The sequence below is a fragment of the Coriobacteriaceae bacterium genome (assembly GCA_025757745.1).
Classification (GTDB): Bacteria; Actinomycetota; Coriobacteriia; order Coriobacteriales; family Coriobacteriaceae; genus Collinsella.
In genome coordinates, this window is record CP107217.1 from 1,614,318 (window position 1) to 1,671,723 (window position 57,406).

Consider the following 57,406-nt stretch of genomic DNA (forward strand, 5'->3'; position numbering starts at 1 on the left):
AATGTATCAACTGTGGGCAAGTATGATTAACTAAAGCAACACAAGGAGACGAATTGCAACACCAACAAGCGAAAATGGCTTAGCGATGCATCGCTAAGCCATTGAATCGCCTCTTTGCAAAGTGAGAGAAATCCCAATGCGTTTAAAAAATCGTGTCAGAAAAGTACACCTATTTACAAAGAAGTTCAAAGGAGCAAACTAATATAAAAAGTGCCTCTGAACTGGGGGTTTACTCCCACTCCACCGTGCCGACGGGCTTGGGGGTCAGGTCGTAGCAAACGCGGCAGATACCGGGGACCTCGGCGGTAACGCGGGCGGTGATGCGCTTGAGCAGCGCCCAGTCAAGCTCGGGCACCTCGGCGGTCATGACATCGACGGTGCTGATGCAGCGGATGATGCAGGGCCAGTCGTAGGCGCGCTTGCCCTCGCGCACGCCAGTGGCGCGGAAGTCGGGCACAACGGCGAAGTACTGCCAAATGGTAAGACCGGCCTTGTCGATCTCCTCACGCACGATGGCGTCGGCCTCGCGCAGCGCCTCAAGACGGTCGCGGGTGATGGCACCGAGGCAATGGACACCCAGGCCGGGGCCGGGGAACGGCTGGCGCTCAACCATGTTCTCGGGCAGACCGAGTTCGCGGCCCACGACGCGCACCTCGTCCTTGTACAGCAGCTTAACGGGCTCGCAGAGCTCAAACTGCAGGTCCTCGGGCAGACCGCCCACGTTGTGATGGGCCTTCACGCCGTCCTGCGACTCCAGGATGTCGGGATAGATGGTGCCCTGAGCGAGGAAGCTGACCTCATCGCCCACCTTTCGGGCCTCTTCCTCAAACACGCGAATGAACTCGGCGCCGATAATCTTACGCTTGGCCTCGGGCTCGGCGACGTCGACGAGCTTGTCGAGGAAGCGGTCGGTCGCGTCCACGTAGACCAGATTCGCATCCATCTGGTTCTTAAAGACGTCGACGACCTGCTCGCTCTCGCCCTTGCGCATAAGGCCGTGGTTCACGTGCACGCAAATGAGCTGCTTGCCGATGGCCCTGATGAGGAGCGCCGCGACAAGACGGTCGAGAACTACCTCAAAGCCCTCGAAAGCGCCTACATCCTGAGCGAATGCGAACAGAACGGCATCGCCGGCAAGCAGGTGCTTAGACCCCAGCGCAAGTTCTATCCCATCGACACCGGCTTGCGCAATCTAGCTAGCAACTATGCCCCAAAGGGCCTGGGCGCTCAGCTCGAGTGCGTGGTATTCAACGAGCTCGTGCGCCGTGGCTACAACGTGACCGTGGGCGCACTGCTTAAAGGCGAGGTAGACTTCGTGGCCGACAAGCACGACGAGCGCCTCTACATCCAGGTGACCGAAACGCTTGCAAGCCCCGAGACATACGAGCGCGAACTGGCGCCTTTTTCCCTCGTAAACGATGCCTTCCCCAAGCTGGTGCTCACCACCGATCGCCTGCGGCTCGGCACCACCGAGCAAGGCGTGCGCATCGAGAACCTGGTGGACTGGTTGCTCAAAGGCTGGAGCTGAGCGACGCAAGTGTCCAGCACGCACCTGGACAGGACCCGCATGGCGCCCTCCGCCGCCAGACGGCCGCGGCAGGCCTCCTGCAGGAACACGTATGCCGCCGCCTCGAGCGTGAAAAGCTCCTCGCCGCGCATGCCCTCGCCCCGTCCAATAAACGTTCACCGCGCTAAAGGAGAGCGCGACCGTCAATAAAGAGCGCTTTTGCGCACTAAAAATCAGTGAATCTGAACTCAGAAACGCTTGTTGTCCACGAAGCATCGAGTATCGTCCCGTCCCGCACATCGTCCGTCGGGCTGGAAAGGGAGATCGGTGCGTCTCCCCCGCCCGTTCCGGATTCGACGCAAAGCAGCACGGGCGACGCGCCCTTCCGGCCCACGCCCCTCCCCTCTTCCAACTGGCCTTAATCCGCCGAATCGCATCCTTCTGCCCGAATGTAGGCCACAATCATCGACATATCGTCAGCCGCACGCCGCCGGGGCGGCTCCCGCATCGTGGCAAAGCGGGTCCGCGCCGGGGCGTCGGTTGACGGCTCGGCCTACAGCTCGCGCCTTCCGTACAGCCCGAGAGAGACGACGGCGGAGGCGGCCAGCATCAGAAGCGAGGCCGCGAGCAGCGCCGCCATCGAGGCCGCAAGTCCAGCGGGGGTCTCGACGAACGTGAGAAAGTCCGTCACGAGCCCGAACGCGCCGCCTTCGAGAATCCCCGAGTTCCCGAGAAGCATGGGGGTGACCACGAACAGGCCGACGGTGACGGTTGGCAGAAACTGGGTCGCCTTGGTCTGGCCGAGCTTGAAGTACACCGGCGTCACGACGGACGCGACGGCGGAGCCGATCAGGACGCAGACTGCGGTGGCGAAGGCCATGCCGGCGACCCTCTCCCCGCTGAACGCGAGGAACTCGGAGAGGCCTCCCGGCAGCTCCACGGCGGACGCGAGTCCCATGACCGCAAGCGATACGGCGAAGCCGACCGCCGAGCCGATGAGGCCGAGCGTCGCGATGGCGGCATAGCGGCTCAGGACGACGTCGCGCTTCGAGACGGGAAGGGTGAGGCGATAAGAGCCCCATCCGTTCTGGTCGTCGTAGACGGAGAAGCCGATCGCACCCATCATGAGGCACATGCTGGCGAGGACGGCGGGGCGGCCGCGGGCCCGCCGCCGGAGAGCTCGCGCCTCCTCCTCACCCAGTCGCCCAGGGTGCTCCCCGCCATGCCGAGCTCTCGGGCGACCTCCCTGACGGGCCGCCCCGCCGCGATGACGTAGTCGGCCGTCTCGTCCCGGTAGTCCTTGGGGAACTACTCGTACTTGGTCCCAGGCTCGGCTCCCATGGCCACACCCTCCTACGGGGCAGGTTCCTCTGCCGTCCAAATTATCAGGTGTCCACGGTTTCGACAGGGCTCAAATGCAAACAGGCGCTGGTCGCGGGCGGCATCGCTGCGGGCTGGTTCATCACAAGCCGGGGCGCTGCGGGGTCGGACGGCGGCCAGGTGACCGACTCCCAGTCCGTCGGAGGCGTCCCCGACTCCGGGCAGATGCCGCCCGACGCCAAGCAGGTGCCCGAGGACCAGCTCCAGGGTGGCGGAGAGGTGACGTTCTCGAGCTAGGACGTCCAGTTGAAAAAAACGGGCCCCATGGCAACCATATTGCCATGGGGCCTTTCAAAAAAAGACCCAAGCATTCAATCTGAAGCGTCAGTATCTTGAGTAACCATTATGAAACTGAGTGTGTGCAACTCAGAATCTCTATCCCATTCAAATTGAGCCATGAGTTTTCTTCAGTAGCTTTCGCTCAAAAAGCACCAAGCCAATCGCTTCTCCGATTTCAGCGCACCCAAGAGATCTGTCCACCGTATCGGTTAACGACGATTCCGGAACGAGGCCTGATTCCAATAGTGATGATAGACATCGAAACGCTCATAACATCAAAGCATGAACGAAGTTGTACTGTTATTTTGATATCGAATCGGAGGAACGATTCTCTACGATGTTATTCTCTCCATAGCTAACTAGATATCCACTGCCTACTGCCGCCGGAAAAGCAAATGACCATATTGGGATTCCATTATTGCTAGATTCTATAATTATCTGAAAAAAAATTCATAGATGAAAAAAATCCTTCTACGCCAGTAGTGGCCTTCTTTGCAAAAAGAAATCCATAACATCTAAGATACGAATCCCGTCAATCTCCCTTGGATAACTCCCCCGGGCAGCAATTACGAATTTCGGATATGCATCCCGTATGGCGCGCAGCGGCCTGAGCTCACGCTCCATGGTGGCCGAGTCAGTCATATCCTCGGTTACCTGAATGTACGCACGCCCGTCTGACCTCGACGCCACGAAGTCCACCTCACCTGAGCGCAGCTTTCCAACGCTCACCTCAAAGCCCTCGTAGCGAAGTTGCAAATAGACCATGTTCTCAAAGACACGCCCCTGATCGGAATCACGGTAGCCCTGCAGATAGTTGCGGATTCCCGTGTCCACGATGTAACGCTTTCCACCCGTCTTCAGGAGATCCTTGCCCTTGATGTCATAGCGCCGAACAGGATAGAAGAGATACGCCTCATCAAGCGCCCCCATGTATGCGTCAACAGTACCGTTCGCAGCCTCGACGCCGTCAGCCCGCAACGCTCCGGCAATACTGTTGACAGAATTCTCGTTACCGATATTGTCTGCAAGGAAGCGGCATGTCCGCTCCAGCAAATCAGGGCTTGTGAGCTGCCTGCGGCCACGCCTGCGATCGCGCTCGAGAATATCCCGGATGACGACCGTCTCGTACAGTGACCTGCAATAGGCCTTATGAACCGCCCCGTCTAGCGTACCCAAGGATAGGTACGGCAGCCCGCCGTAGCGACGATAATGATCAAACAGGCCAACCGCCGTGCTAAGCGAGCCATCCGGCAACTCGAAGACATCCATCCCAGCCGCAGCGCGAGAGGACAGTGACGCTCCCCGGAAATCGAGAAACTCCGAGAAGACGAGCGGCAGCATCTCGACCTCCACATAACGCCCCGAGAGCAGCGTGGCAAGCTCGCTCGACAGCAGATAGGCGTTGGACCCCGTGATATACATATCGCAATCAAGGTCAACGTGCAGGGAATTAATCGCGCGCTCCCAACCCTCGATCTCTTGGAGCTCGTCAAAAAAGAGATAGGGATGGACGATTCCCTCTGTCCGTTTGCGAACAAGCTGGTAAAGCCCGCGATAATCCAAGCCATCAAACTCCATGGACTCCATCTTGAACGTGAGAAGTCGCTCCCGGGAAACGCCCTCCCTTGCCAGATGCTCGCGCATCATGTCCAGAAGGGTCGACTTCCCGCAACGACGAACCCCCGTAACGACCTTGACGAGGTCTCGATCCCGAAAGGCGAGAAGCTGGTCAAGGTACTTTTGACGGATAATCATCACGCCTCCATGTGAAAGATCTTCATCTAATGCAAATTTTTAACATTGTAATCTAGAAGCTCTCAGAATCGAGGGAGATGCGGCGCGATTCATTTTCCGGCTCCTTCCTCGACGCAGCTTATGACCTCCACTTGCAACTGTATCCCCCACCCACGCTGGTGTGGTGGCACCAGAACCGAGACCGAGACTGCCATCTGGAGATGGCAACCGACTGGCGCGCGGCGTCGGGGCGCACGGGCGGTGGTTCCATGGGTGGCGTCGAACGGACGAGTCGGTGGGCGCGGAGCGCCCGCCCGAAGGGAGGTGCCGCGCATGGCTGCGGCGGAGGTGAGGGCCGAGGGCGTCAAGCGCTGGGCCGACACGGGCGAGGAGCGCGTCCCGGTCCTCAGGGGCTGCTCGCTCGCGGCCGCGGGCGGGCTCACGGCGATCGTGGGGCCGTCGGGGGCGGGCAAGACGAGCCTCCTGTACTGCATGAGCGGGCTGGACGCCCCGGACGAGGGTCGTGTGCTGGTCGCGGGCCGCGACCTGTACGCCATGGGCGAGGGCGCCCGCACCCGCTTCCTGCGACAGGCTGCGGCGTTCGTGTTGGATTGGCTACACTGGTGTGGACAGTTCCGGGAGGGGCGCAAGAGACGGGAGGGCCGTATATGAGGGACCCCAGGCACCCGAGGCATTTCACCGACGAGTTCAAGAGGCAGATAGTCGACCTCTACAACGCCGGCAAGCCCAAGCGCGAGATCATGGACGAGTACGACCTCGGCAAGAGCACCGTGGAGAGGTGGATCAAGTCGATAAACGCGACCGGCTCGCCGCGCGCCGCGGACAACCGCACGCCCGAGCAGAACCGGATCCTGGAGCTCGAGCGCGAGAACCGCAGGCTCCGGATGGAGGTCGACGTCTTAAAACAAGCGGCGCTGATATACGCTCGAAAGTGAGGGCCATAGCGGCCAACGAGGGCCGCTACCCCATACCAGCGCAGTGCAGGCTCCTCGGCGTCGCGAGGTCGACGTACTACTCCATGCGCTCGCGGCCCGACCGGCCCGCCGCGCCGGACCCCGCCGCGCCGGCCGTGGTCGCGGCCCACGCCGCCAGCAAGGGCCGGTACGGCTCGCGCAAGATAAAGGCGTCGCTCGAGAGGTCGGGCGTTACCGTCAGCCGGCGCCGGGTCTGCCGCATCATGAGGGAGAACGGCCTGGTCAGCGCATACGCCAGGAAGAGGTTCAAGGTGCACCCCGGGGCGGTCAACGAGGCCGACGTGCCGAACGTCGTCGCGCGCGGCTTCGGCGGCAGGGCGCCGCGCACCCATATATGCAGCGACCTGACCTATGTGCGCGTCGGGGCCTCGTGGAACTACGTCTGCCTGCTCGTCGACCTCTACAACAGGGAGATCGTCGGCCACTCCGCCGGGCCCAGGAAGGACGCCCGGCTGGTCAAGTCGGCGTTCGCGACGCTCTCCTTCCCCATCTCGGACATCGAGGTCTTCCACACGGACCGCGGCAGCGAGTTCGACAACGCCGAGATCGACCTGATGCTCGAGGCCTTCGGCATAGAGAGGTCGCTGTCGGCCAAGGGCTGCCCCTACGACAACGCCGTCGACGAGTCGACCAACAGGATACTGAAGGCCGAGCTCGTCCACCGCGAGACGTTCGGCACGACGCGCGAGCTCCGAGCCAAGCTCTCGGACTACGTGCACTGGTACAACAACTTCAGGATCCACTCGACGCTGGGCTACATGTCGCCGGTCGAGTTCAGAAAGGCGGGGCTGTCCCTCCCGGAATCGTCCAAATAGGTGTTGCCAATCCAAGTCGTCCTCGTCGTAGGTGGTGAGCATGAGCACGCGGACGCCCGGCCAGCGGCGCGTGATCGCGGCGGTGGCGTCGATGCCGTCGAGGACGGGCATGCGCACGTCCATGAGGACGACGCGAGGCAGGTCGCGCCCGAGCTCCTCGGCCCGCTCGATGCGGTCGATGGCCTGACGGCCGTCCTCCGCCTCGAGCACGATGGCGAGGCCCGGGTCGCGCCGCACCATGAGCGCGAGGCCCAGGCGGGTCTCGGGCTGGTCGTCGACGATCATGACGGGGATGCGCGCGGACGCGGCCGCTCCCGCGATGCCGCTATTCGTCGCCATCGGGCTCCCCCTCCCCTTCGCCGGCCCCCACCAATGACGGCAGATGCGCCTTGAGGCACCAGCCGCCCTCGCCGACCGGACCGGCGGAGAGGGTTCCGCCCGATTCCCCGACCTCTCTGCGCAGGCGGGAGAGGCCCATGCCGGTGCCCGGACCCCCGGCCCCCTCGCCAGGGGTTCCATCGTCGCGGATTGCGACGTCGGCAGAGCCATCCCCGCCGTGGTCCACCGAGACCGTGAGCCGCGAGAGCCCCGCGGCGTGGCGCAGCGCGTTCGTGACGCCCTCGCGGCAGACGCGGAAGGCGAGGCCGGCCTGGGAGGGGTCGTCCGGGCGCACGCCCGTCTCCGTGAGGGCGGCCGTGACGCCGGCGGCGCGGACGGACCCAAGAAGAGCGGCGATCTCGTCCCAGCGATGCCGCTCGGCCGGCTTCTCGGTGGGCGCGGAACCCGGCAGAGCGGATGGCGCCGCCGTGCTCCTCGCCTCGCCCGCCAGCGCCCGCACGGCGCGGCGCGTGTCGGCGAGCCCCGAGCGCGCCAGCTCGTTGATGCTCGCGATGGCCCGGTCGAGCTGCTCGTCCCCGGTCGCGCCGGCGAGCCCCTCCGAGAGCGCGACGATGGCCGTGAGGTCGTGTCCCACGGAGTCGTGCAGCTCGGCGGCGATGCGGCTCTTGGCGAGCGCGCGGTCGCGCTCCGCCTCGGCGCGGGCGGCCGCCTCCGCCTCCCGGAGGCGCTGCAAGCGGAAGCGCGAGAGCAGCGCCGCCCCGAGCACCAGCATGAGCGGGTACCCGATGCCGGCGAGCGTCATCGCAAGCGAGGGGGAGGGCGATGCGGAGGCACCCGCGAACCCGTCGACCACGGCGGAGAGCGCGACGGCCGCAACGGCGGCGACGCCGCCCGCGGCCGCCTCGCGCCGGGGCGCGCGGGCCACGCAGGCGTAGAGCGCGACGAGCGGGAGGAAGTACACGTACGCGAGCGCGCCCATCACCGAGGCCAGCAGGCCAACGACCGACTCGAAGAGCACGGAGACGACCGGAAGGCGGTAGCGCAGGAACAGCGCCGCGCAGCCGACGGCCATGAGGACGAACAGGGCGGCCTGGGACGAGGGCGCCGACAGCGAGGGGTCCGCCCCCGCGAACACCACGCGGGCGAACATCGCCGCCTCCCACGCCACGCAGAGCACGGGCGCGGCGAGCCGCAGAAGGGGCGCGTCGTCCCACGCGTCCAACGGCGCGGCGGCGCCGGAAAGGCCCGGCCCGCATGGTCTCACGTCCAATCCCATCACCTCACATCCCGACACCACATTGTACGAGCACGCCGGGCGCTACTTCGCCGCGACGACGTCGCGCGTGCGGAGCCAGGCCGAGGCGAAGGCGACCGAGCAGGCCACGTAGACGACGCTCAACACGGCGATCTGGGCGATGTGCGGCGCGTCGAGCACCACGAGGGCGTTGCTGTTCATCCCGGACTGCATGAGCGCGTACGGGAAGACGTAGCCAAGGCCGCCCATCGCCGCCATGATCCCCAAGATCCCGCCACCCAGCCCGACGCCCACCGGCACGGCGAAGTTGCGCACGAGCATGGAAACGACGAGCTGTATGCCGCAGATGGCGAGGCTCCCAATCCAGCCCAGCACCACCTGCTCGGCGAACGACGCCACCGGGAAGGCGCCGGGCACGTGCAGGACGATGCCGCTCGCGACGAAGAACGCCGTCATGGCCGCGAACGCGACGAGGTCCAGGAGGGCGAGGACCGCGAGCTTGGCGACGAACACGTCGCGCGCGGGCACCGGGGCGACCATGAGCTCGTTCCAGTTGGAGCCCATGTGCTCGAGCCGCCACAGGTAGCTCGCGCCCGCGCCGATGAGCGCCGGGAGGAAGAAGTAGCAGATGAACAGGGTGTGCTGGGTCCAGAGGTTCTCCCAGCCGGGCGTGAGGAGGTCGAGGTTGGCCACGTAGTTGGCGCTCCCGATGAGCGCGGAGACGGCGGGCAGCGCGGCGAAGGCGGCCCAGACGGGCGCCCGGCGCATCTTGATGAACTCGGCGGATATGCAGGATGCAAGCATGATCAAACCTCCCTACAGCTCGCGGGCGGCGAAGGCGCGCCTGGAGGCGATGAACGCGGCGACGGTCACGGCGACGCAGACGGCGAGCCCCGCGGCCGGGAACGGCGCCGCCCAGAACCTCATGTGCTGCGAGGCGTCGTAGGCGCCGTCGACGAGGCGACACACGAAGAAGTACGCGCTCGGCACGAACCAGCTGAACACCGGAGGCAGGTAGGCGATGAAGAGCCCGAGGAAGCACAGGCCCACGCCCACGATCATCGGCGCGAACTGGTTGGCGGTGGCGAGGCAGACCGCCTGCACGATGGTGATGAGCATGGCGCACACGACGAACGTGCTGATGGCGTAGCGGGCGAGCAGGGCCGGCCCCGGCAGGTTCTGTTGGAACCCGATCCCGTACGCGACCGCCGCGACGCCCGCCGTCTGGACGCCCACGACCACGGCGAGGATCAGGAGGCACGCCGCCCACTTGGCCGCGACCACGCGCCCGCCGTCCTCCATGGTGAGCAGCAGCTTCCACATGTTCGCCCGGTTCTCCACGTCGGTGACGGTGGAGGCCACGATGGCGCAGAGCAGCGGCAGGACGATGGCGTTCAGCTGCGGCAGCATGTAGAGGATGCCGTCGAAGTCAGGGTTGTGGCGCACGGTGTTGGAGGCGCCCGCGACGAGCCAGGCGAACTGGAACGCGAGCAGGCCCAGGCTCGCCAGCCACAGGTGCTTGCGGCGCGCCTTGGCGAACTCGAGCGCGACGGATTGGACGAGGCCGGGCTGGCCGGTGTCCGATGCAACAACTTGAGATGGCATATGTCTTCCTCCAGTCGAAGAATGTGAACTGCGATGTTCCATGCGAAGGGTTTTCCTGGTGCCGCAGATTGCCCCGAAAGAGGAGCGACGCGTACTTTGGTACGCGAGCAACGGTTTGATGGGCAAGGTGCGGTACCAGGGGAAGCCGCAGCGAAGCCGCTACAGCGTAGCCTCCATCCCCGTGAGCTTAAGGAATATGTCCTCCAGCGACTCGGCGCGCTCCTCCAGCCGCACGACGCCGATGCCTCGCTTCGCGAGCCCGAGCGTCACCTGCCCGGCGGTCGCGTCGTCCACGGCCTTGATGCGCAGCCACTCCCCGTCGGCCACCGCGCCCGGCAGCGCCCCCGCCGCCGCGGCGTTGTCCGTGGTGCGCAGCGCCAGCCATCGGCGCGCGCGGGCGTGCAGGTCGGCCATGCTCCCCTGCCAGACCATGCGGCCCCTGTTGATGATGCCCACGTGGTCGGCCATCTGGTCGATCTCGGAGAGCAGGTGGCTGGAGACGATGACCGTGCAGCCGAAGCGCCCCGGCATCTCGCGCACGAGCTGGCGGATCTCGTGGATGCCGGAGGGGTCGAGGCCGTTCGTCGGCTCATCCAGGAGCAGCAGCCTTGGGTGCCCCATGAGCGCGGCGGCGATGCCCAGGCGCTGCCTCATGCCGAGGGAGAAGTGTCCGACGAGCTTCCGCTGCGTCTTCGCGTCGTCCAGGCGCACGACCGAAAGGACCTCGTCGATGCAGCTCTCGGGCAGCCCGCGCAGGCGCCGCACGATCTCGAGGTTCTCGCGCGCCGTGAGGTGCGGGTAGCAGCTGGGGGCCTCGATGAGCGAGCCCACTTCGCGCAGCACCTCGAGGCGGTTGTCCGGGGTCATCTCCCGCCCGAGCACGACGGCCTCGCCGCCTGATGCGTGCACGAGCCCGAGCAGCATCTTCATCGTGGTGGACTTGCCCGCCCCGTTGGGGCCGAGGAAGCCGTAGACCGCGCCCTCGGGCACCTCGAGGTCCATGTCGTCCACGACCGTCGCGTCGCCGTAGCGCTTGGTGAGCCCGCGGGTGGATACGGCGAGGGACTCGCCCGAGGCGGCCGGCGCCGGCGCCCCCTCGACCGTCCCCGCCGGACGTTCCAGTACCTGAGAAGTCATATCGTGTCCCCTTCTTGTGAATGCGTTCGTACGCGCCGTCTCTGTCGGCGCGGTTACATTCTTTCGCGGAAGGGGCACGGAGCCGGCGCCGCTGGGCCGGTTGACACCTTAGGGTGACAGCGGGTTTCAGAGGCGGAGATGATGTCGATGAGGGTCGCGTACAGCGTCCAGCCGTTATCGCACCCCGTCATAATGCGTCCACATGCGAACGACCTTGACCGCACCCTCATAGAGGGCGCCGTCCCTCTCAATCTCCTCTTTGATTACTTCGTAAACGAAGCGGTGTTGCAGGCTGATGCGGCGAGAGTAGAGGCCAGATAGATTGCCAACGAGGGCCTCATAGCGCGGAGGAACCTTGAAGGGGTCCTCCCGCACTGCCGCGACGAGCGCCTTCGCCTTGCCGGCAAGCCCCGCCGCCTTGAGCTGCTTTGCATCCTTCTGGGCCTGCTCGGTGAACACGACAAGCCACATGGCTACCAGTCCAGCGCGTCTTCGGTGGCGCAATTCTCGACCGGCTCCGCCTTCCCTGCAACAATCGACTCGGCAACGCCGGGAACACCCATGAGATAGAGCGTCTCCTCGATAGAGGCCCACTCATCCTCTCCGACGAGCACGGCACCCTTACCGCGACTGTTCGTGATGGCCACCGGAGCGCAGTCCTCGTTGACGCGCGCGATAACGTTGTACAGGTCCTTGCGTGCCGCCGTTGCCGTAATAGAAGTCATGCGGCCTCCCTTCCCAAAAGCGTACGCTTTTACGTACGTCTATGGTAAGACGGAGAGACAAGGGTGTAAAGTCCCCTCGCTGCGCACGCCCACATCCGATATGGATGAAGAGTCGGCTGGGGCAGTCAGGCATCCCCGTCAATCGGTTCTATTTCACTGTTGCGCACTTCGGAGCTTAGCCTCGCGAATCCGCATCGGGTTCCGACCGCCCCTCGCCGTCCCGCTCGTCCTCCCGCCAGGCGGCGATGATGTCGATGAGGGCCGCGTCCAGGCGGTGGGTGGCATCGAGGATGGCGCGGGCCTCGTCGGCCTGCTCGCCCCGGAGCCGCCCCTCCTCGAGGTCGGCGGCGAGGAGCTCGGCGTTGCCCTGGATGAGGGTGAGCGGGGTCTTGAGCTCGTGGGCGAGCGTCTCCATGCGCTCGCGCCGGGTCTCCTCGGAGGCCATCTGCTCCTCGAGCGAGCGTTTAAGCGAGACCCGCATGCGCTCCATCGCGGCGAGCACGTCGTCGACCTCGGCAACGTCGCTCGTTCCGACGGGCCTGTCGAGGTCGTCGGCGGCAACGGCGTTCGCCGCCGCCACGAGCGGCTCCATCTTGCGCGTGAGCACGCGCGCGGCGCGCAGGGCGACGAGAACGACCATGAGAACCGTGCCGATGATGGTCGAGGCGAGCCAGAGGTCCTGGGGGTTCGGCCAGGACGCGTCCCGTGCGCGGTCGGCCCAGTGGGGCATCATGTCCCAGGAGATTGCCGCCCAGGTACCATCGGCGAGCTTCACGGCCGCCACCCGCGCGTACGAGCCGGACGAGACGTCGGGGCCGGGGCGGGCGGACGTCTCACCGGCGGCAGCTGCGGAGGAGACCGACGTCTGGGCGCTGGCGAGTGCCTCCTCCCCCATGTCTGAGAAGAGGACGCTGCCCACGGCCGAAAGCCGCGCCACGCGGTATGCGGTGGAGAGCGAGTCGGGATCAAGATGACCCGCCGAAGCGATGTCGCCGACAGTCTCGTCCGCATGGGTCGAGCCCCAGTCCGCCGGGAGCACCTCGCCGCGCGCCATCGCGCCGAAGAACAGTGCCCAGGGCCCGCCCACGGTCAGCAGCGCCCCGAACAGGACGAGGGCGAAGTAGCGACCGACTACGAGGGCAAGCGGGACGCGAATGCGGCCGTCCAAACCGCGAAGACGGCTCATCTCCCCGCCTCCCACTTATATCCGACACCCCACACGGTGGCGATGGGGTCGACGCCCGCAGCCCGGAGCTTGGCACGCGCCTTGCCCACGTGGACCGAGACGGCCGCGTCATCCGCCTCGCTCTCCCAGCCCCGCACCGCCTCGCGAATCTGCGACCGGCTGTAGGCGCGACCGGGATGCTTGGCGAGAAACTCGCAGATGCCATATTCGGTAGGCGTGAGGGGGACGGGCGCGCCGGTCGAGCCGTCGGGAGCTGTCACGTTGAGCTCGCGCGCCCCGAGGTCGAAGCGTGCACGTCCGAGGTCGAGCACGCTCCGGCGCACCCGGCGCTCGCGGCGGAGCGACGCAGCCACCTTCGCGCGCAGCTCCGCCACGCCGAAGGGCTTGCGCACGTAGTCGTCGGCGCCGAGGCCGAGGCCCAGCACCGCGTCGTCCTCGGTGACCTTGGCCGTGAGGAACATGATGGGCCCGTCGAAGCGGCCCCGGACGAGGCGGACCAGTTCGAAGCCACCGAGACCGGGCATCATCACGTCCGTGAGGATAAGGTCGTAACGAGAGAGATCCATCGCAGGGACCGTCGTTGGGTCGTCGGCGCACTCGACCTTGTGACCGTCGCGGGAGAGAGCCCGCTCGAGCAGCTGAAGTATGGCGCGGTCGTCGTCGACCGCAAGGATGCGGGCCATCACACTCCCCCTCAATAGCGGATTTGCTCGTTCCATCCTAGTTCATGTTACCCGTGCGAGATCGAACGATGGCAGACGCGTGGCGAGCGGAACGGCAGGCACCCCCGCGAGCTCACTCGCCCTTCCTCCCCTCTTCGAAGAAGCCAATCCAGACGAGAAGGACGACAAGGCAAATCGCCGTGACCACCAAGGCAAGGACAGAAGTCACCTCAAGCTGCCATATCACCGCGCGCAAACCCGTATCCGTGGCAAGCCCAAGCTCCACGAGCAGCGACCCCAGCCGCTCCGCCCAGGCGAACGGCACGTAGCCGAGCACACCCGACGAGGCCGCGGTGAGCTCGCCGGTGACAAGCCCGTGCGCGAGGCCGCCCACGGCGAAGAGGGCGCAGGCGAGGCCCGCCGCGCCGACCCCGATGGCGGCGTTTCTGCCGAGGGCGAGCGCGAGCCAGGCCGACGCGACGTAGAGCACGAGCGAGCCCGCCGCCATGCCCGCGGCGGCGCGGGCGTAGACCCCTGCCGAGAACGCGTCGCGCCCAAAGGCACCGATCACGCCGGCAAATGACCCGAGCGCCACCGCCATCGCAATGATGCCGAGCAGCCACAGCACGAGCACGCGCGCGGCGAGGGCGATGCGCCTCGACGGCAACGCGAGCAGGTTGGAAAGGCCGGACGCCTCGCGCTCACCGTCGATATCCAGGCCGCACACGATCGCGACCATGAGGGGCATGAGCGCGCCGATAAGCTGGACGAACGCGTCCGTTCCAAGTCGCGGATCCCACGGCGCCACGCCGAAGTATGCCCCGCAGGCAACGCCGGCGATAAGGCCGCACGCCAGGTGCAGCGCGATCAACGGGGAGCGCTTGAGCCGCACGCACTCCGAGAGCACGGCGCGCCATAGGGACATCCGGGACGTCTGGCCAACGCTCGAGCCAACATGCCTTCCGCTTCCCATCACAGTTCCTCCGATCCCCTGAACCAGACCGCACCGACGAACGTGAGCAGCACGAACGCCGCCGCGCAAACCGCGAGCGCCGCCGCCTGAACAGGCCCGAAGGACCCGATCGCAGCCGCGAGCCCGGGCGACGCCGAGAGCGGCTCGGCCGTGGGCAGCACAGGCAAGAAGGCGCTCGGCATGATGACGGAGGCCGCCGGCGGAAGCGCCCACCACAGGCCTCCCACCGCGGACCACGCGAAGCCCCCGCCGATCTGCACCGCAAGCGGGCCCAGTACGCCAGCGAGCATGCCGACCCGGCAGACAAGGAAGAGCGTCACCGGAATCATCCACGACGTCGCGATGACGCTCGTCACCGCAGCGGCCGCCATCGCGGGAACCGATGGCCCACCCGGGTTCACGACGGCACCCACGAGGTACACGGCGAGTACGCAAGCGTTCGAGAGCGCCGAGAGCGCGAGGCACCAGAGCGCCTTCGCCCACCAGGCCTGTCCGAGCGGAGCCGGGCTGGAGAGCGGCACGTGGCCGCGCAGCCGCGCATCGTAGTTGGCCACGCACGCGGAGATGAGCGTGAGCGCCACGGGCAAGAGCAGCACGTAGTAGTAGTTCCATGCCGAGAACGAGAGCCCGGCACTCATGCCGAAGCGCCCCGAGAGCGGGCCGAAGAGCAACGGGAACGGCAACGCAAGCGCGATGGCGACCTTGACCGGCGCCCCGTGGGAGCTCTTCAGCGCCTCGGAGCGCAGGGCGCGGAAGAGGCCGGGACGGCGCGCTGATCCCGCCTGCGGCACCGGCTTCTCGACGCGCTCGGACACAGCAGCAGACCGGCTCATGCGGCCACCCCCGTCCGTCGGCACACGTCCATGAACAGGGCCTCGAGGTCCTGGCCCCTCTGAAGCGGCGCCTGGTAGGCGAGCCGGCCGCCCGTAATGATGCCGATGTCATCGGCCGTCTGCTCCACCTCACCCAGGATATGGCTCGATACGATGACCGTGATGCCGCGCTTGGGGAAGCTGCGGATGAGCCCGCGCAGTTCCTCGATGCCGATGGGGTCGAGCCCGTTGGTGGGCTCGTCCAGGATGAGAAGCCGCGGGCTCGCGAGCAGCGCGATCGCGATGCCGAGCCGCTGCTTCATCCCCAGGCTGAAGCGCCCGGCGCGCTTGGACCCGGTGTCTTTAAGGTCAACCGTCTCGAGCACCTCGGCGATGCGACCCTCGGGGATGCCCAGCAACGTGGTGCGCACGAGCAGGTTCTCGCGCGCCGTGAGGTTGGGGTAGAGCGGCGGCTGCTCGATGAGCGAGCCGATGGAATACAGGTCGTTTCGACTCCACGGATGGCCATCGACCAGGATCTGCCCCGAGGTGGGGCGCAGCATCCCCGTGACCATCTTGAGCGTGGTGGACTTGCCCGCGCCGTTGGGGCCGAGCAGGCCGTACACGCGCCCCTCCCCCACGTGCAGGCTCACGCCGTCGACCGCCATCTGCGCGCGGCTGCCGCGGCCGAACCGCTTCGTGAGCCCGCGCGTCTCCAATACGTATGCCATGAGAGCCTCCATCCCAAGGATTACTTACTTGCAATTCCTAGGGTGAAGGCCGTTTCTAAAGAAGCGTTAAAGGCCGGAAGATAAACTCACGATAGCTGCCCGGGACAAGGGTCAACTGCAATTGGGGCAGGCCGCACAGCGCCTGCGGGGGCCTGCCGCCGATGTCGCGCATCGTCGGCGTCAACAACGTCATGGCACACAACACCTAGTGCGGACGGCGATCGAAAGACGGTCGCCGCCCGTCTTTCGTCTTCTACCTTCTGCGTCGTAAACGACAATACTCAACGGTATACGTGGGCAGCGCGGCTATCATAGTACCTTATCGATATCCGCACTGCCCACGTATACGCGCGGCAACCCATGCCAGACAAAGGAACGCCATGGATACTACCGATAGCGCCTATGGCGACAAACTCATCCGTCTCGATACGTTCGATACCGCCGTGGCGGTCAACCCCAGCGCCGAGGACGACGCCAAGCGTCGGTTTATGACGCTTATTCTTCAAACGACCCGTCGCAACAACGGCAACATCGGGCACGTACTGCGCGCGACCAACACGAGCGGCGAAGCCTTTGCCGTCAAGCTACTCAAGGACAACGCCATCCTTTCCGGCCAAGCCCTCGACCGCTCCGCCGAGCAATCGGCCGCGCACCTGGCCAACACCGCCGCTCTGTTCGAGGAGTACCGTCATCTGTGTACCGTCTCGCACCTGCGCGGATTTCCGCGCGTCTATGGCTACGGATCGTGCGAGGATGACCCGCTCATCCTCATGGAGTGGGTCGAGGGCACCTCGCTCAAGCAGGCGCTGCCCCTGCTTCCGCGCGACGCCTCGGGCGGGCTGACCACCCAGATGGTCGCCGCCGTCGGAAACGCCGTGCTTCGCGCGCTCTTGATGACCCAGGGGCTCGTGAATCCGGTCGTCCATCGCGACCTGTCGCCTGCCAACATCATGTTCCGCACCACCAGCCGAACGCTCGAGTAGCAGATCGTCGATTGCTCCTTTGACCCCTGCCTCATCGACATGGGCTCCGCGACCATGGCCCTCGGCGACGACACGATCACCCGGCGCGCCGACATCTGGCGCTTTGCCACGCCCGCATACGCCGCGCCCGAGATGCTCACGCAGGATATCGAAGGCATCGCGGCCCTTCGCCGCTCGCCCGCGATCGACGTCTATGCGCTTTCGAGCATTCTGTACCAGCTCTACAGCGGTCGCAAACCGTTTGACTTTGAGTCGACGGACGCCGCTGCAACCGGCTCGTTCTATCTCGTAAAGACCAAGACCAAGCCGGCACCGCTCGAGCCGCGATGCAATGACGACGAGGCGCTCGTCCAGATCATCATGAAAGGCATCTCAGTCGAGCAGTGCGATCGTCCCACCGAGCAGCAGATGCTCGAGGTGCTCTCGGCATACCTCACCGATGCCAAATCCGAGGGCTGCGAGGGCGTAGGAGACGAGGCCGCAATTGATACCGATTCCGGCACGCACCTTAAGGTCGACGTCGCCGGCGAGCGCGTGCGAGAGGTCTTGGAGCAGGCCCGGCACGATGCCATGACCCGCCGCCGCTTTATTATCGGTAGCGTCGTTGCAGCCGTTGCGGGGCTCAGCGTCATTGGGGCGGCGACCCATGGCTTCGGCATCCCCGACTACCTGGACGGCATCCGCGGTACGCTTGACGACTACACCTGGGATCAGCTGAAGGAGATTTCGCTCAAGATTAAGGCGGCGAAGAGCAACGCCGAAGCTCGCAAGATCGCCAAGCGTTATCATCTGCTCGACGACGACGGCCGTATTCCCTACCCGAGCACCAAGCGCGTTACGCTCACCAACGGGCTGGAGGTCGGGGCGCAACTCGTGGGCATTCTTCACGACGACCTGGCGGATACCAACGGCAAGGCCGGTCTGTCATTTATCTTTGACGCAGGTATTGCCGAGCGCGATGCCTCAGAGCACCCGCTCAACGGTGGCTGGGAAGACTGCGAGCTGCGCACATGGCTCGATGAGGACGGCATTAAGCTGCTTCCCAAGGAACTGCAATCGGTTATCAGTCCGGTCAAGAAGATCTCGAACAACGTCGGCGCCACCAAAAGCACTTCGTGCCTGAGCGAGTTGCCCGCGACCCTTTGGCTGCCCGCCATGGTCGAGCTGTGCGGAGTGCAGCCGCCCGAGTCATTTGCCGAGGACTTTCACTACCTGGCCGACATCTATAACGGCGAGGGCAAGGAGTACCAACTCTTCCGCGAGCTCAAGGTGAGCCCGTATTCCACGAACGAGACGATGGTCCGCCAGTGGAAGGGCAAGGACACCTGTTGGTGGGAACGAACGGCGAGTCCCGACACATCGGAGAGCGAAGGCACACTCTATATGAACCGCGTGGGGCACGACGGCGACGTCTTTACGTACGCAACGCCTGCGGAAAAGCCAAACAAGCGAACCTGCGTGATTCCCGGATTCTGCATCTAGGCAGCGGGCGTCTTGCCGTGACGAGACCCCTCCCCGGCAATTGTCTCGATCTGTAACATCTACTCGGCAGATACAGGTCTAGATGTTACAGAACGAGACAAAACCCCAGCCCCGCGAGACAACATCTCAATCTGTAACAGTAAGGGGTTAAAAACCTCTCTAGATGTGGCAGATCAAGACATTTGAGTCGACCGCGGACGGTCTGTCTCGATCTGTAACAGTTAGAGGTCATATTTGCTGCTAGATGTTACAGATTGAGACATTGAGTTTTCTGCCAACTGTTTGTCTTGATCTGTAACAAATACTCGGCAAAACGGGGTCTAGTTGTTACAGATCGAGACGTTTGGCAGAGACGGCCACCGATTGGGCAGCCACCCTCATCTGTAGCGAGATGTCATACATTAATTCTGTACTGGACACCCCCAGGGGGTATGGGTGTATAGTATCGGTTGGTTAACATTTCCGACACTACGTCACAGAAAGGAGAAGCCATGGCTCAAGATACGTTCGACGTGGGCGGTATGACCTGCGCCGCCTGCCAGGCGCACGTGGACCGTGCCGTGAGCAAGCTCGACGGCGTCGAGAGCGTCGCGGTCAATCTGCTCGCCGGCTCCATGCTGGTCGACTACGACCCCGCGCAGGTCTCCCCCAACGATATCTGCGCTGCCGTCGACCGCGCAGGCTACTCGGCCTCGCCCGTCGACGCGGGCGGCGCCGGCCCAAGCGGCAGCGCACAAGCCGGGTCCGGCGCCGCCCATATGGAGTCCCCTACCAAAAAGCTGGAGGCCGCCGCCTCCGTCATGCGCACCCGCCTCATCGTCTCGATCGTCTTCCTCATCCCGTTGTTCTATATAGGCATGGGGCACATGCTCGGCTGGCCGCTGCCCAGCGTCTTCACCGACCACACCCACAGCATGACGCTCGCCCTCACCGAGCTCGTCCTGCTCATCCCTATCGTCTACGTCAACGACGCGTACTTTATCAACGGGTTTAAATCGCTCGCACACGGCGCGCCCACCATGGACGCCCTTATCGCCGTTGGCGCCACCGCATCCATCGCCTGGTCGCTCTACGCCATGTTTATCATGGCCGACCAACTAGCCGCAGGACAGGTCCGCGAGGCCATGATGACGGGCATGGACAACCTGTATTTTGAGAGTGCGGGCACGATCCTGTCGCTCGTCACCGTGGGCAAATACCTCGAGACACGCAGCAAATCCAAAACCGGCGGCGCCATCGAGGCGCTCATTGACCTGGCGCCCAAGACCGCGATCGTCGTGGCCGAGGACGGTACCGAAGCCACCGTCGACGTCGACAGCATCCTTCCCGGCCAGGTGCTGCGCGTGCGTCCCGGCGAGTCCATCCCCGTTGACGGCGTGGTGCTCGAGGGCAGCTCGTCCGTGGACGAGAGCGCGCTCACCGGCGAGTCCATCCCCGTGGAAAAGACCGCCGGCGACACCGTCAACGCCGCCACGGTCAACCGCACCGGCTCGTTTACGTTCCGCGCCACGCGTGTGGGCGCCGACACGTCGCTCGCCAAAATCATCAAGCTCGTCGAGGACGCCAATGCCACCAAGGCGCCCATCGCCCGCCTGGCCGACAAGGTCGCCGGCGTGTTCGTGCCCGCGGTGTTCGTAATCTCTGCCGTAACTTTTGTGGCGTGGATGGTGCTGACCGGAAGCGTCAACGAAGCGCTTACCTCCGCCGTCGCCGTGCTGGTGATCAGCTGTCCGTGCGCACTGGGCCTGGCCACGCCCGTCGCCATTATGGTGGGCACCGGCAAGGGCGCCGAGATGGGCATTCTGTTTAAGAGCGCCGAGGCGCTGGAGAACCTGCGCAGCGTGGGCACCGTGGTGCTCGATAAGACGGGCACGGTCACCCGCGGCAAGCCTGCCGTGACCGATATCGTGGTAACCACGCGCGCTGACGGCTCGCCCGCCATGAGCGAAAAGGCGCTGCTCAAGCTGGCCGCCGCGTTGGAGCGCTCGAGCGAGCACCCGCTGGCCGAGGCGATTATGGCCGAGTGCGAGGCGCGCGGAATCGTCGCGCGCATGGTCGAGGACTTTGCCGCCGCGCCCGGTCGTGGCGTTACGGCGCGCGAAGGGCAAAACGCCATTGCCGCCGGCAACGTGCGCCTGATGAACGAGTTGGGCGCGAAGGTGCCCGCCGGCCTTGCCGAACAGTTCGCCGCCGAAGGCAAAACACCGCTGTTCTTTGCCAAGAACGGCGAGCTTGCCGGCACCATTGCCGTGGCTGACGAGGTCAAGGAGACGAGCGCCGAGGCCATCGCCGCGCTCCGCAAGCTCGGCGTCGACGTGCGCATGCTCACCGGCGACAACCGCGTGACGGCCGAGGCCATCGCCCGCCGCGTGGGACTGAACAGCAAGCAGGTCATCGCCGACGTCCTCCCCGCCGACAAGGAACGCCACGTGCGCGAACTGCAGGATGCGGGCAGCAAGGTCGCCATGGTGGGCGACGGCATCAACGACTCCCCCGCCCTGGCGCGTGCCGATGTAGGCCTTGCCATCGGCACCGGTGCCGACATCGCCAAGGAAGGGGCAGATGTGGTACTCATGCGCAGCGACCTCATGGACGTCGCCCGCGCCATCGAGCTTTCGCGCGCCACGATCCGCAACATCAAGCAGGACCTGTTCTGGGCGCTGTTCTACAACGGCATCGGCATTCCGCTGGCGGCGGGCGTGTTCTTCCCGCTCACGGGATGGCAACTCTCGCCGATGTTTGGCGCCGCGGCCATGAGCCTGTCGAGCGTGTGTGTTGTTTCCAACGCTCTGCGCCTACGAGCCTTTAAGCCCAAGACGGCGCACTGATGCACCCGACCTTGCCCCTCAAACCGTCGCTCGCGTACCCAAGTACGCTTCGCTCCTCTTTCGGGGCAATCTCGGGCACCTCAGCGCACCTTTAAGATGACGCTGTTCACGACTAAACTGTCAGATAATCTCAATCGATAAGGAGTACACCTATGCGATACACAATCAAGACTTCCGGCCTCATGTGCGGCCACTGCGACGCCACCGTCGAGACGGCGTTGCTCAACGTGGCCGGCGTGACCGACGCCGACGCCGATCACGAGACCCAGACCGTCCAGGTGGAGTGCGCCGACACCGTGACCGCCGAGCAGCTCGCCGCCGCTGTCGAGGGTGCCGGCGAGAAGTTCCACGCCCTATCCGTGACCGCCGCGTAGCAGCTACCAGAAGCATTCGACCCCATCGACCAGAAACGAGGACCCGCCATGATGGCAGACCACAAATCGGTGACCCGGATGCTCAAGACGGCACGCGGCCAGATCGACGGCATCTTGCGGATGGTCGATGAGGACCGCTACTGCGTCGATATTTCCACGCAGCTCATGGCAACGCAGGCGCTCATTGCGCGCATCAACGCCGATGTGCTCAAGGCGCATATCGAGGGCTGCGTGACTTCGGCAATCGAATCGGGCGACGAAGACCTCAAGGCCGCCAAGCTCGCCGAGATCGAACGCGTCGTCGACAAGCTCTCCAAGTAATTGGGGCATTGGGGACGGACTGCTTTGCACCTTCTTGGTGCATCGGGGACAGGTATGTTTGCACCACCTTGGTGCAGATTGACCTGTCCCCCTTGCTCTAAATCGGGTATAAAGGCGTGCAGCATATCGAACGAAAGGCAATTTGCATGAATGACTTTATGAAGGGTCGCAATGGCGCCGATGAGCTCACCATCGTAATGGGTTTTGCCGGCATCATCATCGCGATGATCGGATCGATGGCACGCATCCAGTGGCTCAGCTGGATCGCCATCGCCGTCATCGTGCTCGGCGTGCTGCGCGGCCTGTCCAAAAACATCGACGCACGTCGCAAGGAGAACGACGCCTTTGTCGCCGCGACTGCCAATGTTCCCGGCTTGGGCAAGTTCGTCGCCAGCTTGGGCGGCGGCGCTGCAGCGGCCAGCACCTCACGCGCGGCCGGCACCAGCAAGGAAGACTTTGAGCGTGCCAAGCGCACGGCAAAGAAGATGTGGAAGGGCCGCAAGACCACGGCATACCTCAAGTGCCCCAACTGCGGCCAGATGCTCTCCGTCCCCAAGGGCAAAGGCAAGATCCGCGTCACCTGCCCCAAGTGCCATGCCAAGATGGAGACGCGCTCCTAGCCGCCATACCATGGGACAAATAAAAGCCGAGGTCTCGCACTGGGACCTCGGCTTTTTCTAATTATGACAAAAGGATTGCCCCCCTTGTCGCATCGCCATATCGCGCGCTTACGCCACACCGTCGCGGGCCAGCTCCTCGGCAAGCGCTTCTGCCGGCATGGCCATAATCGCGTCGAGCTCGGCATCCACCTCGGGAATACGCTTCACCTTGAGCTTGCGCACCAAATCGCCACGGCACATCACATGCATCGGCTCACGCAGGGCGCACAGGTCATCGAGCGGATTCTTGCGCGTCACCAGGATATCGGCGGCCTTGCCGCACTCGATCGTACCGGTCTCGCCGCCCAGCCCCAGCAGCTCGGCATTGACCTGCGTGGCCGTATGCAGCGCAAAGGCGTTACTCACACCCACGTACTTGGCAAAATAGGCTACCTCGCGCCACATGTCGTACTGTGTCACAAACGGGCAGCTCGAGTCTGTGCCCAGGCCCACCTTAACGCCAGCTTCCAGTGCAGCACGGGCGCTCTCGATGATGCCCGAACACACGATATCGCCGTTCTTCTTTTGTGTATCGGTCGAATGGGTCTTTTCCGGGTCGAGCAGCACAAACGGCAGCGCCGGGCTGATAGTGCAGGTAACGCTGGGTGCACGATCCTCAAGCTGAGTGCCCGCGGCGCCGCGGTACAGTTCCAAGATCTCGGGCGTCATCGGGGCACCGTGCTCGATCGTATCGACGCCGGCCTGAAGCGCAGCCTTCACGCCCTCGGTGCTCTCGACATGAGCCATGACCGGCAGGCCCACCTCGTGCGCCGCTTTGCACGCCGCCGCGGCAACCTCGACCGGCATGCGCAGCACGCCCGGCTCGCCCACCTCGGTAGCGTCGAACACGCCGCCCGTCACGAACAGCTTGATGACATCGGCACCGCGCATACAGGTCTCGCACCTGCTCGGCTGCCTCGACGGGGCTGTTGGCCACCTGGGCGAACAAGCCCGCGCCATGGCCGCCCGGCACCGTGACGCCCGTTCCCGGCGCTACCAAGCGCGGACCCTGATACTTGCCGGCGTCGATAGCGTCGCGCACGGCAATGTCAGCAAACAACGGGTCGCCCGCGCCGCGCACCGTGGTCACGCCGCTTGCCAGCTGCTGCTGGGCACTGCCCTTAAGAATGTGGCGCACGATGGCGCGCCCCACGGGATTATCGAGCTTCTTCATCAGCGCGCCCGCATCGCCGGCCGAGACAGGCTTGCCCGAGCCGCACAGGTGCACGTGCATATTGATGAGACCGGGCATGAGATACGCACCGCCCAGGTCGATAACCTCGGCACCCGCGGGCGCCTGCGCCACAGCACTCGGCCCCATCCAGGTGATGACGCCGCGCTCAACAGTCACGGCCATATCGGGTTGCGGCTCCATATGCTCCGAACCATCCAGAATGGTCGCATTGATAAACAACGTGGAACGATCGGCAGATGCCATATCGAGCTCCTCCCTCACGATTAACTTGAACATTTGTCCATTATCACCTAGTCCCGCTGGATTGCTGCAGACGCATCGGTTAACGGAAGAAAGAGGGGATGTGGGGAGACGGAACACGTTGCAGTCCCACCCCAGCGACACCAGGGAAATGTCTCGATCTGTAACAGGTACAGGGTTATTAGGCCCCTTGATGTTACAGATCGAGACATTCGGTCGACGTTTCACCGGCTTGTCTCGATCTGTAACAATTACGAGCTCAAACAACCTCTAAACGTTACAGATCGAGACAAAACCTCTCAGCGCCCATACCACTGGCATCTCCACTCCTCAGCCAATTCAACCTGCCGAGGAATACCCGCCAGCCTCATTTTCTCGATCAGCTTCCCCGGATTCTTGAGCTCATCAAACGTAAACCGAAGCACCTTATGCCCGAGCATTGTCAGATGAGATTCCCGCTGACGCTCTGCCACGAATGGGTCGACCGACTCCCGACCCTCGCCGTTCCGCAAGGTATACTTCCCCTTTCCGTCGAGCTCGCCGATGACACACGTCCCGTCCTCGAGCCGCCAAAAATAGTCGACGCGAAACACCTGGCTCGGATCGAGCGGGTCGCGAAACTCCACCTGCAGCTCCGGAACCGGAAAGCCGTACGCAATAAAGAATGCTCGGAACCGAGACTCGCCGCCGTTTTCAGACAGCCCGTCCGCATACGACGCAATCACCTGTGCCCTGCGATACCCTCGCCTGCCCTCGCAATCGGCGCGGAGGCGCTCGCACAAATCCCCACGTGATACGCCTTTCGCCCGCAGTGCAGAATCGGCAATCGCCAACCCGTAGGAGAACGGTGCACGCAGTAGGCAATCCTCCACCGTGCGCCAAAACGACGTCACCTGCACGCCGTCGACTTGTTCAAGTGCGCCCGCCGCCTGCGGACGCAACAGCCGACATCCTGCACTCAGCGGCACCGAGCAACCTGTCTTAACAAGATATCGTGGCCCAAGCAGATCATTCGGCACCTCCAGACCCCACAAAAGTGCCGCGTCATAGCCCCAAAACGCCCAATCGGGATGAAACTCCGCAAGCCCTTTGATGGCCCGCAGCGCTCGCTCCGTCGGCGTCAGCGCATCCCAGTCATGTTGAAAGCAGAACAAATACGGCTCGGGTTCCGCGATATCGTCGGTTCCAACATGACGCCGCAGCCACATGAGCTCGGCATTGTCATGCGTTGCGAGCAGCGCACCTTGCTCGGTCGCCTCCGTGAGTCGCGCGAGCATCCTATTCCGCGCCAACGTGTTGCGAGTCGTATGCTTGTGCTTGAAAACGGTATTAGACACTTCCATCACCACCACATCGGACAAATGGACCATCGTCACCGTTGCCTCCACCGACAAACGTCTTGATCTGTAACAAGAAGAACGATTTTTGGACTGTAGATGTTACAGATTGAGACATTCCCCCCAGCCAGGTGCCAAACGTCTCGATCCGTAACAGTAAGACGTTCTTCAGGCCCCTAAACGTTACAGATTTAGACAAACCAGCGGCGCCCAAGCATTCGTCTCGTTCTGTAACAGGTAGACCGGTTTTTTGTCCCCAAACGTTACAGATCGAGACAAAAAGGCAAAAGGCAGAGCAGGCGACAACTACCCATCCCCTACTCCCACTCCTGCTCGTAGATATTGAGCGACTTTACGTACCGCCCCTGGGCACCCATGATGTCGCGGACCAGACGCAAGAAGAAGCTGATGCACGAGGTGTCAAAGCCATCCTGCAGGTCCTCGGGATGCGCCGCGCCCGGTCCATCGACCGCCGTGTCACTCAGGCGCGCGATGTCATACAGATAGAGCTGTCCCGCCGCCAGCCAGACATCGTCGACGCAGGCGAGGCGCACCGCAATCGCGCCGTCGCTCCAATGCTCCTTTTGCACGATATGCGGGTCGTAGACATCAAAGCGATGATCGGTGCGCGTGTCCTTCAGCACGACCATGCCGGACGCAGGATCCTTGTCCAAAATGCCAAAGCGCGAGAAATACTGCGTGTCGCGTACCTGCTCGAGCCGCTTGAGCGAGGCAGGCGAAAGCGATGCCGGCGGCTCGTCAACATATAGCTCGAGCAGCGTTTTGCCATGGCGATAGGGGCGCTCGAAGAGCAGCCAATCGGTAAACGCCATGTTGTAGGCCATGATTTCGTTTTGAGAAGGCCCCTCGCAATAGCTGAGCCACGGGTCGACAATGACCTCGAACTGTTCGCGCGCCGGCTCCAGGAATTGAAACTTCCGCAGCATCCAAAAGTGAGCCATGTCGGCAATATCGTTGCCGACGGCTTCAGCCAGCTCTGCTCGGTCAAAAGCGTGGTCAGTCATGGCATCCTCCTCAAACTGATGGACCTCAATTTGAGCTTACGAGGAGGGTGGGCAGCCACGACCAGCGCGGGCAAAATAGGCCTCCGGCTGCAAACCAGATGCTGACCAAACACTTGACGAAAAGCTTGACCGAAAATGCGCGCCGCAACAAAACCGCAGGTAAACATCGACGGCCAACCCGCCCTTTTGAGCCAGATGCCCGCAGCCACCACAGAAACAACAGGTGACCACAGCCCAAGAAGTCGACAAATGAACACCCGCACGTCGACAAACGAGCAAACTGCTCGCAAAGAGTGTCCCCAACGACTAGACAAAAAAGGCTAGTCATTGGGGACGTTCTTAAATGACTACTTTACAGTTCCAGTGCCTCGGCGACTTCGGCTGCGCAGGCCAGGGCATCGGCCATGGCACTCACCACGAGCGAGCTGCCGTTGCGGGCATCACCCGCCACATACACCGGCGCGGCATCCGCGGCGACACCCTCCGTGCGAGCCGCGAGATGCGAGCCCTCGGCAGCCATCACCGGCAGCGGACGACCAGCGGTGGCAACAGGCACGCTCACCGCATCGAACACGCCGTGCTCCGGACCCGTAAAGCCACAGGCGATGAGCACCAGCTGGGCCGGCACCTCGTGCTCGGAGCCCGCAATGCGTTCGGGCTTGCCGGCCGACCAATCCAGATCGACCACGCGCAGACCCGCAGCCGCGCCCTTCTTGTCCAGCAGCACCTCGAGCGTGTCCACGCCCCAAGCGCGCATCTCGCCGCCCATGGCAGCGATAGCCTCCTGCTGGCCGTAGTCGGTCTTCTTCACGTTGGGCCACTGCGGCCAGGGGTTGCTCGCCGCGCGCTTATCGGGCGCAGCCGGCAAGAACTCAAACTGGCGCACGCTGCGCGCGCCCTGACGCACGGCGGTACCCACGCAGTCGTTTCCAGTATCGCCACCGCCAATGACCACGACGTCCAGGCCGCGCGCGTTCACCGCGGGCTTGCCGCCATCGAGCACCGAGACGGTCGAAGCCGTCAGGTAGTCCACGGCATACACCACGCCCGGGGCATCAATGTTCGCAGCCGAAAGTCCACGCGGAGCACGGGCGCCGGCAGCCACCACGGCGGCGTCAAAGTCGTCGAGCCTGGCGGTAACCTTGGGATCGCTCACGTCGGCGCCCAGCTCGAACACAATGCCAAGCTCACGCATAAGTGCCACGCGACGCTCGACCACGGACTTCTCGAGCTTCATGTTGGGAATGCCGTATATGAGCAGGCCGCCCGGGCGGTCGTCGCGCTCAAACACCGTCACGCGGGCGCCACGACGCGCAAGCTCCCATGCCGCCACCAGACCAGCAGGACCGGAGCCCACCACGGCAACCGTGGGTGCGCCCTCCCCTGCCGGCTCAAAGCGACGCGGACCGCCGTTGGCCCACTCATAGTCGCTGATCGCGCGCTCGTTGTCGTGAATCGTCGTGGGCCGGCCATCGACCGAGCCCAGGTTGCACGCGGCCTCGCACAGCGCCGGGCACACGCGGCTCGTGAACTCAGGCATGGGCGAGGTGAGCGACAGGCGCTCGGCAGCCTCGTCCCAGCGGCCGCGGTACACCAGCTCATTCCACTCGGGAATCAGGTTGTGCAGCGGGCAGCCGCTCGGGCGTGCCTTGCCAAAGCTCGCGCCCATCTGGCAAAACGCCACGCCGCACATCATGCAGCGGCTCGCCTGGGCACGGCGTGCATCGTCGTCAAGCTCCACGTACAGCGGATCGAAATCGCGGCTGCGCTCTTCCACGGGGCGAAGCTCGTGGGTCACACGATCGATATCAAGAAAAGCACCGGGCTTACCCATGGCACTTACGCCTCCTTCTTGGTCGAAGCAACAAAGCTGGCAGCCACGGACGCAGCGCCCGCAGCACCGCCCGCAATATCGAAGCGAGCGACATCCGCGGCGCTCGCGCGACCGGTCACAATGTCAAACGCCAGCTCCTCTGCCTGCGCATGCGTCTTACCGGCAGCCTCGCTCGCAGCGACAATCGCCAGCACACGCTCGTACTCGGTCGGAATGACCTTCACAAAGTGCTTGCTCATCGTCTCAAAGCTGTAGAGCAGCTTGATGCCGCGCGGGCTCTGCGTCGCGTCCACGTGCTCCTGGATGAGCTCGCGAATCTGCGCCAGCTCGCCGGCAGTCGGGGCCTTGAGCTCAACGCTCTCGTGGTTCACGCGGGCATCGAGCGTGCCGTACTGGTCAAAAACATAAGCCACGCCACCCGTCATGCCGGCAGCGAAGTTCTGCCCGACCTCGCCCAGGATGAGCGCCAGGCCACCCGTCATGTACTCGCAACCGTGGTTGCCGCAACCCTCGACCACCACGGTGGCACCGGAGTTGCGTACGCCAAAGCGCTGGCCGGCCAGGCCGTTGATGAAGCCACGGCCGCTCGTGGCACCAAAGAACGCAACGTTGCCCACGATGATGTTTTCGTCGAACTTATAGGTCGCATGCGGGTTGGGGCGCACCGACACCTCGCCGCCCGAAAGGCCCTTGCCAAAGTAGTCGTTGGCGTCGCCGCACACGTTGAGCGTAATGCCGCGCGGCAGGAAGGCGCCAAAGCTCTGACCGGCCGAGCCATCGCAATCGATGGTGATGGAGCCGGCGGGCAGGCCCTCGGGATGCGCCTTGGTCACCGCGTTGCCCAAGATGGTGCCCACGCAGCGGTTGACGTTGGCGATATCGGCGCGGAAGCGAATCGGGCGCAGTTGCGCGCGAGCGTCGGCCGTGTAGGGCACAAACAGCGTGGAGTCGAGCGTCTTGTCGAGCTCGCTGTCCGCAGCCATCTGGGGCAGGAAGTGACGGCCGTCGGCACCCGGGATATGGGCACCAAACTCACAGGTCGCACCTGCCAGCACGGGCGACAGATCCAGCAGGTTAGCCTTGCGGTTGCCCGGGACCTCGATCTGGCGCAAGCACTCGGGATGGCCGACCATCTCGTCGACGGTGCGGAAGCCCAGGCTCGCCATGACCTCGCGCAGCTGCTCGGCAACAAAGAGCATAAAGTGCTCGACATGCTCGGGCTTGCCGCGGAAGCCGCGACGCAGGCGACAGTTTTGCGTCGCGATGCCGGCGGGGCAGGTATCCTGCTGGCAGTCGCGCTGCATGAAGCAGCCCATCGAGATGAGCGGCATGGTCGCAAAGCCAAACTCCTCGGCGCCCAGCAGGCAGGCGACGGCAACATCGGTGCCGTCCATGAGCTTGCCGTCGGCCTCGAGCACCACGCGTGAGCGCAGGCCGTTTTGCAGCAGCGTCTGCTGGGCCTCGGCAAGGCCGAGCTCCAGCGGCAGGCCGGCATGCCAAATGGAATCGCGCGCCGCGGCACCCGAGCCGCCATTGTGGCCGCTGATCAAGATCTTGTCGGCAGCGCCCTTGGCCACACCGGTTGCGATGGTGCCGACGCCGGCCTCGCTGACCAGCTTGACCGACACGCGCGCGCCGGGGTTGGCATTCTTAAGGTCAAAGATCAGCTCTGCCAGGTCCTCGATGGAGTAGATGTCGTGGTGCGGCGGAGGCGAGATCAGGCCGATGCCGGGCGTGGACTGACGGACCTCGGCAATCCAGGGGTAGACCTTCTTGCCGGGCAGGTGGCCACCCTCGCCGGGCTTGGCGCCCTGGGCCATCTTGATCTGAATCTCGAAGGCGCTGCACAGGTAGCGGCTCGTCACGCCAAAGCGCGCACTTGCCACCTGCTTGATCGCGGAGTTCTTGGAATCACCGTTAGCCAGCGGGGTCTCGCGACGCGGATCCTCACCGCCCTCGCCGGAGTTGGAACGGCCGTGCAGGCGGTTCATGGCGATGGCCATGCACTCGTGTGCTTCCTTGCTGATGGAGCCGTACGACATGGCGCCGGTGTTAAAGCGGCGGACGATGTTGAGCGCGGGCTCGACCTCGTCGAGCGAAACCGGCGTGCGGCCGCTGGCATCAAAGTCGAGCAAGTCGCGCAGACGCACGGCACGGCCGGTGCGGTGCAGGCGGGCGCTGTACTCCTTAAAGGTGTCGTAGCTGTCCTCACGGCAGGCGGTCTGCAGCAAGTAGACAGTCTGCGGATCGATGAGGTGATCCTCGCCGCCGAGCGGGCGCCACTTGGTCAGACCCAGTGTGGGCAGCTGATCGGGAGCCGGGCTCTTAAGGATAGCGAGCGCGGCGTCGTAGCGCTCGTTTTGCTCGCACTCAACGTCCTCGACACCCATACCGCCCACACGGCTCACCGTGCCGGCGAAGTACGCGTTGACGAACTCCGGCGTAAAGCCCACGGCCTCGAAGATCTGCGCCGAATGGTAGCTCTGCACCGTGGAGATGCCCATCTTAGACATGATGGAAACGATGCCGGCGGTCGCAGCCTTGTTGTAGTTGGCGATGCCCTGCTCGACCGTCACGTCCAGGTCGCCGCGTGCCGCCAGATCGCGGATGCACGCATGTGCGTTGTACGGATAGATGCCGCTCGCGGAGTAGCCCACCAGTGCCGCAAAGTCGTGCGGGGACACGGCGTCGCCGCACTCCACCACGATGTCGGCAAAGGTACGCACGCCAGCGCGAATCAGGTGGTTGTGCACACAGCCCACGGCGAGCAGCGACGGCACGGGCACCTCGCCCGCAGCGGCACGATCGCTCAACACCACAATGTTCACGCCGTCGCGGACCGCAGCCTCAACGTCCTCGGCAAGCTGTTTGAGCGCAGCCTGCAGCGCGCCCTCGCCGGCATCGCGGCGGTAGACGGCACGGAAACGACGGGTCTTAAAGCCAACACGGTCGATGGCACAGATATGCTCGAGCTCTTCCTCGTTGAGCAATGGGCGCTCCAAGCGCACCAGCTGACAGGCCGTGCGGGAATCCTCGAGCAGGTTGCCGTGGTTGCCCAGGTAGAGCGTGGTCGAAGTCACCATGTGCTCGCGCAGGGCATCGATCGGAGGATTCGTGACCTGAGCGAACAGCTGATAGAAGTAGTCAAAGAACGAACGCGTCTTCTTGGACAGGCAGGCCAACGGCGCATCGATACCCATCGAGGCGAGCGGGGCCTTGCCCTGCTGGGCCATGGGGCGCACGACCTCGTCAACATCATCCCAGTGATAGCCGAGCTTGGCCATGCGCACGGCGGCGGGCACCTCGGCATCCTCGGCGGGCGCGGGCGCGGCGGGCTTGTCGAGTGCGTCGACGGTCAGCGTCTCCTCGGCGATCCAGTCGCGATAGGGCTTTTCCTTGGCGTAACGGGCGCGCAGCTCGTCGTTGTAGATGACGCGGCCGCGGGCAAAATCGACCTCGAGCATCTGGCCCGGTCCCAGGCAGCCGCTCGTCAGGATGTTCTCGGGGCTCACCTCGATGGTGCCCACCTCACTTGCCAGCATAAAGCGACCGTCGCGCGTCACATAGTAGCGGGCGGGACGCAGGCCGTTACGGTCGAGGGCGGCACCCAGCGTGCGACCGTCGGTAAAGGCGATGGCCGCCGGGCCATCCCACGGCTCCATGAGCATGGACTGGTAGGCATCGTAGGCGCGGCGTTCCTCGCTCAGATTGTCGTTGTGGTCCCACGGCTCGGGCAGCAGCATGGACGCGGCACGCGTGAGCGGGCGACCGTTCATGACCAAAAACTCGAGCACGTTGTCCAAAATCGCAGAGTCGGAACCCTCGCGGTTGATGATGGGCATCACACGCTCAAGATCGTGCTGCAGCACGGGGCTGTACAGATTGGGCTCGCGGGCGCGAATCCAGTTGACGTTGCCCTTGAGGGTGTTGATCTCGCCGTTGTGGATGATAAAGCGGTTGGGGTGCGCGCGCTCCCAGCTGGGCGCGGTGTTGGTGGAGTAGCGCGAGTGGACGAGCGCCACGGCCGTCTTGACGGCGGCGTCGTTGAGGTCGATGAAGAAGCGGCGCATCTGCGTGGCAACCAGCATGCCCTTGTACACGATGGTGCGCGAGCTCATGGAGCACACATAGAAGATCTTGTCGCGCAGGGCAAACTCGGCGTCGGCCTTCTTCTCGATGGTGCGGCGGCACACGTACAGGCGACGCTCGAAGGCATCGCCAGCGGGCGTGTCGTCGGGGCGACCCAGGAAGGCCTGCAGGATAGTAGGCATGCAGGCGCGGGCCGTCTCGCCCAGATCGTGCGGGTCGACCGGCACCTCGCGCCAAAAGAGCAGCGGCACGCCGGCCTCGGCGCAGCCCTCCTCAAACACGCGGCGGGCATCCTCTACGCCCTTGTCGTCCTGCGGGAAGAACAGCATGGCCACGCCATAGTCGCCCTCTGCCGGCAGAATCTGGCCACACTTTTGAGCCTCTTTACGGAAAAAGTGATGCGGAACCTGGAACAGGATGCCAGCGCCGTCGCCAGTGTTCTTCTCGAGTCCTGTGCCGCCGCGGTGCTCCAAGTTGACCAGAATGGACAGCGCATCGTCCAGAATCTGGTGATGGCGCTCACCGTTGATATCGGCAAGCGCGCCGATGCCACATGCATCGTGATCGAATTCGGGGCGATAAAGGCCCTGCTGCTGAGCGGAATCTGCCTGCATCGCGATCCTCCCCTAGATATTTAGACAGTCAGTTGACTAGGCATACTAAGAGCATAGCCAGCCCGTTGTGTTTCCCGCCCGTTTCGAAACAATCGCGTAACGCGCGCCCTATGAGTGGACACCGCCGACCTCAAGGGCGACAACAAGGGCCCCAGGTTCGGCCTGTGAGCTCGCCGCTTCAAACATCTCAATCTGTAACAGGAAGACCCAATTTCGACGCCTAACTGTTACAGATTGAGATGTTTTCGAGAGACAGTTCCGAATGTCTCGATCTGTAACACGAAGGGCCGCTTTCGGCGGTCAGCTGTTACAGATCGAGATTTTCCATAGGACCATTTCTTCCTGTCTTGATCTGTAACACCTAGACCCAATTTCCATCCCTAGTTGTTACAGATCAAGACATTTCGGCAACCCCCCTTCCTCATCCTATTCAAATACAACAATTTTGTTAGTCTTGGTTAACTATTTGGCCTAAAACGGGTATCCTTTGCGGAGTCAAACAAACGGCACGCAGGAGCGCACCATGATCAACCATCTCAAACATCACTTTGGCTCCCCGCGCACCGGCGATCACGGAGGCCTAGACATTGCGCGGCATATCGGCCCCGGGCTGCTCGTGACCGTCGGCTTTATCGACCCAGGCAACTGGGCCTCCAATATGGCCGCGGGCTCGCAGTTTGGCTACGCGCTGCTGTGGATCGTCACGCTGTCCACGATTATGCTCATCGCGTTGCAGCACAACGCGGCACACCTGGGTATCGCCACGGGCACCTGTCTTGCCGAGGCCACGACACGTTACCTCCCCCGCTTCGTTGGACGCACGGTGCTCGCCAGTGCCTATCTCGCGACCATCGCCACCGCCATGGCCGAAGTCCTGGGCGGTGCGATCGCGCTTCAAATGCTCTTTGGCCTGCCCGTGCGCGCCGGCTGCATCATCGTCGCGGCGGCATCGATTGCCATGCTCATGACAAGCTCCTACAAACGCGCCGAGCGATGGATCATCGCCTTCGTGGGCGTGGTGGGACTTTCGTTTTTAGCCGAGCTTGCACTAGTCAAGGTCGACTGGCCGCAAGCCGCCACAAGCTGGATCACACCCAGTATGCCCACCGGCTCGGCCGCGATTGTCGTAAGCGTCCTAGGCGCGGTCGTTATGCCCCACAACCTCTTCCTGCACTCCGAAGTCATCCAATCCATGCACTTCGAAGGCCAAGGCGAGCGAGTTATCGAAGAACGTCTGCGCTACGAGCTCTTCGACACGCTCTTTTCGATGGGCGTGGGCTGGGCAATCAACTCGGCCATGGTCATCCTGGCCGCAACGACCTTCTTTGCGCACGGCATGGTCGTAGACGACCTCGCCGTCGCAGCGGCCACGCTCTCCCCCATTCTGGGCCCGGCAAGCTCAATCATCTTTGCGGTGGCACTGCTGTTTGCGGGCATATCGAGTAGCGTGACGGCGGGCATGGCGGCGGGCACCATCACCGCGGGCATGTTCGACGAGGAATACGACATCCACGACCGACATTCCTCGATCGGGGTGGCGGCCTGTTTCGTCGGCGCAGTGGCGGCGTGCCTGGTCGTCCCGAATCCTTTTGAGGGTCTCATTTGGAGTCAGGCACTGCTGTCGCTTCAGCTGCCGATTACGGTCTTTGTGCTCATACGACTCACCAGTTCGCCCCGCGTCATGGGCAAATACGCCAACTCGCGCCCGCTCAACGCGTTGCTCGTAGGGATCGGCGCCATCGTGACGATTCTCGATGTCGTGTTGTTGACAGGGATGTAATGGGACGGGGCACCTACCCAGACAAACGTCTCGATCTGTAACATCTAGACACGCTTTTGATGTCTAGATGTTACAGATCGAGATCATTCCGAGGGACAGCTCCGTTTGTCTCAATCTGTAACACGTAGACCCCGTTTTGACTGCTAGATGTTACAGATTGAGATCTTCTGCCGGACGGTTTTGGTTTGTCTCGATATGTAACAAGTGGGCCCAATTTCCACTTCTAGATGTTACAGATCGAGACATTTCTTCAGCTCCAACCTTTTGTCTCAATCTGTAACAGGAAGACCCGTTTTGAACCGTTAGATGTTACAGATTAAGACCAAAGGTCGGCCGGACTCACGACAGGCAGAATCGGCTAACAGCAGCCGTGTTCCCTTGGGGACGGAGGAAAAGGGCCCCCGGCCGAGAAATCGACCGGGGGCCCTTGGACAGAGCTATGTTCGGCTTTCGCCGTGTGTCTGCGAGTTACTCCTCGACGAGCTCAAACTGATCGGGACCGACGCCGCACACCGGGCACACGTAATCCTCGGGCAGCTCGGGCGTGTCGACCTCAACCTCGTAACCGCAAACGGTGCACACGAACTTATACGTCTTCTTCTCCTCAGCCATGATGTTCTCCTCTCGAACGTGACTGCTGGTGTACTTGCTTATTAGTATATGTTCTCAATAATATAATGCAAGTATTTTTAAAACATTTCTAGCCTTGATACGAGGACGCCTTCGGAGGCGTCTTGCCCTTCAGCACCTTGTGGTAGTAGTCATAGGTCAACGGTGTCTCGCCGCTCAGACGCTCGGCATCCTCAACCTCGCCGATAAACAGCAGGTGCGTGCCCACGTCCACGGTGTCGATCAGACGGCAACTAAACAGCGCTGCCGCGTGCTCGGGCACATAGGGCATGCCAAGGGCAGTCTCGCGGGTCTCGTACTTGGCAAACTTGTCATAGTCGCTGCTGGTGCGGAACCCAAAGTTGCCAATGTAGAGCATATCGGCCGTCTGATCGATCACGGTCAGCGCAAAGGCCTTGGCGGACGAGATAACACCAGACGTGACATTGTCCTTGTTCACGGCAACCGAGATGCGCGGCGGCGTAGACGTCACCTGCACCGCCGTGTTGATGACGCAGCCGGCGCGCAGTCCATCGGCCGCGGCGCTCACCACATACAGACCGCTCGGCATCGTAAAGAACGCAGTTTTATCCATAACGATCACTCCCCTAACCCGGGTTGGAACCTCATGGAAGTATGTACCCACAAAAAAGGCGGCGCCCATAACGGATGCCGCCTTTGAGACATATGTGTCAGAACAGTAAGCAAGATGAGACGCCCACAGTTGCGGTGAAATAGGGACTGAATAGCCCCTCAAACAGGCAAAACAGTCCGTATTCCACCGCAACTTATGAAGGGTGGTCAGCGGTTGCGTTCCTTGAGCGCACGATCAATCTCGCGCTGAACGTCGCGCTTGGCCATGTCTTCGCGCTTGTCGTAAAGCTTTTTGCCGCGGCCCAGGCCCAGTAGCAGCTTTACGCGGCCGTCGGTATTAAAGTAGAGCTCCAGCGGCACCAACGCATAACCGCGGTTGCGCAGCTTGCCATCGAGAAAATCGATCTCCCTGCGGTGCAGCAGCAGACGGCGCCGGCGATCGGGATCACGATTCCACACACCACCGTGGCTGTAAGGGTGAATATGCAGACCCACCAGCCAGCACTCGCCGCCGCGAATCAGCGCAAAGGTATCAGTGATCTGACAGGCGCGCTCGCGAATCGACTTGACCTCGGTACCACTCAGTTCAATACCGCATTCGAACGTCTCGTCGATAAAGTACTCGTGATGCGCCGAGCGATTCTTGGAGATGAGCTTGCGCTCGCGCTTACTGGGCATCGCCGGCCTCCTTGGCGCCATCGGAACCCTTGCCCGTAGCTTCGCGCTTAGCCTTGCGCTCGGCGTTGAGCTCCGCGTCGCTCTCACGCACCAGCTTGATAATCGCCGCGCAGGCCTCCTCGCCCACCAGGTCGCGGGCACGGACCGTCAGACGCGTAGCCTCCTGCTTGTCGCCATCGCTCGCAGCATCGGTCGCACACATGATCAGGCAAATGGCAATCTCGGCCGAAGGCGAGGTCGGCACGCCTTGCAGAGCCAGTTCACCCATCACGTGGTCGTCGCTCTCATCGGCGGCATCCGGATAGGTGGTATGAATCTTGTTGAGCAAGCGCGTCGTATGCGCATCGTTGGGCGCCAGGCGCAGCGCCAGACGCGCGCAGCCCACGGCAGCCGAGACGTTCTCGGTCTCGGGCTCCAAGAAGTACTGGCCCAGGTTGGCATAGGCGCGGGCGGCACATTTACCGTCGCTCGCACGCTCCAGCACCGAAAACGAAAGCGATGCCCACTCCTGCTTGTCCTCGAGCGCGCGGAACAGCTCGGCCAAATCCAAGCGATAGTTGCAGTTCATGGGGTCCCAACGCACAGCCTGCATCAGGGCATTACGAGCGCTTACATAATCCTGCTGACGAATGTAGGCAAACGCCATGTCAGAGTACAGGCGGTCAAACGGCACCTCGACCTGCACGAGCTCACGCGGATCCTTCTCCACGCGGCGATAGGCCAAGCGCTCAAACTTGCTATCGAAGCTAAAGTATTGGCGCTTCTCCTCCGTCTTGCACTCGGCGTCGATATACTCCTCGGCGAGCTCCACCAGGCGCTCCAGCAGCGGCGTCGCCGTAGCCAGGTCGCCCTGCGCCAGATAGTTCTCGGCATACGTGATGTCTTGCAAGCTGATGGGCAGGTCCATGACAACTCCTCGGTCCGGGCGGCAGACTCAACGCGCGCCTTAAACATCGGTCAATACACAAAACCCGGGTCTCTTACGAGGCCCGGGCGTTCAATTTTGGTAGCCCGTACCAGATTCGAACTGGTGATCTCCGCCTTGAGAGGGCGGCGTCCTAAACCGCTAGACGAACGGGCCATATGTAGCAAATGCAATGGCTGGGATGGAGGGAGTCGAACCCCCATTGACGGAACCAGAATCCGCTGTCCTGCCATTAGACGACATCCCAATGACTGCATCGCTGCGCTCGGCTGTGCCTTTGCGCAAGAAAGAAATATACGGGAAGTCTCGCCGTGACGCAAGCCCCAATTTTGACTTTTTTGAAATTCAGTCAAATTGGCCTAATTTAGTCCAACCCGTGAAGGACCTGTGAAGCCAACCGCTGTACACGAAGGGCAAAACGCCGCGAGCGGTAGCCGTCAACCGTTGGCAGATTCTACCGTGAAAACGATAGCACCAGGCAACACAATCGAAGTATCAATGATCACGTAGATATCGAGGCGCCATGGACGAAGAGCTTGATTACCTATGGGAGACCCTGGGCCTCGAGATCACTGCTGACCTTTGGCCCGAACGGGACAAAATCCATCCCACACTGCGCCCCGCCATCACGGTGATGCAGGCAAACTACCGCCGTGCATCCTTTTTGATCATGCGGATGTCATGGCACGCGGCGCTCCCCGACCTTAAGCGAATCCAGGCAAGCCTCGTCGAGCTGTCCGGCATGCCGACCGTCATATCCGAGGCGCACCTGGAGCAGCGCCAGCGCGAGCGACTGCAACAGCAGCGGATTCCCTTTATCTGCCCCGGCGTTCAGGCATATCTGCCCTTTATGGACGAGGAGTACTGGAGCGGCAAGCCCAACAAGCACGTAAAGGTCTACGATCCGCACGAATGGGCACAGCTCGAGGATTGAGCCGAGCGAGCCCGCCGATGGAAAACACGTCCCACTCTGAGCACTCAAAACGGGTCGCACTTTCCGCAGCCGCTACAGTAACGCCTCGGCCCAGGCCGCTTCCTTAAAGCCAGGAATCGCAAAGTCATCGCCCACCAGCAGCGGACGCTTGACCAGCATGCCGTCGGTCGCCAACAGCTCGTAACACTCCTGATCCGTCATCCCCGCATCCAGGTGCGCCTTCAGGCCCAGCTCTCGATATTTCATGCCCGACGAGTTAAAGAAGCGACGCACCGGCAGCCCCGAACGCGCAATCCAGGTCGCAAGTTCCTCAGCCGAAGGATTGTCTGTAACAATATCGCGATCGACGTACTCAACCCCATGCTCGTCCAACCAGGCCTTGGCCTTTTTACACGTCGAGCATTTGGGATATTCAACAAACAGCACTGCCATGGGGATTCCCTTCTTAGAAAAGACAAGTGTCTGGCAAACAGCGCATCGATGGCCATCTGCGACCGATGCCGATATTGTAGCCAGCGCCGACGTACAGGCGGTCGCGGTTTTCTATCTTGAGGTTAACGTTTCGTATGGGCGCCAATGGGACAGGTCGCGCGCTGAACCAGCACAGCGGCCAACAGCACCAACAGCATGGCGACAACGTAGCCCGCGGCGTCAAAGCCTAAGTCGATAACGTCAAAATGACGGCCGGGAACAAAAATCTTATGCACCTGATCGCCGACGGAGCAAACGGCGCAAAAGGCCAGGACGGGTACGCACCGCAATCGGGTGAGCGACGCGCGCTTATCCAAGCACACCGCCGCCAACGAGACAAACAGCCCAACAAAGAGAACTCTACGGTATGGGCGACACGACGGATGTTGGTGCCCATCCATATGCGAACGGGGGCAAGCGGGTCGGGATGGGCGGCGGTGGTCGCTGAGTCCGCATCCCCGGCTCCCCTACTCCGTCTCGCGCATCCAGCGATCGAAGGTCCCCACGCACACACCTAGGCGCTTTGCCGCCTGACTCCGGGTAATATTGCCCGCCTCATAGATATCGCGCACTCGTTCAAATTGCGGAGGGCACGGCTTGCGGGGTCGACCAAAACGCACGCCGCGCGCCCGCGCCGCCGCAATTCCCTCCGCCTGACGACGGTGGATGTTCTCTCGTTCCACCTGCGCCACATAGCTCAACAGCTGTAAAACGATATCGGCGATCAGCGTGCTGGTCACATCCGATCCGCCGCAATCTCTCGCACGCGTATCGAGCAACGGCATGTCCAGCACAACGATGGCCGCACCAAGCTTCTTGGTTATACGACGCCATTCCTCGAGTATCTCGCTGTAGTTTCGGCCCAGCCGATCGATGGAAAGCACCACCAACACGTCGCCGGAAGCCAAGGCATGAAGCAATTCCCGATACTGTGGGCGATCAAAGTCCTTACCGCTCGCACGGTCGGCAAAGACATTCGCCGGCTCCACGCCATAGGCGCTCAGCGCATCCAACTGGCGATTCAAATTTTGATCGCGCGAGCTCACTCGCGCATACCCATATACCGTTGCCACAACATCCCCGCTCTCTCGTAAACCTGCCAAATAGGGACAGGTTTGTTTTGGTAGGTCCTATCTCCCAAAAGCATATGAAGAAGCGGCCGAGCTCATGGCAGGGTAATCAAGAGACACGCAAAGAGGGCGGCCCCGAAAGACCGCCCTCTACGCTCTGCCGATACTCACTCCGTGCCGGTTAATGAATGAGCTTAAAGTCCAAATGTCCGCGAGTAGTGTTGACGCGCGAGACCTCGATAATCACGCGCTGCCCCAACTCAAAACGACGCCCCGTGTCGGCACCCGTCAACGTGAGCGCGTCCTCGTCAAACTCAAACCACTCGTTACCCAAACTCTTAATGGAAACCAGTCCCTCGACCTGCGTTAGATCAAGGCGCACAAATAGCCCCATGCTGCTGACCCATGAGACCGTTCCGGCATAGCGCTCGCCCAGGCGATCCTCGTAGTACTGCGCAATCTTGATTTTTTGCGTCGCATGGCTGGCAGCGTCGGCCGCACGCTCGGCATCGCTGCACGCGCGGCAGATTTGCGGCAGGATGCGCGGAAGCGACTCTCGGCCTTTTCCGATCAGCCTCGGCGTACGCACCAAGGCGTCTTTTCCACCCAGCTGCTCGTATGCCAGCTGCAGCTTGAGTACGCGATGCACCACCAGATCGGGATAACGGCGAATGGGGCTTGTAAAGTGGCAGTAGCACGACGCAGCGAGCGCAAAGTGGCCCTCGTTGCGAGGCTTATACAACGCACGCTGCATACTTCGCAAAAGGAGCGTGTTGACGAGTGGCGCGTTAGCCGTGCCGGCAGCGGCGTCAACCGTCGCCTGCAACTCATCAGGACTTCCCAGGGCAATACCCGCCGCACGGCGATCATCGATGATACCGAGCTGCGCCAGCGCCACGGCAGCACCGTGCAGACTGTCGGGGCTGGGGTCATCGTGCACGCGATAGCACGCCTCGATATCGCGGTCGGCCAGCCACTCGGCGACGCACTCGTTAGCCAGCAGCATAGCCTCCTCGATAAGCGAAGTTGCGCAGGAACGCTCGCGTGCCACGATCCGCACGGGCACGCCGTCCTCATCCAGCAGCGCGCGAATCTCGGCCGTATCAAAGTCGACCGAACCGCGTGCGCGACGTATGCGACGCCGAAGCTCCGCGAGTTCGTTTGCGGCGACCAGGAAATCGGCCAGGTCAACGTTACAGCCGCGAGCGGTGTCCTCGCACGCAAGCCCACGCTCAAGTGCTTCCTCGCGCGAGGCTTCAGCCGCAGCGACATCCTCCGCAGCGCCCTCCAACACGGAATACTCAACTGCGCCGGCACGCACCAGCAGCGCCTCGGCGCCGTCGTAGTCCATACGCACACGCGAACGAATCACACTGGGATAGGGGTCGTAATGGCGCACGCGGCCCTGCGCGTCAAGCTCGATGTCGACGGTAAACGCCAGGCGATCCTCGTCGGGACGAAGCGAGCACAGGTCATTAGACAGGCGCTCGGGCAGCATGGGAAGCACACGGTCGGCAAGGTAGACCGACGTCGTGCGATGGCGGGCCTCCAGGTCGATATGTCCGTCCCAGGCAACATAGTGCGAAACGTCAGCGATATGCACGCCCAGCTTATAGCCGCCCTCGAGCGTGCGCTCGAGCGAGATGGCATCGTCAAAGTCGCGCGCATCAACCGGGTCGATGGTGATGACAAAGCGATCGCGCAGGTCACGGCGAAGCGGGTCTTTAAGCGCTGCAGTCACATCGAGCGAAAGCGCCTCTGCCTCTGCCAGAGCCGCCTCGGGATAGCCGTCGGTATAGCCATAGCGCGCCATAACATATTGGACGCCCAGATCGGGCGCATCGTCGCCGCCAATGCGGCGATCGATCGTCACCGTGCCCGACTCCAAGCGCGTCGGGTAGGTCAGAATACGCGCGACGACGACATCGCCAGGGCGCACGCCCAGGCGCTCCGCCGAATTGTCCTCAGGCAAAATAAAGAAATCGGCTTTGAGACGCGAATCGAGCGGTTCGATCACACCAAGCGGGCCGGCCGTCTGATACGTACCCACCACGCTGATGGCGGCACGCTCGATGACGCCCTCGATCACGGCGCGACGATCCCCGCGCGGTCCCGCCTTGATGCTTACGGCCACGGTATCGCCGTCCATAATCTCACGCTTACCGCGACCCATGACCTTGTAATCGCCGTTGTCGGTCACGACATAAGCGCTGTGCTCATGGAGCTGAACGCGGCCAGTCATGCTCGGGCGACGCTCGCTGCGCACCGGCCCGCGTTTATTGCGTGCGCTACGCTTATGTTTGTTATTGCGCCCCATGGCGCCTCCTTACTATCGATAGCCGTTAACACCCCAAGAGTCTACCCAAATGATCCCTAGGGGACGGAGGAAAACGGATCATATAGATAGACCAGCGCCGCGATGATCCGTTTTCCTCCGTCCCCAGGGGATCAAAAAACGGGCCGCCCCTGGAAAGGGACGACCCGTTGCAGACGGCATATCCGCAGCGCTTACACGCGCAGATAACGGCGCATGGCGATGGCAGAACCAAAGAGACCGATAATGACACCGACGAGAATCAGTGCGGCGTAGGTCACCAGATAGTACTGCATCGGCAGCGCAAACGACATCCAGCCGACGCTCGCCTGCAGGCGCGGAATCATCAGATTGCGCAGCAGCTCCAAAACACCGATGGAAAGCAGCGAGCCCAGAATGGCCTGCAACACGCCCTCGGTAATGAACGGCCCGCGAATGAAGCCGTTGCTGGCGCCCACCAGGCGCATAATCGCAATCTCGCGACGACGCGCCGTAATGGACAGGCGAATCGTGTTGTTGATAAAGATGAACGCGATAAAGGTCAGCAGACCGACGAGCACCACGGCGGCGATACGGATGTAGTTGGTCACCTGGAACAGGCGGCTCACTTCCTCTTGGCCATACAGAACGCTCGCGTTGACGTCGCCGTCGTCCGCGATCTTTTGGAAGTCGGCATTCTTCTTAAGCTTCTTGGCCGTGCTCTCGACCTGAGACGGATCGTCCATCTCAATCGCGAACGAGGCAGGAAGCGGGTTCTGGCCGTCGAGTGCGCTCATGGTGGCGTCGGCGTTGCCCGACATCTTGCTCGTGTACTCGGCCAGCGCGTCGTCCTTATCCTTATAGGTCACGGACTTGACGTTGCTCCACGCCTTGAGCTCGGCCTCAAAGGCCTGGACGTCTGCCCGATCGGCATCATCGCTAATAAAGGCATTGATGACAACCTGATCCTCGACGGTGCCGATCACGGAGTTCAGCATCGCGGAACCCATAATGAACAGGCCGATGATAAACAGCGAAAGGAAGATCGTGATGACGGCGCCGAGCGAGGTGGTCCAGTTACGGAAGAAGTGGCTGATAGCCTCTTTGAGCGAATAGCCCACGTTAGTTGGTGCCATAGTTGCCGTAACCTCCCCTCTCCTGGTCGCGGATTACGTGGCCGCCCTCGAGGGCGATCACGCGACGGTGCATGCTATCGACCATCTCGCGATCGTGCGTAGCGACGATCACGGTGGTACCGGTGCGGTTAATGCGCTCGAGCAGCTTCATGATGCCCAGCGAAATCGCCGGGTCGAGGTTGCCCGTGGGCTCGTCGCAGATAAGCAGCGGCGGGCGGTTGACCATAGCGCGGGCAACGGCCACGCGCTGCTGCTCGCCACCGGAAAGCTGATCTGGCAGCGAGTCCATCTGGTCGGCCAGACCGACCAGACGCAGCACCTCGGGCACCTGGCTGCGAATGACGCCCTTGGGCTTGCCAATGCACTGCAGGGCAAACGCCACGTTTTCGTAGGCGGTCTTTTGCGGCAGGAGCTTAAAGTCCTGGAACACGGCGCCAATCTGACGACGCAAGAACGGAACTTTGCGGTTCTTGATCTTCATGAGATCCTGGCCGGCGACCAAAATGCGACCGCTTGTGGGCTTGACGTCGCGGTTGAGCGTCGACAGCAGCGTGGTCTTACCCGAGCCGGAGTGACCGACCAAAAAGACGAACTCGCCCGGATAGATCTCGATGTTGATGTCGTCGAGTGCGGGCTTGTTGGGCTGCGCCGGATAGATTTTGGTGACGTGCTCCATAAGGATGACGGGCTCGACACCGGCCTGCTTGGCCATCTTCTTGCGGCTAGCCTGCGGATCGATGGGCGCAAACACCGACGTAAAGTCGGGATTGTTGAGCGCATTGTCGAGGCTTGCGACCTCGGCGGCCTGATCGCTCTCGACTACGGGAGCCGCGGGCTGCGTAGGATCGGGAATACCGGCAAAAAGACCGGACTGCGCAGGCTGTGGCGCCGGAGTCGCAGGAGCCATAGGATCGGGAATACCGGCCATGACAGGTTGCGGCGCGACAGCGTCCGCCTGGGGCTGATCCACGCGAGCGGTCACCTTCTGCACGGGCTCAAAACCCGCGGCCTCGGAAAGCTCGACATCATTGGTGGGATTGTAGGCAAAGGGATCTGACGCCGGCTGTGCCTGATCTGCCGGCTGTGCGGGGATCGGGCTAAACAGCTGATCCTCTGAATCCGGGGTGGCGAAACGAGTGCCCGCGGCGCCTGGCTGCGTCTTGGGGGCGTCATCGCCCGCACCGGAGGTACGGAAGTGGTTACCCACTGGTGCTCCTTATCGTCGTACGTTTAAACTACATGAGCGCTTCGTATTTTAGCAGCATTAGCTTCGCTGCACATAAGAAGCATGGCGGGGTTTTGGTCCCACCGGCCGCGCGCAGGGTTACCTCCCAAATCGTCCTCGGACATGTCGGAGCCCCCGCTGCGCACTACGTGCGGCGGGGGTTCCTCCGTCCTGCGGAAAGATTTGGGAGGTAACCCTGCGCACGGCCTGCGGCTACTAAGGGGCCGCCGCGTTTATCTTAGGGTGCCACATCACCATGCTGGGTGGGCTGAGTGGCACTTTGCTGATATGGGTCCTTTTCCCGGTAGAGACTTTTGTTTGACGCGTTTTTGATTTGATTGTTGCGCAACTTGGATTTGGATTGTCGATTTACAGTGGCCTCGATGGGAACGCCTATGGTTGTGGGGGCCAGTATGAATTGTCCTTATTGTGGAGCTGAGTTACGCGATGGCGTGAGGTACTGCACAGCGTGCGGGGCTGCCGTCAATGGCATCTCTGCTGATTCTGAGCTTCGGGTAAAGCCTCGGAACCACGTTGCGGTCATCCTTACCTGCATGCTGGTAATTGGCATTGTCGGCGGTAGCTGTATGGGCCTTCATCTGCGGCAGGTGTTGTCGCACTTCGTATCCGCCCATTCGGAGCACGCCATTGTGCTGGATGTCGCGGCTGCGGGCTGGGACACCGATAACGGGGCATCGCGCGTTCCGATACATATTACGGGCAAGTCCATCGACGGAATAACGGTCGACAGGATTGAGTTCGTCGCCTCCGATGGCTCTGGCATCAATCTCATACAAGGTGTCTACACGCTCGAGGCAGCAGGTTCCCCTATCGCTGCGGATGGCACGATCTATCAAATTCCATGCACGAGTGCCACACTCGTCCTCGATGATGCCTTTGCCATGGGTGAAACGATCGATCTGGCCGAGCTTGCAGAACAGGATTCGATTCTCGCCTTCTGCCCCATTGATGCCGCCGATGTGACCAATGATGAAATCTACGATGCCGCTTTGCTCGCCATGACATACAGAGGCAGCGATGCCCCCGATGTCGCTGCACTGTGCCAAGCCGCAATCAATCGTCGCGATGGAGCCAGCACAAGCGGGAACGCCTTCGGAAGTTGCGGTGAAATACAGATTAATTGAGCCTTTAGGCTGGCAAAACAGTCCTTATTTCACCGCAACTGAAACAGGGGCGCCCTCCAAGAGAGTGCCCCTGCCGGGTTTCCATAGTACTGGCGAAGCAGTTTTATAGTACTGGCGAAGCAGTCCTTGAGATCCGCCTTGCCTTATGCCAAGAACTCCTTGGTGGTCGCCACGATGTTGGCGGCGTCCAGGCCGTACCTGTGCAGGAGCTCGGCACCCGGGCCGGACTCGCCGAACGTGTCGTTGACGCCGATCTTCTTGAGCGGCGTCGGGCACTGCTCGCACAGGACATCGGCAACGGCGCTGCCCAGGCCACCGATCACGGAGTGCTCCTCGACGGTCACGACGTGGCCGGTCTTGGTGGCGCTCTTGACGATCAGGTCGGAGTCGATGGGCTTAATGGTGTGCATGTTGATGACCTCGGCGTCGATACCCTCGGCAGCAAGCTGCTCGGCAGCCTCGAGGGCCTCGCCGACCATCAGGCCGCAGGCAATGATGGTAACGTCGGCGCCCTCGCGCATGATGATGCCCTTGCCCAGTTCAAACTTGTAGGTCTCGGGGTCATTAATGACCGGCGAGGCCAGACGGGCAAAGCGCATGTACACAGGGCCGTCGCACTCGTAGGCGGCGCGCGTCACGGCGCGGGCCTCTACGTCGTCAGCGGGAACGATGACGGTCATGCCGGGAATGACGCGCATAAGGGCGATATCCTCGCAGCACTGATGCGTGGCGCCATCCTCGCCCACCGAGATACCGGCGTGTGTGGCGCCGATCTTGACGTTGAGGTGCGGGTAACCGATGGAATTGCGGACCTGCTCAAAGGCGCGGCCGGCGGCAAACATGGCAAAGGTGCTCGCGAAGGCAACGCGGCCGGTGGTTGCGATACCGGCGGCAACACCCATCAGGTTGCTCTCGGCAATGCCCACATCGAAGAAGCGGTCGGGGCAGGCGGCCTTAAACTTGCCGGTCTGCGTGGCGGCGGCCAGGTCGGCGTCGAGGACCACAAAGTCGTCGTGCTCGTTGGCGAGCTCGACGAGGGCCTCGCCGTAGCTTACGCGCGTGGCGATTTTCTTGACGTCTGCCATCCTAGAGCTCCTCTCCGGCGGCCGTGAGCTCTGCCATGGCCTGCTCAAACTGTTCATCGTTGGGGGCCTTGCCGTGCCAACCTACCTGGTTCTCCATAAAGGAAACGCCCTTGCCCTTGGTGGTCTCGGCGATAATGGCGGTCGGCTGACCCTTGGTGGCGCGGGCCTCGGCAAAGGCGGCGCGGATCTGATCGAAATCGTTGCCGTCGGCAAGCTCCACCACGTGGAACTTGAAGGCGCGGAACTTGTCGGCGAGCGGCATGGGGTCGTTGACTTCCTCGACGGGGCCGTCGATCTGCAGGCCGTTGTGGTCGACGATCACGCAGAGGTTGTCAAGCTGCTGGTTGCCGGCAAACATGGCGGCCTCCCAAACCTGGCCCTCCTCGCTCTCGCCGTCGCCCAGCAGGGCGTAGGTGCGATAGTCGTCGCCCCAGTGCTTGGCGGCAACGGCCATGCCCACGGCGGCGGAGATGCCCTGGCCGAGCGAACCGGTGGACATATCGACGCCCGGGGTGTCGTTCATGTTGGGGTGACCCTGCAGGTGGCTGCCGATGTGGCGCAGCGTCTCGAGATCCTCCTTGGGGAAGAATCCGCGCTCGGCGAGCACAGCGTACAGACCAGGCGCGCAATGACCCTTGGAAAGCACGAAGCGATCGCGGTCGGCCTTGCGGGGGTCGGCCGGGTCGACGTTCATTTCCTCAAAGTACAAATAGGTCATGATGTCGGCAGCGCCGAGCGAACCGCCCGGATGGCCAGACTTGGCAGCGTGCACGCCGGTGACGATGCCCTTCCTTACCTCGTTGGCAACCTTTTTGAGCTCTTCGTCGCTCATTGTGCCTTCCTTTCATCCTCTTAAGACAAGATGCGCACGGCACCGAAGGTAATCCCAACACAGCCGCAATGCACGTACGTCATTCATTATGCTGGAAACCGATGGCTTTACCAGAGTTTTTATCATTATTTGAATAATTTAGCAGGCAGAACCGCTGATGAAACGGTTTATCAATGTGAACGTCTTTTGGATGCGGTGGCTACCTCTCGCCCCGGCACAAAAATGATCCGCAAACCGAAATTCAGCCTACGCGTTAATGTCCTTGAAACCCTCACCGAAGGCTTCCGTAACGTCGGCGACCGTCACAATGGCGTGAGGATCGCGCTCGCGCACGATCGTTTTGAGGGTGTTGAGCTCTCGACGGCTAACGATCACCATGATCACCGGCTTCTCGACGCCCGAATACATACCGGTCGCCTTTAATTTGGTGCAGCCGCGGCCCAGACCATACATGATGTCGGCCGCGATATCGGGAAAGTTATCCGAGATGATGAGCACCATACGACGCTTATTGCCGCCATCGACCACAGCATCGATCACATAGCCGCTAATCACCATCGAAAGTCCTGCGTATAGAGCATTTTCGAGCGAGAATACCGGAGCAGATGCCGCACATACGGCAACGTCGATTGCCATGACGGTCGAGCCCACCGGCAGCGAGGTGTTACGCGAGATGATTTGGCCAATCGTGTCCGAGCCGCCGGTGTTGGCGCCGGCGCGCAACACCATGCCGTAACCAATGCCCGTGATAATGCCGCCCCACATAGCGGGAAGCATCAGGTCCGCATGTGCCAAAGGCGCTACAAACGGGGCAAACAGATCGGTAAAGAAGCCCAGCAGCACAAAGCCCGTCGCCGTCTGCACTACATAGAACATGCCGCCCTCGCGCATAACGATCAGCAGCAGCAAGGCATTCATCACGATGGTCTGGATACCGACAGGAAGCGACACGCCTCGCGCTGCGCCGACTGCCTGGATAATCGTCGCAAGGCCCGTAACGCCACCGGCTGCAAGACCGTTGGGAATCAAAAACAGGTCGGTCGCGATGGCGGCCAAGGCGCACCCCAACATGATCTGGGGTAGATCGTGAAAGAAGTTCATCGAAAGAATGCGCTTGATGTCCAGACGATATGCCATGCTGCCTCCCTCAAAAAAGCGCACCCCATCGGATGCGCTTTGAACTTCTTCATGTATTCGATTCTACCGATTCGCCAAACAAAAACCACCCCTGTGCAGGGTTTGTTCTGGATACAAAACCGTCCTGCTCGGAAGGCCTTGATCCATTTCCACATAAACCGAGCGGTTTAGGCAGACGGGGCCTCCGCGTCAGCGTTGCCGGTAGCCCAACGCTGATAGCCAATCACAAACGGATCCAGGTCGCCGTCGTCAAGAACTGCCTCGACGTTGCTGGTCTCCACGCCCGTGCGCAGGTCCTTAACCATCTGGTACGGGTAGAGCACGTAGCTGCGAATCTGGTTACCAAAACCGATCGTGGTCTTGGGTCCACGAATCTCGTCGAGCGCCTCGGCGCGCTTCTCGAGCTCGATCTCGTACAGACGGGCCTTGAGAATCTGCATGCACGCGGCCTTGTTTTGAATCTGGCTGCGCTCGTTTTGGCAAGTGACCACGATGCCGCTGGGGAAATGCGTCACGCGCACGGCGGAGTCGGTGGTGTTGACGCCCTGGCCGCCCGGGCCGCTCGCGTGATACACGTCCACGCGGATATCGTCGGGACTAATCTCGATGTCGATATCATTGGGCAGCACCGGAATGACCTCAACGCCGGCAAACGTGGTCTGGCGGCGCTTCTTGTCGTCGGTGGGACTAATGCGCACCAGACGGTGGACGCCGGCCTCGGCGCGCAGCATGCCAAAGGCATCCTTGCCTTCGACGGTAAAGGTCGCGCGATCGATGCCGATAACCTCGGCCGCGGGGCAATCGTTGATGGTGACCTTCCAACCGCGGCGCTGGCAGTACTTCATGTACATCTTAAAGAGCATGAAGGTCCAGTCCTGGGCCTCCAAACCGCCCTGCCCGGGCTTGATGGTCACAATCGCGTCGCCATGGTCGAACTCCCCGGTAAACCAGCTCGCAAGCTCAAGCTCGTCGATGGCGCGGGAAAGGCGCTCCGCCGTGGCAGCAGCCTCCTCACGCAGCGCGGCAGCATCGGGGTCATCGCCCATTTCCTCGGCAAGCTCCAGCGCGGCGCGAGCATCGGAAAGCTCACCGCGCGCCGTATCCACGGCGGCGATATCCTCCTTGGCGCGTGCAATTTCCTCCATCGTGGCGCGAGCGGCGTCGGCATCGTCCCAAAAGCCTGGGGCGACGCTTTTGGCCTCGAGCTCCGCCACGCGGGTGCGCTTCTCGTCCAAATGGAGATATGACTCGACCTCGCCGAGTCGGTCCGCAAACGCGTCCAACTCGGCGAGCGTTACCTCTAGAGCCTCGGCCATTAACGATTCCTGCCGTGGCAGTACTTAAACTTCTTACCGCTACCGCAAGGGCACAGGTCGTTGCGGCCCACGTTGACATAGGGGTCATCGCTCTCGGACTTGCGGTAGGTCGTCACCTTGCCACCGTTGTTAACGGCAGCCGGACCACCCTGGACGGCGGTGCGGGCCTGCACCTGAGCCTGCTTGCGCAGTACCGAATCGCTGTTGTCGCCATCGACCTCGGCGGGACCAGAGAAGCGCGCACCCTTAAGGGCGGGGTCCTCCTTGTGCTCCACAGCCTGCGGGGCAGCTTTGAGCTCAATGCGCAGAACAGTGCGCAGGTAATCCTCGTACATGGTATCGACGAGTATCTGGAACGCACCGTAGGCCTCGGTCTTGTACTCAACCAGCGGGTCGCGCTGGCCAAAGCCGCGCAGGCCGATACCGGTCTTGAGGTAGTCCATTTCCTGCAGGTAGTTCATCCAACGCGTATCGATGACGCGCAGCATGACCTGGGTATTGAGCTCGCGCATCAGGTCCTCGCCCAGACGCTCGGCCTTCATGTTGTAGCACTTCTCAACATAGGCCAAAACATCGGCGGCCAGGGCCTCAAAGTCCTCGTCGGGGAACTGAGGGGTATCGATATGCCCGGTCAGCTCGACGACCCATTTGCGCAGACCCTCAAGATCGCGCTCGCCCTCGTGGCTGTCCTTGGTGCAGAACTCCTGAACACAGCGGTACACGGTATCGTGCATGACCTCGGTGATGTGGTCGGTCAGGTCCTTGCCGTCCAGAATCTTGTTGCGCTCGGCGTAGATGACCTGGCGCTGCTTGTTCATGACGTCGTCGTACTCAAGAACGCTCTTACGCATGGAGAAGTTGATGCTCTCGACCTTGTGCTGGGCATTCTCGACGGCCTTGGAAATGATCTTGTGCTGGATGGGCATGTCGTCGCCCATGTCGGCCGTGACCATCATCTTGGAGACGCGGTCCATCCTGTCGCCGCCGAACAGGCGCATGAGGTCATCCTCGAGTGACAGGTAGAACTGGGTCTCGCCCGGATCGCCCTGACGACCGGAACGGCCACGCAGCTGGTTGTCGATACGGCGGGACTCATGGCGCTCGGTGCCGATAACGGTCAGGCCGCCGGCGGCAAGCACGCGCTCGCGCTCGGCCTTGCAGGTCTCCTTGGCCTCGGCGTTAAACTGCTCGAGCTGCTCGGGCGTCACGTCCTCCATGGTCAGGCCCTCGTGCTCCAGGCGCTCGCGCACCAGCTCGTCGGGGTTGCCGCCCAGCAAGATGTCTGTACCACGGCCGGCCATGTTGGTAGCGATGGTCACGGCGCCATAGCGACCAGCCTGGGCCACGATATGGGCCTCGCGCTCGTGGTGCTTGGCGTTGAGGACCTCGTGCGCGATACCGCGCTTAGTGAGGGCGGCGGACAGTTTCTCGGAGCTCTCGATGGAGACGGTGCCCACCAGGACCGGCTGGCCCTTGGCGTGACGACGCTCAACGTCGTCGGCAACGGCGTTGTACTTGGCCTGGATGGTGCGGTAGACCAGGTCCTCGTGGTCAACACGCTGCACGGGCTTGTTGGGGGGAATGACCTCGACGGGCAGCTTGTAGATCTCGCGGAACTCAGCGTCCTCGGTGAGTGCCGTACCGGTCATGCCGGAGAGCTTGTCATACAGGCGGAAGTAGTTCTGCAGGGTGATGGTGGCAAGGGTCTGGTTCTCCTCGCGCACGAGCACGCCCTCTTTGGCCTCGATGGCCTGATGCAGGCCCTCGGAGTAGCGGCGGCCCTCCATGATGCGACCGGTGAACTCGTCGACGATCTTGACCTCGCCGTTGGTGACCACGTACTGCTTGTCGCGGTGGAACATGTACTGGGCCTTCAGCGCCTGCTGCAGGTGGTTGACCAGCTGGCCGGAGAGATCGGCATAGATGTCATCGATACCCAGGCGGCGCTCAATCTTCTTAAGGCCGCGCTCGGTGGCGGCAATGGTGTGCTTGGCCTCGTCCATGACATAGTCGCCCGTGGGCTCAACGTCCTCGGTGGCGGTGAGCATGTCGTGCGAGACGTCCTCGCCGCGCTCAAGGCCGCGCACGGCGCGCGCGAAGTCCTTGTAGGTGCTGGCGGACTTGGTGCCGGCGCCCGAGATGATGAGCGGCGTTCTGGCCTCGTCGATCAGGATGGAGTCGACCTCGTCGACGATGGCGTAGTTGTGGCCGCGCTGCACACGCTGCTCGGGGCGGGTGACCATGTTATCGCGCAGGTAATCGAAACCGAACTCGGAGTTGGTGCCGTACGTGACGTCGGCCTGGTAGGCCGGGCGCTTGAGTTCGAGCGGCATGTTGTTCTGCAGCAGACCGACGGTCATGCCCAAGTACTTGTAGATACGGCCCATCCACTCGGAGTCGCGCTTGGCCAGGTAGTCGTTGACGGTGACGACGTGCACGCCCTTACCGGCGATGGCGTTGAGATAGCCGGCCAGCGTGGAGACGAGGGTCTTGCCTTCGCCGGTCTTCATCTCGGCGATGTGGCCCTCGTGCAGCGCCATGGCGCCGATGAGCTGTACATCAAAGTGACGCATGCCCATGGTGCGCTTAGAAGCTTCGCGCACGGTGGCAAAGGCCTCGGGGAGCATGTCGTCGAGCGACTCGCCGTTGGCGTAGCGCTCGCGGAACTTATCAGTCTGGGCGCGGAGCTCCTCCTCGGTCATCTTCTCAAACTGGGGCTCAAGACCGTTGATCTTGTCGACGATCTTGTAGTAGCGCTTCAGGTCCTTATCGGATCCAAAGGACAGCAGCTTTGACATGAATCCCATGTGGTTTTCCTTTTTGGCCATCGCCCGTGGCATGAAACCTTGGACGAGTTAAACACAGATATTTGTACTTTAGCCAAACAAGGCGCCGCCTATGCGGTCGACACGCTCGACCACGTAATAACTACGACAGCCTGCCAAAAAGGGACTGGTTTATTTTGGCAGCTTTTATCTGGGAAAACGCTGCCTCTCTGCCATTTGGTGCAAACCAACCTGTCCCCTTCGCGCCAACCTGGTGCAATGGGGACAGGTTGGTTTGCACCAATAAAAAGATAAGGGCCGCGCACCCAAATGGATGCGCGGCCCTTTTGCCATGAATGCGAGTGTTTGCTCGGCAAGCTATTTACTCAGCAGCCTCGGTGGTCTCGGCCTCGGCAGCGGCCTCCTCGACGGGAGCCTCTGCGGGAGCCTCGGCGGCCTGCTTGGCAGCCTCCTCGGCAAACTTAGCGGCACGCTTGGCCTTCTCGGCAGCCTTAGCCTCAGCGGCGGCCTTGCGAGCGGCCTCGGCCTCAGCAGCCTTGGCGGCCTTGGCAGCCTTGGCCTCCTCGGCCTTCTTGAGCTGGGCGGCAGCGGCGCCACCGAACTTGTCGGCGAAGCGCTGGACGCGTCCACCGGTGTCGACGAACTTCTGCTGGCCGGTGTAGAACGGGTGGCACTCGTTGCAAAGCTCGACCTTCATCTCGGACACGGTAGCGTGCGTCTTGAAGGTGTTGCCGCAGGAGCACGTCACCGTGCACTCGACATACTGGGGATGGATACCCTGCTTCATGGTAGGACTCCTTATTGGTCAGGCGCTGGTTACCGATCAGCGCATAAGGCGTCTTGGTTTCCGACCAAGACAACAAACTTGGCTATGGTACCACGGCGTCGAGCGTCCCACAAAAGGTTCACGGTCTTTGTACTGTGCATCGCGCCCAAGACACAGCAGACGACACGACGAATCGCGGCAAACGGGCGCCTTTGCCCCTTCTCCCATGTTGCAGACGTGTAACGCCGCAGCAAAGGTGCCCCTTTTGGCGCCAGACAGGTACAATGATGAACACTGTACCGTAGCGGAGCGCCCCCGCGCGCCGCAACCACGCGAAAGGGTTTCCCATGGCCGAGATCTCGTCCTCCCGCATCGTCATCACCGTCCTTGGCAAGAACCGCCCCGGCATTGTCGCCGGCGTCACCCGCGTTCTGGGCGAGGCCAACGTCGACATCCGCGACATCACGCAGTCCATTATCGAGGACATCTTCACCATGACCATGCTGGCCGACACCGCCGAGTCCAAGCTCGACTTCGCCGAGCTGCAGAAGGCCCTGGCCGAGGCAGGCGAGCTTTCGGGCGTCAACGTGTCCATTCAGCGCGAGGACGTCTTTAACTTTATGTACCGCCTGTAGCGAACAAGCCGCTCGGGGCAGCTTGACGTCATATCGTCCAAGCGCGCCGCCCCAAAGCGGACCGGAGAGGAGCGCACATGGCCTACGACGCCAAGAAAATCTACTACCGCTTCGACGATCACCTGAGCCGCCTGGTTCTGGACTACGAGGCGAGCCGTCAGATTTCGCCCGAAAGCGAAAACCTCTACCACGGCCTGCCGACCGCCCCGTACGACGAGGGCTTGTTCGTAGAGCACAACGTCAAGCGCGGTCTGCGCAATGCCGACGGCTCGGGCGTGGTCGCGGGCCTCACCCGCATCTCGGATGTGCATGGCTACAACAAGGTCGACGGTAAGGTCGTGCCCGATCAGGGCAAACTCACGCTTCGCGGCTACAGCATCGAGGATCTGGTCAATAACGCCCAGGCCGAGAACCGCTACGGCTACGAAGAGGTCGCCTATCTGCTCATTACGGGCTCTCTGCCCACTAAGGAAGAGCTTGACGGTTTTTGCGAACGTCTGGGTGCCTTTAGGCACCTGAGCGACGAATACGTCCGCGAGTTCCCCATGACCACGGTGTCGTCGAGCATCATGAATGTGCTTCAGCGCGCCGTGCTGCTGCTCTACGCCTTCGACGCCGAGCCCGACGCCATTACACCCGAGCACGAAATCGACGTTGCCATCTCCATGCTCGCCCGTCTCCCCCGCATCGCCGCCTTCGCGCATATGGCCTCGGTCGCCAAGCGCCGCGGCTCCGAGGTTCATGTACCGCACCCCACACCCGGTCTCTCCACCGCCGAGACCATCCTGCAGGTGTTGCGCGGCGGCATGGCATTCACCCGCGATGAGGCGATGCTGCTCGATGTGATGCTCATGCTGCATGCCGAGCACGGCGGCGGCAACAACTCCACGTTTGCCTGCCGCGTGCTGTCCTCCTCGGCCACCGACCCGTATTCCGCCTACGCCGCGGCTATCGGCTCGCTCAAGGGCCCGCGCCACGGCGGCGCCAACGCCAAGGTCGTGTCCATGCACGAGGACATCCGTGCGCATGTCTCCAATTGGGAGGACGAGGACGAGGTCGCAGCCTACCTGGGCAAGATTCTCGACAAGCAGGCCTTCGACGGCACGGGTCTCATCTACGGCATGGGCCACGCCGTCTACACGCTCAGCGACCCGCGCGCCGAGGTCTGCCGCCACTACGCACGTTCGCTCGCTGCCAAGAAAGATCTGGGCGATGAGTTCGCGCTCATCGAGCGCATCGAGCGCCTGGCACCGCAGGTGATGCGCGACCACGGCATGACCAAGCCCATCTGCGCCAACATCGACCTGTACACAGGCTTTATCTACAAGATGCTCGGCGTACCCGAGACGCTTTTTACGCCGCTATTCGCCGTCGCCCGCATGGCCGGCTGGTCGGCACACCGCATGGAAGAGCTCTTCTGCGCACACCGTATTATTCGCCCGGCCTATCGTCCGGTGATCGAGCCGCTGGAGTACAAGCCGCTCGCCGACCGCTAGGACGCGGACCGTTATAGAACTCGAGCGTGGCCAGGGCATCACCGCCCTCGGCCACGCTTTTTATGCCAGCAGAAAGGACTACATCAAATGATTGTTTTTTCCGATATGGATGGAACGCTGCTGACGAGCGATAAGCAGATGAGCGATGCCACCTGGGCGATGCTCGACGACCTTGCGCGCCGCGGTATTGAGTTTGTACCCTGCACGGGACGTCCGCTGTCGGGCATCTTTGAACCCATCCTCGCCCATCCCGCCGTGCACTATGCCGTTTGCGCCAATGGCGCCAGCGTCTGGCAGCTCGACGACGATGTGCCCAACGATGCCTCGCGCGCCACGCGCATATTGAGCCGTCCGCTCGATCGCGGCATTGCCCATCGCATCCATCGCATCGCCGCCGGCCACGATGTGACCTTCGATATCTTCGCGGACGGGCAGTGCTTCCTCCCCCGCTCGCTCTACACGCGCCTGGATGAGTTCTGCGGCGGCGACCCCCACATCGCGGCCTCGCTCAAGCGCACACGAACGCCGATTGACCTGGATATCGACAGCAAGATCGACGAGGTCGAGACGCTCGAACGCATCGCCATGTACTGGCACGACCCGGCCGATCGCGACGCCATCGCGGCGGCGCTCGACACGCTCGGAGGCATTGAGGTCACGCGTTCGTACGCCATGAATATCGAGGTCATGGGCGAGGGCGCCACCAAGGGAACGGCCCTCACGTGGCTATGCGAGCACCTGGGCGAGCATCTCGCCAACGCCTGGGCGTTCGGCGACAACATCAACGACATCCCCATGCTGCAGGCAGCGGGCCACGGCATGGCCATGATCAACGCCGAGCCCGAGGACCGCAAGGCCGCCGACGCCATCACCGAATACGACAACGACCACGACGGCGTCGCCCGCACCATCATAGCCGCCCTCGCCTAGTCATCGGGGACGTTCTTAGTCATTGGGTGTTCTTAAATGACTAGTCGTTGGGGACACTCTTCGCGAAAAAGCTGCAAGGACTGTCCCCGGCTGCCGGCAGAGACGATATGAGCAGGACATAAAAACATTGGGAGCCCCCGGCATGAAAGACCGCGGATTAGGCCGACAATGGTGAGTGTCTAATTCAGCCGCGGCGGCCACGCCGCATTCATGGAAGGGGCTCCCATGCTCGATACTACCACCTTCGTCGGCCTCGACGTCCACGCCCGCTCGATAAAGGCCGTCTCCCTCGACGTCATGACCGGGGAGGTGCGCGCCGCGACCTTCGGCTACGACGCCGGCGCCGTCGCGGAGTGGGTCCGCTCCGTGGACCCCGGGGCCAGGTGCGTGTACGAGTCCGGGGTCACGGGCTTCGACCTGCAGAAGAGGCTCTCCGGCCTGGGTGTC

54 protein-coding genes, 2 tRNA genes and 2 pseudogenes (1 of these 58 running past the window's edge) are annotated in these 57,406 nt (G+C 62.5%); 18 read left to right on the forward strand and 40 right to left on the reverse strand.

From position 1 onward, the window contains the following. Positions 1-229: 229 nt before the first annotated feature. A complete protein-coding gene (gene guaA / locus OGM60_06925) occupies positions 230-1,012 on the reverse strand; it encodes a glutamine-hydrolyzing GMP synthase (GenBank protein ID UYI98625.1) in 783 nt (260 codons plus the stop codon). Between guaA and OGM60_06930 the strand changes: the two genes are divergently transcribed. Next, complete coding sequence (locus OGM60_06930; protein UYI98626.1) at positions 1,007-1,528, forward strand: hypothetical protein; 522 nt, start codon at positions 1,007-1,009, stop codon at positions 1,526-1,528. The two genes, guaA and OGM60_06930, sit on opposite strands and share 6 nt — an antisense overlap. A 532-nt stretch (positions 1,529-2,060) precedes the next feature. Here OGM60_06930 and OGM60_06935 read toward each other — a convergent pair. Continuing rightward, a complete protein-coding gene (locus OGM60_06935) occupies positions 2,061-2,642 on the reverse strand; it encodes an ABC-2 transporter permease (GenBank protein ID UYI98627.1) in 582 nt (193 codons plus the stop codon). Positions 2,643-2,896: 254 nt separating this feature from the next. Between OGM60_06935 and OGM60_06940 the strand changes: the two genes are divergently transcribed. Continuing rightward, complete coding sequence (locus OGM60_06940) at positions 2,897-3,124, forward strand: hypothetical protein (protein ID UYI98628.1); 228 nt, start codon at positions 2,897-2,899, stop codon at positions 3,122-3,124. A 513-nt stretch (positions 3,125-3,637) separates the two neighbouring features. Here the strand turns inward: OGM60_06940 and OGM60_06945 are convergent. Beyond that, positions 3,638-4,921, reverse strand: coding sequence for an ATP-binding protein (locus OGM60_06945; GenBank protein ID UYI98629.1), 1,284 nt, complete (start codon positions 4,919-4,921; stop codon positions 3,638-3,640). A gap of 312 nt (positions 4,922-5,233) precedes the next feature. On the opposite strand from OGM60_06945, the gene OGM60_06950 reads away from it, so the two are divergent. Genes OGM60_06950 through OGM60_06960 form a run of 3 tightly spaced genes read left to right on the forward strand, consistent with a single transcriptional unit; the run spans position 5,234 to position 6,710 of the window. Continuing rightward, positions 5,234-5,572 (forward strand): ATP-binding cassette domain-containing protein, encoded by a 339-nt coding sequence (locus OGM60_06950; protein ID UYI98630.1) that lies wholly within the window; start codon positions 5,234-5,236, stop codon positions 5,570-5,572. Further along, positions 5,569-5,856, forward strand: a complete 288-nt coding sequence (locus OGM60_06955; GenBank protein ID UYI98631.1) for a transposase — start codon at positions 5,569-5,571, stop codon at positions 5,854-5,856. The genes OGM60_06950 and OGM60_06955 overlap by 4 nt, the downstream gene beginning before the upstream one ends. Beyond that, entirely contained in the window at positions 5,853-6,710 is an 858-nt protein-coding gene (locus tag OGM60_06960; GenBank protein UYI98632.1) for an IS3 family transposase, read from the forward strand. The genes OGM60_06955 and OGM60_06960 overlap by 4 nt, the downstream gene beginning before the upstream one ends. A gap of 27 nt (positions 6,711-6,737) precedes the next feature. Here the strand turns inward: OGM60_06960 and OGM60_06965 are convergent. From OGM60_06965 to OGM60_07025, 13 genes and pseudogenes are all read right to left on the reverse strand, one after another. After that, positions 6,738-6,995, reverse strand: a pseudogene (locus tag OGM60_06965) (response regulator transcription factor). 40 nt (positions 6,996-7,035) lie between these two features. After that, complete coding sequence (locus OGM60_06970; GenBank protein ID UYJ00171.1) at positions 7,036-8,313, reverse strand: histidine kinase; 1,278 nt, start codon at positions 8,311-8,313, stop codon at positions 7,036-7,038. A gap of 54 nt (positions 8,314-8,367) precedes the next feature. Beyond that, entirely contained in the window at positions 8,368-9,108 is a 741-nt protein-coding gene (locus tag OGM60_06975) for an ABC transporter permease (GenBank protein UYI98633.1), read from the reverse strand. Between the two features lie 12 nt (positions 9,109-9,120). After that, positions 9,121-9,909 (reverse strand): ABC transporter permease, encoded by a 789-nt coding sequence (locus OGM60_06980; protein UYI98634.1) that lies wholly within the window; start codon positions 9,907-9,909, stop codon positions 9,121-9,123. Positions 9,910-10,068: 159 nt separating this feature from the next. Next, positions 10,069-11,046, reverse strand: a complete 978-nt coding sequence (locus tag OGM60_06985) for an ATP-binding cassette domain-containing protein (protein ID UYI98635.1) — start codon at positions 11,044-11,046, stop codon at positions 10,069-10,071. Between the two features lie 174 nt (positions 11,047-11,220). Continuing rightward, on the reverse strand, positions 11,221-11,517 hold the full coding sequence (locus OGM60_06990) for a Txe/YoeB family addiction module toxin (GenBank protein UYI98636.1): 297 nt from the start codon (positions 11,515-11,517) through the stop codon (positions 11,221-11,223). Between the two features lie 2 nt (positions 11,518-11,519). Further along, positions 11,520-11,771 carry a type II toxin-antitoxin system Phd/YefM family antitoxin gene (locus OGM60_06995; GenBank protein ID UYI98637.1) on the reverse strand — a complete coding sequence of 84 codons (252 nt, stop codon included), beginning with the start codon at positions 11,769-11,771 and terminating at the stop codon, positions 11,520-11,522. A gap of 175 nt (positions 11,772-11,946) precedes the next feature. Continuing rightward, the gene (locus OGM60_07000) at positions 11,947-12,957 is read right to left on the reverse strand and encodes a hypothetical protein (GenBank protein ID UYI98638.1); all 1,011 of its coding nucleotides are present in this window, start codon (positions 12,955-12,957) and stop codon (positions 11,947-11,949) included. Then, positions 12,954-13,640: a response regulator transcription factor gene (locus OGM60_07005; GenBank protein ID UYI98639.1), complete on the reverse strand. Its 687-nt coding sequence runs from the start codon at positions 13,638-13,640 to the stop codon at positions 12,954-12,956. The genes OGM60_07000 and OGM60_07005 overlap by 4 nt, the downstream gene beginning before the upstream one ends. Before the next feature lie 112 nt (positions 13,641-13,752). Then, complete coding sequence (locus OGM60_07010) at positions 13,753-14,592, reverse strand: ABC transporter permease (protein UYI98640.1); 840 nt, start codon at positions 14,590-14,592, stop codon at positions 13,753-13,755. Continuing rightward, positions 14,592-15,425 carry a bacteriocin ABC transporter permease gene (locus tag OGM60_07015; protein UYI98641.1) on the reverse strand — a complete coding sequence of 278 codons (834 nt, stop codon included), beginning with the start codon at positions 15,423-15,425 and terminating at the stop codon, positions 14,592-14,594. The genes OGM60_07010 and OGM60_07015 overlap by 1 nt, the downstream gene beginning before the upstream one ends. Then, positions 15,422-16,135, reverse strand: a complete 714-nt coding sequence (locus OGM60_07020; GenBank protein ID UYI98642.1) for a lantibiotic protection ABC transporter ATP-binding protein — start codon at positions 16,133-16,135, stop codon at positions 15,422-15,424. The genes OGM60_07015 and OGM60_07020 overlap by 4 nt, the downstream gene beginning before the upstream one ends. Positions 16,136-16,190: 55 nt before the next feature. Then, on the reverse strand, positions 16,191-16,328 hold the full coding sequence (locus tag OGM60_07025) for a hypothetical protein (GenBank protein ID UYI98643.1): 138 nt from the start codon (positions 16,326-16,328) through the stop codon (positions 16,191-16,193). Positions 16,329-16,515: 187 nt separating this feature from the next. Here OGM60_07025 and OGM60_07030 point away from each other — a divergent pair, with 187 nt between their 5' ends. The 6 genes from OGM60_07030 to OGM60_07055 all read left to right on the forward strand — a co-directional run bounded on the left by OGM60_07030 (position 16,516) and on the right by OGM60_07055 (position 22,743). Then, on the forward strand, positions 16,516-17,118 hold the full coding sequence (locus OGM60_07030) for a hypothetical protein (protein UYI98644.1): 603 nt from the start codon (positions 16,516-16,518) through the stop codon (positions 17,116-17,118). Positions 17,119-17,172: 54 nt separating this feature from the next. Next, on the forward strand, positions 17,173-18,600 hold the full coding sequence (locus OGM60_07035) for a DUF6273 domain-containing protein (protein ID UYI98645.1): 1,428 nt from the start codon (positions 17,173-17,175) through the stop codon (positions 18,598-18,600). Positions 18,601-19,091: 491 nt separating this feature from the next. Next, positions 19,092-21,428, forward strand: a complete 2,337-nt coding sequence (locus OGM60_07040) for a heavy metal translocating P-type ATPase (GenBank protein UYI98646.1) — start codon at positions 19,092-19,094, stop codon at positions 21,426-21,428. Between the two features lie 152 nt (positions 21,429-21,580). Further along, positions 21,581-21,802, forward strand: a complete 222-nt coding sequence (locus OGM60_07045) for a heavy-metal-associated domain-containing protein (GenBank protein UYI98647.1) — start codon at positions 21,581-21,583, stop codon at positions 21,800-21,802. A gap of 51 nt (positions 21,803-21,853) precedes the next feature. Further along, entirely contained in the window at positions 21,854-22,123 is a 270-nt protein-coding gene (locus OGM60_07050; protein UYI98648.1) for a metal-sensing transcriptional repressor, read from the forward strand. 146 nt (positions 22,124-22,269) lie between these two features. Next, on the forward strand, positions 22,270-22,743 hold the full coding sequence (locus OGM60_07055) for a hypothetical protein (GenBank protein UYI98649.1): 474 nt from the start codon (positions 22,270-22,272) through the stop codon (positions 22,741-22,743). Positions 22,744-22,851: 108 nt separating this feature from the next. Here the strand turns inward: OGM60_07055 and OGM60_07060 are convergent, their stop codons facing one another. The 6 genes and pseudogenes from OGM60_07060 to gltB form a co-directional block, all read right to left on the reverse strand. Further along, entirely contained in the window at positions 22,852-23,742 is an 891-nt protein-coding gene (locus OGM60_07060; GenBank protein UYI98650.1) for an amidohydrolase family protein, read from the reverse strand. Then, positions 23,720-24,016 (reverse strand): annotated as a pseudogene (locus OGM60_07065) (amidohydrolase family protein). Before OGM60_07065 ends, OGM60_07060 begins: the two are co-directional and overlap by 23 nt. Positions 24,017-24,516: 500 nt before the next feature. Further along, positions 24,517-25,593, reverse strand: coding sequence for a hypothetical protein (locus tag OGM60_07070; protein UYI98651.1), 1,077 nt, complete (start codon positions 25,591-25,593; stop codon positions 24,517-24,519). A gap of 278 nt (positions 25,594-25,871) precedes the next feature. After that, positions 25,872-26,579: a hypothetical protein gene (locus OGM60_07075; protein ID UYI98652.1), complete on the reverse strand. Its 708-nt coding sequence runs from the start codon at positions 26,577-26,579 to the stop codon at positions 25,872-25,874. A gap of 352 nt (positions 26,580-26,931) precedes the next feature. Further along, entirely contained in the window at positions 26,932-28,413 is a 1,482-nt protein-coding gene (locus OGM60_07080; protein ID UYI98653.1) for a glutamate synthase subunit beta, read from the reverse strand. A gap of 5 nt (positions 28,414-28,418) precedes the next feature. Beyond that, on the reverse strand, positions 28,419-33,116 hold the full coding sequence (gene gltB, locus OGM60_07085; GenBank protein UYI98654.1) for a glutamate synthase large subunit: 4,698 nt from the start codon (positions 33,114-33,116) through the stop codon (positions 28,419-28,421). Between the two features lie 523 nt (positions 33,117-33,639). Here gltB and OGM60_07090 point away from each other — a divergent pair. Then, positions 33,640-34,896 (forward strand): Nramp family divalent metal transporter, encoded by a 1,257-nt coding sequence (locus OGM60_07090; GenBank protein ID UYI98655.1) that lies wholly within the window; start codon positions 33,640-33,642, stop codon positions 34,894-34,896. Between the two features lie 468 nt (positions 34,897-35,364). On the opposite strand, the gene OGM60_07095 is transcribed toward OGM60_07090, so the two are convergent. From OGM60_07095 to OGM60_07120, 6 genes are all read right to left on the reverse strand, one after another. Next, a complete protein-coding gene (locus OGM60_07095; protein ID UYI98656.1) occupies positions 35,365-35,508 on the reverse strand; it encodes a rubredoxin in 144 nt (47 codons plus the stop codon). An 88-nt stretch (positions 35,509-35,596) separates the two neighbouring features. Continuing rightward, a complete protein-coding gene (locus OGM60_07100) occupies positions 35,597-36,100 on the reverse strand; it encodes a flavin reductase family protein (GenBank protein UYI98657.1) in 504 nt (167 codons plus the stop codon). A gap of 206 nt (positions 36,101-36,306) precedes the next feature. After that, positions 36,307-36,777 (reverse strand): SsrA-binding protein SmpB, encoded by a 471-nt coding sequence (smpB, locus tag OGM60_07105; GenBank protein UYI98658.1) that lies wholly within the window; start codon positions 36,775-36,777, stop codon positions 36,307-36,309. Then, positions 36,767-37,684 (reverse strand): hypothetical protein, encoded by a 918-nt coding sequence (locus OGM60_07110; protein ID UYI98659.1) that lies wholly within the window; start codon positions 37,682-37,684, stop codon positions 36,767-36,769. The genes smpB and OGM60_07110 overlap by 11 nt, the downstream gene beginning before the upstream one ends. Before the next feature lie 97 nt (positions 37,685-37,781). Further along, positions 37,782-37,858 (reverse strand) — tRNA-Glu (locus OGM60_07115). Positions 37,859-37,875: 17 nt separating this feature from the next. Further along, positions 37,876-37,949 (reverse strand) — tRNA-Gln (locus tag OGM60_07120). Positions 37,950-38,225: 276 nt separating this feature from the next. Between OGM60_07120 and OGM60_07125 the strand changes: the two genes are divergently transcribed. After that, positions 38,226-38,636: a hypothetical protein gene (locus tag OGM60_07125; protein ID UYI98660.1), complete on the forward strand. Its 411-nt coding sequence runs from the start codon at positions 38,226-38,228 to the stop codon at positions 38,634-38,636. A gap of 72 nt (positions 38,637-38,708) precedes the next feature. On the opposite strand, the gene OGM60_07130 is transcribed toward OGM60_07125, so the two are convergent. From OGM60_07130 to ftsE, 6 genes are all read right to left on the reverse strand, one after another. After that, complete coding sequence (locus OGM60_07130; GenBank protein UYJ00172.1) at positions 38,709-39,074, reverse strand: arsenate reductase family protein; 366 nt, start codon at positions 39,072-39,074, stop codon at positions 38,709-38,711. Between the two features lie 116 nt (positions 39,075-39,190). Next, entirely contained in the window at positions 39,191-39,508 is a 318-nt protein-coding gene (locus OGM60_07135) for a VanZ family protein (GenBank protein ID UYI98661.1), read from the reverse strand. Positions 39,509-39,574: 66 nt separating this feature from the next. Further along, entirely contained in the window at positions 39,575-40,180 is a 606-nt protein-coding gene (locus tag OGM60_07140) for a recombinase family protein (protein UYI98662.1), read from the reverse strand. A 178-nt stretch (positions 40,181-40,358) separates the two neighbouring features. After that, on the reverse strand, positions 40,359-42,494 hold the full coding sequence (locus tag OGM60_07145) for an RNB domain-containing ribonuclease (GenBank protein UYI98663.1): 2,136 nt from the start codon (positions 42,492-42,494) through the stop codon (positions 40,359-40,361). Between the two features lie 191 nt (positions 42,495-42,685). Beyond that, entirely contained in the window at positions 42,686-43,606 is a 921-nt protein-coding gene (ftsX, locus tag OGM60_07150; GenBank protein ID UYI98664.1) for a permease-like cell division protein FtsX, read from the reverse strand. Beyond that, positions 43,593-44,813: a cell division ATP-binding protein FtsE gene (gene ftsE, locus OGM60_07155; GenBank protein UYI98665.1), complete on the reverse strand. Its 1,221-nt coding sequence runs from the start codon at positions 44,811-44,813 to the stop codon at positions 43,593-43,595. The genes ftsX and ftsE overlap by 14 nt, the downstream gene beginning before the upstream one ends. Before the next feature lie 605 nt (positions 44,814-45,418). On the opposite strand from ftsE, the gene OGM60_07160 reads away from it, so the two are divergent. After that, positions 45,419-45,976 (forward strand): hypothetical protein, encoded by a 558-nt coding sequence (locus OGM60_07160; GenBank protein UYI98666.1) that lies wholly within the window; start codon positions 45,419-45,421, stop codon positions 45,974-45,976. A gap of 143 nt (positions 45,977-46,119) precedes the next feature. On the opposite strand, the gene OGM60_07165 is transcribed toward OGM60_07160, so the two are convergent. The 6 genes from OGM60_07165 to rpmE form a co-directional block, all read right to left on the reverse strand. Next, positions 46,120-47,061, reverse strand: a complete 942-nt coding sequence (locus OGM60_07165) for a transketolase family protein (GenBank protein UYI98667.1) — start codon at positions 47,059-47,061, stop codon at positions 46,120-46,122. Between the two features lies 1 nt (position 47,062). Continuing rightward, positions 47,063-47,893, reverse strand: coding sequence for a transketolase (locus tag OGM60_07170; GenBank protein UYI98668.1), 831 nt, complete (start codon positions 47,891-47,893; stop codon positions 47,063-47,065). Positions 47,894-48,139: 246 nt separating this feature from the next. After that, positions 48,140-49,030: a YitT family protein gene (locus tag OGM60_07175; GenBank protein UYI98669.1), complete on the reverse strand. Its 891-nt coding sequence runs from the start codon at positions 49,028-49,030 to the stop codon at positions 48,140-48,142. Between the two features lie 167 nt (positions 49,031-49,197). Then, a complete protein-coding gene (gene prfB, locus OGM60_07180) occupies positions 49,198-50,346 on the reverse strand; it encodes a peptide chain release factor 2 (protein ID UYI98670.1) in 1,149 nt (382 codons plus the stop codon). Next, positions 50,346-53,153, reverse strand: a complete 2,808-nt coding sequence (gene secA, locus OGM60_07185) for a preprotein translocase subunit SecA (GenBank protein ID UYI98671.1) — start codon at positions 53,151-53,153, stop codon at positions 50,346-50,348. Before secA ends, prfB begins: the two co-directional genes overlap by 1 nt. Before the next feature lie 340 nt (positions 53,154-53,493). Further along, positions 53,494-53,919, reverse strand: a complete 426-nt coding sequence (gene rpmE, locus OGM60_07190) for a 50S ribosomal protein L31 (protein UYI98672.1) — start codon at positions 53,917-53,919, stop codon at positions 53,494-53,496. Between the two features lie 326 nt (positions 53,920-54,245). Between rpmE and OGM60_07195 the strand changes: the two genes are divergently transcribed. The 4 genes from OGM60_07195 to OGM60_07210 all read left to right on the forward strand — a co-directional run. Then, entirely contained in the window at positions 54,246-54,533 is a 288-nt protein-coding gene (locus OGM60_07195; protein UYI98673.1) for an ACT domain-containing protein, read from the forward strand. Between the two features lie 77 nt (positions 54,534-54,610). Then, positions 54,611-56,029, forward strand: coding sequence for a citrate synthase (locus OGM60_07200; GenBank protein UYI98674.1), 1,419 nt, complete (start codon positions 54,611-54,613; stop codon positions 56,027-56,029). An 87-nt stretch (positions 56,030-56,116) separates the two neighbouring features. Continuing rightward, positions 56,117-56,959 carry a Cof-type HAD-IIB family hydrolase gene (locus OGM60_07205; GenBank protein ID UYI98675.1) on the forward strand — a complete coding sequence of 281 codons (843 nt, stop codon included), beginning with the start codon at positions 56,117-56,119 and terminating at the stop codon, positions 56,957-56,959. A gap of 225 nt (positions 56,960-57,184) precedes the next feature. Then, positions 57,185-57,406 carry the start of an IS110 family transposase gene (locus OGM60_07210; protein UYI98676.1) on the forward strand. The gene runs 891 nt beyond the window's last position, so the window shows 222 of its 1,113 coding nt (coding positions 1-222); its start codon is at positions 57,185-57,187; its stop codon lies off the right edge, out of view.

What these genes read in the sequence shown, in the direction of transcription:
- OGM60_06935 (UYI98627.1), bottom strand. Translation starts at nt 2,642, where the DNA reads ATGTGCCTCATGATGGGTGCGATCGGCTTCTCCGTCTACGACGACCAG.
- OGM60_06945 (UYI98629.1), bottom strand. Translation starts at nt 4,921, where the DNA reads ATGATTATCCGTCAAAAGTACCTTGACCAGCTTCTCGCCTTTCGGGAT.
- OGM60_06950 (UYI98630.1), top strand. Translation starts at nt 5,234, where the DNA reads ATGGCTGCGGCGGAGGTGAGGGCCGAGGGCGTCAAGCGCTGGGCCGAC.
- OGM60_06955 (UYI98631.1), top strand. Translation starts at nt 5,569, where the DNA reads ATGAGGGACCCCAGGCACCCGAGGCATTTCACCGACGAGTTCAAGAGG.
- OGM60_06975 (UYI98633.1), bottom strand. Translation starts at nt 9,108, where the DNA reads ATGCTTGCATCCTGCATATCCGCCGAGTTCATCAAGATGCGCCGGGCG.
- OGM60_06980 (UYI98634.1), bottom strand. Translation starts at nt 9,909, where the DNA reads ATGCCATCTCAAGTTGTTGCATCGGACACCGGCCAGCCCGGCCTCGTC.
- OGM60_06985 (UYI98635.1), bottom strand. Translation starts at nt 11,046, where the DNA reads ATGACTTCTCAGGTACTGGAACGTCCGGCGGGGACGGTCGAGGGGGCG.
- OGM60_06990 (UYI98636.1), bottom strand. Translation starts at nt 11,517, where the DNA reads ATGTGGCTTGTCGTGTTCACCGAGCAGGCCCAGAAGGATGCAAAGCAG.
- OGM60_06995 (UYI98637.1), bottom strand. Translation starts at nt 11,771, where the DNA reads ATGACTTCTATTACGGCAACGGCGGCACGCAAGGACCTGTACAACGTT.
- OGM60_07000 (UYI98638.1), bottom strand. Translation starts at nt 12,957, where the DNA reads ATGAGCCGTCTTCGCGGTTTGGACGGCCGCATTCGCGTCCCGCTTGCC.
- OGM60_07005 (UYI98639.1), bottom strand. Translation starts at nt 13,640, where the DNA reads ATGGCCCGCATCCTTGCGGTCGACGACGACCGCGCCATACTTCAGCTG.
- OGM60_07010 (UYI98640.1), bottom strand. Translation starts at nt 14,592, where the DNA reads ATGGGAAGCGGAAGGCATGTTGGCTCGAGCGTTGGCCAGACGTCCCGG.
- OGM60_07015 (UYI98641.1), bottom strand. Translation starts at nt 15,425, where the DNA reads ATGAGCCGGTCTGCTGCTGTGTCCGAGCGCGTCGAGAAGCCGGTGCCG.
- OGM60_07020 (UYI98642.1), bottom strand. Translation starts at nt 16,135, where the DNA reads ATGGCATACGTATTGGAGACGCGCGGGCTCACGAAGCGGTTCGGCCGC.
- OGM60_07025 (UYI98643.1), bottom strand. Translation starts at nt 16,328, where the DNA reads ATGACGTTGTTGACGCCGACGATGCGCGACATCGGCGGCAGGCCCCCG.
- OGM60_07030 (UYI98644.1), top strand. Translation starts at nt 16,516, where the DNA reads ATGGATACTACCGATAGCGCCTATGGCGACAAACTCATCCGTCTCGAT.
- OGM60_07035 (UYI98645.1), top strand. Translation starts at nt 17,173, where the DNA reads ATGGCCCTCGGCGACGACACGATCACCCGGCGCGCCGACATCTGGCGC.
- OGM60_07040 (UYI98646.1), top strand. Translation starts at nt 19,092, where the DNA reads ATGGCTCAAGATACGTTCGACGTGGGCGGTATGACCTGCGCCGCCTGC.
- OGM60_07045 (UYI98647.1), top strand. Translation starts at nt 21,581, where the DNA reads ATGCGATACACAATCAAGACTTCCGGCCTCATGTGCGGCCACTGCGAC.
- OGM60_07050 (UYI98648.1), top strand. Translation starts at nt 21,854, where the DNA reads ATGGCAGACCACAAATCGGTGACCCGGATGCTCAAGACGGCACGCGGC.
- OGM60_07055 (UYI98649.1), top strand. Translation starts at nt 22,270, where the DNA reads ATGAATGACTTTATGAAGGGTCGCAATGGCGCCGATGAGCTCACCATC.
- OGM60_07060 (UYI98650.1), bottom strand. Translation starts at nt 23,742, where the DNA reads ATGGCGCGGGCTTGTTCGCCCAGGTGGCCAACAGCCCCGTCGAGGCAG.
- OGM60_07075 (UYI98652.1), bottom strand. Translation starts at nt 26,579, where the DNA reads ATGACTGACCACGCTTTTGACCGAGCAGAGCTGGCTGAAGCCGTCGGC.
- OGM60_07080 (UYI98653.1), bottom strand. Translation starts at nt 28,413, where the DNA reads ATGGGTAAGCCCGGTGCTTTTCTTGATATCGATCGTGTGACCCACGAG.
- gltB (UYI98654.1), bottom strand. Translation starts at nt 33,116, where the DNA reads ATGCAGGCAGATTCCGCTCAGCAGCAGGGCCTTTATCGCCCCGAATTC.
- OGM60_07090 (UYI98655.1), top strand. Translation starts at nt 33,640, where the DNA reads ATGATCAACCATCTCAAACATCACTTTGGCTCCCCGCGCACCGGCGAT.
- OGM60_07095 (UYI98656.1), bottom strand. Translation starts at nt 35,508, where the DNA reads ATGGCTGAGGAGAAGAAGACGTATAAGTTCGTGTGCACCGTTTGCGGT.
- OGM60_07100 (UYI98657.1), bottom strand. Translation starts at nt 36,100, where the DNA reads ATGGATAAAACTGCGTTCTTTACGATGCCGAGCGGTCTGTATGTGGTG.
- smpB (UYI98658.1), bottom strand. Translation starts at nt 36,777, where the DNA reads ATGCCCAGTAAGCGCGAGCGCAAGCTCATCTCCAAGAATCGCTCGGCG.
- OGM60_07110 (UYI98659.1), bottom strand. Translation starts at nt 37,684, where the DNA reads ATGGACCTGCCCATCAGCTTGCAAGACATCACGTATGCCGAGAACTAT.
- OGM60_07125 (UYI98660.1), top strand. Translation starts at nt 38,226, where the DNA reads ATGGACGAAGAGCTTGATTACCTATGGGAGACCCTGGGCCTCGAGATC.
- OGM60_07135 (UYI98661.1), bottom strand. Translation starts at nt 39,508, where the DNA reads ATGGATGGGCACCAACATCCGTCGTGTCGCCCATACCGTAGAGTTCTC.
- OGM60_07145 (UYI98663.1), bottom strand. Translation starts at nt 42,494, where the DNA reads ATGGGGCGCAATAACAAACATAAGCGTAGCGCACGCAATAAACGCGGG.
- ftsX (UYI98664.1), bottom strand. Translation starts at nt 43,606, where the DNA reads ATGGCACCAACTAACGTGGGCTATTCGCTCAAAGAGGCTATCAGCCAC.
- OGM60_07160 (UYI98666.1), top strand. Translation starts at nt 45,419, where the DNA reads ATGGGCCTTCATCTGCGGCAGGTGTTGTCGCACTTCGTATCCGCCCAT.
- OGM60_07165 (UYI98667.1), bottom strand. Translation starts at nt 47,061, where the DNA reads ATGGCAGACGTCAAGAAAATCGCCACGCGCGTAAGCTACGGCGAGGCC.
- OGM60_07170 (UYI98668.1), bottom strand. Translation starts at nt 47,893, where the DNA reads ATGAGCGACGAAGAGCTCAAAAAGGTTGCCAACGAGGTAAGGAAGGGC.
- OGM60_07175 (UYI98669.1), bottom strand. Translation starts at nt 49,030, where the DNA reads ATGGCATATCGTCTGGACATCAAGCGCATTCTTTCGATGAACTTCTTT.
- prfB (UYI98670.1), bottom strand. Translation starts at nt 50,346, where the DNA reads ATGGCCGAGGCTCTAGAGGTAACGCTCGCCGAGTTGGACGCGTTTGCG.
- secA (UYI98671.1), bottom strand. Translation starts at nt 53,153, where the DNA reads ATGGGATTCATGTCAAAGCTGCTGTCCTTTGGATCCGATAAGGACCTG.
- rpmE (UYI98672.1), bottom strand. Translation starts at nt 53,919, where the DNA reads ATGAAGCAGGGTATCCATCCCCAGTATGTCGAGTGCACGGTGACGTGC.
- OGM60_07195 (UYI98673.1), top strand. Translation starts at nt 54,246, where the DNA reads ATGGCCGAGATCTCGTCCTCCCGCATCGTCATCACCGTCCTTGGCAAG.
- OGM60_07200 (UYI98674.1), top strand. Translation starts at nt 54,611, where the DNA reads ATGGCCTACGACGCCAAGAAAATCTACTACCGCTTCGACGATCACCTG.
- OGM60_07205 (UYI98675.1), top strand. Translation starts at nt 56,117, where the DNA reads ATGATTGTTTTTTCCGATATGGATGGAACGCTGCTGACGAGCGATAAG.